The 49,999-nt window shown below is 38.2% G+C and carries 44 protein-coding genes and 1 tRNA gene; 20 read left to right on the top strand and 25 right to left on the bottom strand.

The window, feature by feature from the left end; translation table 11 throughout:
• Both RLO81_RS15955 and msrA read left to right on the top strand, forming a co-directional pair.
• On the top strand, positions 1-1,650 hold a 1,650-nt coding region (locus RLO81_RS15955; protein WP_350113849.1), incomplete at its 5' end, for a sensor histidine kinase.
• Positions 1,651-1,713: 63 nt separating this feature from the next.
• Entirely contained in the window at positions 1,714-2,241 is a 528-nt protein-coding gene (gene msrA, locus RLO81_RS15950; RefSeq protein ID WP_350113846.1) for a peptide-methionine (S)-S-oxide reductase MsrA, read from the top strand.
• 50 nt (positions 2,242-2,291) lie between these two features.
• On the opposite strand, the gene RLO81_RS15945 is transcribed toward msrA, so the two are convergent.
• From RLO81_RS15945 to RLO81_RS15935, 3 genes are read right to left on the bottom strand one after another with little or no spacing between them, the layout of a single operon-like run.
• Positions 2,292-2,834 (bottom strand): hypothetical protein, encoded by a 543-nt coding sequence (locus tag RLO81_RS15945; RefSeq protein ID WP_350113843.1) that lies wholly within the window; start codon positions 2,832-2,834, stop codon positions 2,292-2,294.
• A gap of 39 nt (positions 2,835-2,873) precedes the next feature.
• Positions 2,874-3,608: an MBL fold metallo-hydrolase gene (locus tag RLO81_RS15940; RefSeq protein WP_350113840.1), complete on the bottom strand. Its 735-nt coding sequence runs from the start codon at positions 3,606-3,608 to the stop codon at positions 2,874-2,876.
• Positions 3,596-4,048: a GNAT family N-acetyltransferase gene (locus tag RLO81_RS15935; protein ID WP_350113837.1), complete on the bottom strand. Its 453-nt coding sequence runs from the start codon at positions 4,046-4,048 to the stop codon at positions 3,596-3,598. Before RLO81_RS15935 ends, RLO81_RS15940 begins: the two co-directional genes overlap by 13 nt.
• A gap of 118 nt (positions 4,049-4,166) precedes the next feature.
• Here RLO81_RS15935 and RLO81_RS15930 point away from each other — a divergent pair, with 118 nt between their 5' ends.
• Positions 4,167-5,120, top strand: coding sequence for a YpdA family putative bacillithiol disulfide reductase (locus tag RLO81_RS15930; protein ID WP_350113834.1), 954 nt, complete (start codon positions 4,167-4,169; stop codon positions 5,118-5,120).
• Positions 5,121-5,300: 180 nt separating this feature from the next.
• Positions 5,301-5,699, top strand: a complete 399-nt coding sequence (locus tag RLO81_RS15925) for a hypothetical protein (protein WP_350113831.1) — start codon at positions 5,301-5,303, stop codon at positions 5,697-5,699.
• A gap of 21 nt (positions 5,700-5,720) precedes the next feature.
• On the opposite strand, the gene RLO81_RS15920 is transcribed toward RLO81_RS15925, so the two are convergent.
• Positions 5,721-7,022: a cation:proton antiporter domain-containing protein gene (locus RLO81_RS15920; RefSeq protein WP_350113828.1), complete on the bottom strand. Its 1,302-nt coding sequence runs from the start codon at positions 7,020-7,022 to the stop codon at positions 5,721-5,723.
• 160 nt (positions 7,023-7,182) lie between these two features.
• On the opposite strand from RLO81_RS15920, the gene RLO81_RS15915 reads away from it, so the two are divergent.
• Positions 7,183-8,139 (top strand): calcium/sodium antiporter, encoded by a 957-nt coding sequence (locus RLO81_RS15915; RefSeq protein WP_350113825.1) that lies wholly within the window; start codon positions 7,183-7,185, stop codon positions 8,137-8,139.
• Here the strand turns inward: RLO81_RS15915 and RLO81_RS15910 are convergent, their stop codons facing one another.
• From RLO81_RS15910 to RLO81_RS15900, 3 genes are all read right to left on the bottom strand, one after another.
• Positions 8,140-8,523 (bottom strand): YciI family protein, encoded by a 384-nt coding sequence (locus RLO81_RS15910; RefSeq protein ID WP_350113822.1) that lies wholly within the window; start codon positions 8,521-8,523, stop codon positions 8,140-8,142. It lies immediately after the preceding gene.
• 2 nt (positions 8,524-8,525) lie between these two features.
• Complete coding sequence (locus RLO81_RS15905) at positions 8,526-8,957, bottom strand: SRPBCC family protein (RefSeq protein ID WP_350113819.1); 432 nt, start codon at positions 8,955-8,957, stop codon at positions 8,526-8,528.
• Between the two features lie 84 nt (positions 8,958-9,041).
• The gene (locus tag RLO81_RS15900) at positions 9,042-10,433 is read right to left on the bottom strand and encodes an MATE family efflux transporter (protein WP_350113816.1); all 1,392 of its coding nucleotides are present in this window, start codon (positions 10,431-10,433) and stop codon (positions 9,042-9,044) included.
• A gap of 198 nt (positions 10,434-10,631) precedes the next feature.
• Here RLO81_RS15900 and RLO81_RS15895 point away from each other — a divergent pair, with 198 nt between their 5' ends.
• Positions 10,632-12,599: a tetratricopeptide repeat protein gene (locus tag RLO81_RS15895; RefSeq protein ID WP_350113813.1), complete on the top strand. Its 1,968-nt coding sequence runs from the start codon at positions 10,632-10,634 to the stop codon at positions 12,597-12,599.
• On the opposite strand, the gene RLO81_RS15890 is transcribed toward RLO81_RS15895, so the two are convergent.
• Together RLO81_RS15890 and RLO81_RS15885 are read right to left on the bottom strand one after the other, a co-directional pair.
• Positions 12,596-13,207, bottom strand: coding sequence for a phosphatase PAP2 family protein (locus RLO81_RS15890; protein ID WP_350113810.1), 612 nt, complete (start codon positions 13,205-13,207; stop codon positions 12,596-12,598). The genes RLO81_RS15895 and RLO81_RS15890 overlap by 4 nt on opposite strands.
• A gap of 73 nt (positions 13,208-13,280) precedes the next feature.
• The gene (locus RLO81_RS15885; protein WP_502880466.1) at positions 13,281-14,492 is read right to left on the bottom strand and encodes a 4-hydroxy-3-methylbut-2-enyl diphosphate reductase; all 1,212 of its coding nucleotides are present in this window, start codon (positions 14,490-14,492) and stop codon (positions 13,281-13,283) included.
• A gap of 717 nt (positions 14,493-15,209) precedes the next feature.
• Between RLO81_RS15885 and RLO81_RS15880 the strand changes: the two genes are divergently transcribed.
• The gene (locus RLO81_RS15880) at positions 15,210-16,946 is read left to right on the top strand and encodes an ABC transporter ATP-binding protein (protein WP_350113807.1); all 1,737 of its coding nucleotides are present in this window, start codon (positions 15,210-15,212) and stop codon (positions 16,944-16,946) included.
• Here the strand turns inward: RLO81_RS15880 and RLO81_RS15875 are convergent.
• Positions 16,943-17,533: a YkgJ family cysteine cluster protein gene (locus tag RLO81_RS15875; RefSeq protein WP_350113804.1), complete on the bottom strand. Its 591-nt coding sequence runs from the start codon at positions 17,531-17,533 to the stop codon at positions 16,943-16,945. The two genes, RLO81_RS15880 and RLO81_RS15875, sit on opposite strands and share 4 nt — an antisense overlap.
• A 116-nt stretch (positions 17,534-17,649) precedes the next feature.
• Here RLO81_RS15875 and RLO81_RS15870 point away from each other — a divergent pair, with 116 nt between their 5' ends.
• Positions 17,650-19,485 (top strand): PAS domain S-box protein, encoded by a 1,836-nt coding sequence (locus RLO81_RS15870; RefSeq protein ID WP_350113801.1) that lies wholly within the window; start codon positions 17,650-17,652, stop codon positions 19,483-19,485.
• 35 nt (positions 19,486-19,520) lie between these two features.
• Here RLO81_RS15870 and tpx read toward each other — a convergent pair whose 3' ends face one another.
• The 7 genes from tpx to RLO81_RS15835 all read right to left on the bottom strand — a co-directional run bounded on the left by tpx (position 19,521) and on the right by RLO81_RS15835 (position 28,844).
• Positions 19,521-20,018 (bottom strand): thiol peroxidase, encoded by a 498-nt coding sequence (gene tpx, locus RLO81_RS15865; RefSeq protein ID WP_350113799.1) that lies wholly within the window; start codon positions 20,016-20,018, stop codon positions 19,521-19,523.
• A gap of 6 nt (positions 20,019-20,024) precedes the next feature.
• Positions 20,025-21,902 carry a M1 family metallopeptidase gene (locus RLO81_RS15860; protein WP_350113796.1) on the bottom strand — a complete coding sequence of 626 codons (1,878 nt, stop codon included), beginning with the start codon at positions 21,900-21,902 and terminating at the stop codon, positions 20,025-20,027.
• Between the two features lie 118 nt (positions 21,903-22,020).
• Complete coding sequence (locus RLO81_RS15855; protein ID WP_350113793.1) at positions 22,021-23,187, bottom strand: AIR synthase related protein; 1,167 nt, start codon at positions 23,185-23,187, stop codon at positions 22,021-22,023.
• A 132-nt stretch (positions 23,188-23,319) separates the two neighbouring features.
• Positions 23,320-24,858 (bottom strand): M16 family metallopeptidase, encoded by a 1,539-nt coding sequence (locus RLO81_RS15850; protein WP_350113790.1) that lies wholly within the window; start codon positions 24,856-24,858, stop codon positions 23,320-23,322.
• A 6-nt stretch (positions 24,859-24,864) separates the two neighbouring features.
• On the bottom strand, positions 24,865-26,253 hold the full coding sequence (locus tag RLO81_RS15845) for a M16 family metallopeptidase (RefSeq protein WP_350113787.1): 1,389 nt from the start codon (positions 26,251-26,253) through the stop codon (positions 24,865-24,867).
• Between the two features lie 39 nt (positions 26,254-26,292).
• Complete coding sequence (locus RLO81_RS15840; RefSeq protein WP_350113784.1) at positions 26,293-28,281, bottom strand: CHU_0125 family OmpA-like outer membrane integrity protein; 1,989 nt, start codon at positions 28,279-28,281, stop codon at positions 26,293-26,295.
• Between the two features lie 65 nt (positions 28,282-28,346).
• Entirely contained in the window at positions 28,347-28,844 is a 498-nt protein-coding gene (locus RLO81_RS15835) for a hypothetical protein (protein WP_350113781.1), read from the bottom strand.
• Between the two features lie 177 nt (positions 28,845-29,021).
• On the opposite strand from RLO81_RS15835, the gene RLO81_RS15830 reads away from it, so the two are divergent.
• The 6 genes from RLO81_RS15830 (at position 29,022) to RLO81_RS15805 (ending at position 34,414) form a co-directional block, all read left to right on the top strand.
• Positions 29,022-29,735 carry a response regulator transcription factor gene (locus RLO81_RS15830; protein ID WP_350113779.1) on the top strand — a complete coding sequence of 238 codons (714 nt, stop codon included), beginning with the start codon at positions 29,022-29,024 and terminating at the stop codon, positions 29,733-29,735.
• Complete coding sequence (locus tag RLO81_RS15825; RefSeq protein ID WP_350113776.1) at positions 29,732-31,201, top strand: sensor histidine kinase; 1,470 nt, start codon at positions 29,732-29,734, stop codon at positions 31,199-31,201. The genes RLO81_RS15830 and RLO81_RS15825 overlap by 4 nt, the downstream gene beginning before the upstream one ends.
• A 1-nt stretch (position 31,202) precedes the next feature.
• A complete protein-coding gene (locus tag RLO81_RS15820) occupies positions 31,203-32,141 on the top strand; it encodes an Ig-like domain-containing protein (protein WP_350113773.1) in 939 nt (312 codons plus the stop codon).
• A 4-nt stretch (positions 32,142-32,145) separates the two neighbouring features.
• Entirely contained in the window at positions 32,146-33,006 is an 861-nt protein-coding gene (locus tag RLO81_RS15815) for a hypothetical protein (RefSeq protein WP_350113770.1), read from the top strand.
• Positions 33,007-33,080: 74 nt separating this feature from the next.
• Positions 33,081-33,530, top strand: a complete 450-nt coding sequence (locus RLO81_RS15810; RefSeq protein ID WP_350113767.1) for a DM13 domain-containing protein — start codon at positions 33,081-33,083, stop codon at positions 33,528-33,530.
• Positions 33,530-34,414 carry a hypothetical protein gene (locus RLO81_RS15805; RefSeq protein WP_350113764.1) on the top strand — a complete coding sequence of 295 codons (885 nt, stop codon included), beginning with the start codon at positions 33,530-33,532 and terminating at the stop codon, positions 34,412-34,414. Before RLO81_RS15810 ends, RLO81_RS15805 begins: the two co-directional genes overlap by 1 nt.
• A 63-nt stretch (positions 34,415-34,477) precedes the next feature.
• Here the strand turns inward: RLO81_RS15805 and RLO81_RS15800 are convergent, their stop codons facing one another.
• From RLO81_RS15800 to RLO81_RS15790, 3 genes are all read right to left on the bottom strand, one after another.
• On the bottom strand, positions 34,478-35,338 hold the full coding sequence (locus RLO81_RS15800) for a hypothetical protein (protein WP_350113761.1): 861 nt from the start codon (positions 35,336-35,338) through the stop codon (positions 34,478-34,480).
• A 79-nt stretch (positions 35,339-35,417) separates the two neighbouring features.
• A complete protein-coding gene (locus tag RLO81_RS15795; RefSeq protein WP_350113757.1) occupies positions 35,418-36,215 on the bottom strand; it encodes a (Fe-S)-binding protein in 798 nt (265 codons plus the stop codon).
• Between the two features lie 19 nt (positions 36,216-36,234).
• Complete coding sequence (locus RLO81_RS15790) at positions 36,235-37,572, bottom strand: 4Fe-4S dicluster domain-containing protein (RefSeq protein ID WP_350113754.1); 1,338 nt, start codon at positions 37,570-37,572, stop codon at positions 36,235-36,237.
• Positions 37,573-37,656: 84 nt separating this feature from the next.
• On the opposite strand from RLO81_RS15790, the gene RLO81_RS15785 reads away from it, so the two are divergent.
• Positions 37,657-37,729 (top strand) — tRNA-Phe (locus RLO81_RS15785).
• A 171-nt stretch (positions 37,730-37,900) separates the two neighbouring features.
• Here the strand turns inward: RLO81_RS15785 and RLO81_RS15780 are convergent.
• From RLO81_RS15780 to RLO81_RS15760, 5 genes are all read right to left on the bottom strand, one after another.
• Positions 37,901-38,692 (bottom strand): pseudouridine synthase, encoded by a 792-nt coding sequence (locus RLO81_RS15780; protein ID WP_350113751.1) that lies wholly within the window; start codon positions 38,690-38,692, stop codon positions 37,901-37,903.
• Between the two features lie 23 nt (positions 38,693-38,715).
• Positions 38,716-39,279 (bottom strand): SMC-Scp complex subunit ScpB, encoded by a 564-nt coding sequence (scpB, locus tag RLO81_RS15775; RefSeq protein WP_350113748.1) that lies wholly within the window; start codon positions 39,277-39,279, stop codon positions 38,716-38,718.
• Position 39,280: 1 nt separating this feature from the next.
• On the bottom strand, positions 39,281-39,661 hold the full coding sequence (locus RLO81_RS15770; RefSeq protein WP_205722795.1) for a TraR/DksA family transcriptional regulator: 381 nt from the start codon (positions 39,659-39,661) through the stop codon (positions 39,281-39,283).
• A 126-nt stretch (positions 39,662-39,787) separates the two neighbouring features.
• Positions 39,788-39,970 (bottom strand): hypothetical protein, encoded by a 183-nt coding sequence (locus RLO81_RS15765; protein ID WP_350113743.1) that lies wholly within the window; start codon positions 39,968-39,970, stop codon positions 39,788-39,790.
• Between the two features lie 93 nt (positions 39,971-40,063).
• A complete protein-coding gene (locus RLO81_RS15760) occupies positions 40,064-43,474 on the bottom strand; it encodes a lamin tail domain-containing protein (protein WP_350113740.1) in 3,411 nt (1,136 codons plus the stop codon).
• An 81-nt stretch (positions 43,475-43,555) separates the two neighbouring features.
• Here RLO81_RS15760 and RLO81_RS15755 point away from each other — a divergent pair, with 81 nt between their 5' ends.
• The 5 genes from RLO81_RS15755 to mfd all read left to right on the top strand — a co-directional run.
• Complete coding sequence (locus RLO81_RS15755; protein ID WP_350113736.1) at positions 43,556-44,548, top strand: aspartate-semialdehyde dehydrogenase; 993 nt, start codon at positions 43,556-43,558, stop codon at positions 44,546-44,548.
• Positions 44,545-45,738 carry a class I SAM-dependent methyltransferase gene (locus RLO81_RS15750; RefSeq protein WP_350113733.1) on the top strand — a complete coding sequence of 398 codons (1,194 nt, stop codon included), beginning with the start codon at positions 44,545-44,547 and terminating at the stop codon, positions 45,736-45,738. The genes RLO81_RS15755 and RLO81_RS15750 overlap by 4 nt, the downstream gene beginning before the upstream one ends.
• 192 nt (positions 45,739-45,930) lie before the next feature.
• Positions 45,931-46,536: a Crp/Fnr family transcriptional regulator gene (locus RLO81_RS15745; RefSeq protein WP_350113730.1), complete on the top strand. Its 606-nt coding sequence runs from the start codon at positions 45,931-45,933 to the stop codon at positions 46,534-46,536.
• Positions 46,537-46,603: 67 nt separating this feature from the next.
• Positions 46,604-47,149: a DinB family protein gene (locus RLO81_RS15740; protein WP_350113727.1), complete on the top strand. Its 546-nt coding sequence runs from the start codon at positions 46,604-46,606 to the stop codon at positions 47,147-47,149.
• A 61-nt stretch (positions 47,150-47,210) separates the two neighbouring features.
• A partial coding sequence (gene mfd / locus RLO81_RS15735) for a transcription-repair coupling factor (protein WP_350113724.1) occupies positions 47,211-49,999 on the top strand: 2,789 nt, incomplete at its 3' end.

Raw genomic sequence — 49,999 nt, 5'->3', positions numbered from 1 at the left:
TTACATGGTTGGGTTAGGTGGAAAGAAGGCTACCAGGACGCAGCGTCTGCTATAGCTACCAATGTTTTGGGGCTCATGTTTATGATCATGTTTCTTGAGGTAAAAAAATGGTCTAATACCTTTTACCGATTAAATGTTGGTTTAATGCTTTTAATCGGGATAAGCGGTATAATTCTTCTACATCTCCAAAATAATTTGATTTTTGATTTATTAGGTATTTATGGCATTATAGAAGTGATTTTAATGGTGATCACCTCTATTCAGGCAACACGAAAGAATGTTCCTCAAGCCGGATTCTTTTTAGCCGCTTATACCATATTTGGGTTTTTTATTATCTGGTTTATTCTCAATTTATTTCGAATACTTCCTTATGGATTTGTTTCGCAATATGCCATTCACCTTGGCTATGGACTAAGCGTTGTAATATTGTCTTGCGGAGTGGGTGTTCGTATCAATACATACTATAAAAAGCTCCTTAAAAAGGAACAGGACGAGCAGGAATTAATCAAAAGAAAAAATGAAGAATTGGAGCAGCAGGTAGCAATCAGGACTGAATTTTTAGCAGAAAAAGAAGGCAACCTTCGAGCGATTATTGAGAATCATACCAATGCGATATGGTTAGTAAATGCTAACTATGAATTGATAGACAATAACAGTGTGTTCGAAAAAGGGTGGGAATTAGCGTACAACCAAAAATTGGAATTAGGTAAAAGTATGATTGATCAGATGCCTGTACAAAACTTAAAAGCGCAATGGAAGATACGTTATGATTCTACACTAGAAGGTAATCCGGGCACCTATTACGATCAATATATAATCAGTGGTAAAACCCGACACTTTGAGATAAAAACGTTTCCTATTTTCCAGGATAATGAAGTTCGGGGTGTATCAATATTTTCATCGGATATTACAGAACGTATTGAATCTCAAAACCGCCTCGAAAACCAGAATATCATGCTAAAAAAGGTGAATCAGGAGCTTGACAGCTTTGTATATAGCGCTTCACACGATTTAAAGGCGCCATTGGCATCGGTGTTAGGTCTTATTAACATTTCCAGAATGGAGAAGAGCCTGAAGGAAAAGGAGAAGTATTACTCCATGATGGAAACCTCCATCAAACGGCTCGACCAGTTTATTAAAGACATTATTGACTATTCGCGCAATGCCAGAACAGAAAATATTAGTGAGAAAGTCGACCTCAAAGAAATCATTGAAAGTGTATTTGAGGATTTAAGATACATCTACAAAAAGGAAAAAGTAGAAGTTAAACTAGACCTAGACCTAAAGGCAGATGTGTATTCAGACCCAATGAGATTGAAGGTGATTATTAGAAATATTTTAAGCAATGCGCTTAAATATGGCTGTACTAAACCCAAAAACAATGTGATTGAGATAGAGGCTAGTGCGGGAAAGAAAAAAGTGAATATCAGTATTAAAGATTTTGGTCCTGGCATTAATAAAAAGCATCATGATAAACTGTTTGATATGTTTTACCGGGCAAGCGAAAGTACATCAGGCACAGGACTGGGACTTTATATTGTTAAGGAGACAGTCACCAAACTGGGCGGACAGGTAAGTGTATCTTCTGAACCTAAGCAAGGCACTACCTTTAGCGTGCAACTGCCCAATGAAATTAATAATAAAACATAAATAAGCTTTATTTCAAACTATCTGAGCTTTCGATTGGTTTAAAATAGATAACACGAATTACACATGAATAAAGCAATTTTCGGAGCGGGCTGTTTTTGGTGCATCGAGGCAGTTTTTCAGCAAATAAAGGGGGTTTCTAACATTGAATCAGGGTATATGGGTGGCAAAGTGAAAAATCCTACCTATCGAGAGGTATGTAGCGGGCTCACAGGCCATGCAGAGATAATTCAATTTGATTTTGACCCTACAGTGATTAGTTACAAAGAATTGCTGGAGATTTTTTGGAAAACGCATGACCCTACCACCTTAAACCGACAAGGGGCGGATGTTGGAACCCAATACCGGTCAGTAGTTTTTTATGTAAATGAGGAGCAAAAGGAATTGGCCCTGGCCTATAAGCAAAAACTAAATGAAGCCAATGTATTTGGTAATCCGGTGGTAACGGAAATTAGTGTTGCCAAGGAGTTTTACACGGCCGAAGAATATCATCAAAACTATTATAACGACAATAAAAACCAGCCCTACTGCACTTTTGTAGTAAAGCCTAAGGTTGATAAAGTAAAATCTGTTTTCGCTGAGAAATTGAAATAGCCAGGACTAAACTTGGCTATTTCAATTTCTAAATAATTAGTATGACCTAATTATAAACTATCCAAAAACTCTTCCATAGCTTCCATTTTCTCATCGGTGTATTCACCTGATGTGGCATAAGCTATCTTACCTTCTTTGTCTACAAGAAATAGATAAGGGACGTCTTTTTTATCAAATTCCAGTGCATCTTTGTAAGGCTTTAAACTTCCTTTATAAAATAAAATATTAGGGATTAATAATGGGTCAAGCTCTTCAGCAGTTTTCCTTTTGGCAGTGCCGGTTGCAGCAGCCTTTACGCCTGTAAACATTGGCACAAAATAAACATTTATATCGTACGAGAACGAAGCAAAAACACCTGTGGCCTCTTTAATAAATTTGTTGTAAACAGGACTAAACCAACTTGTCAAATCCTTCTCTGCCTTCTTTGAATAGGCTAAGGCTAACAAGGTGTATTTATCTTGAGTATCAATAGGGAGGTTGATTACTTTATCGTCAACCGTTTCAGTTTCCATATCAGGGAAAGCGGTTCCTTCAAGTTGGGCAAATACATTTAAAGCAAATACAGACAGACAAAGGGTAATTAAAAATTTCATAGGTTGGTTTTATATAAATACGATTTAAAATCTAATTTATTATGGCATATCTCTCATTCGAGTTTCAACTTCTTTTTCATCTTTCATTAATGAAACGATGATCGAAGTATCCGTTTTTCCATAGTGGTATGGGTAAAGAATTTTTGGTTTAAATGCCTTGGCCGCATCAGCCACCATTTCTGGTGTCATGGTATACGGTAAATTCATAGGTAAGAAGGCAATATCAATATTTTCCAGTGCCTTCATTTCCGGTGTGTTTTCAGTATCACCACCTATAAAAATGCGTTTATTGCCAATGGTTAATACATAGCTGTTGCACGTGCCTTTAGGGTGAAAAAATTCACCATTATCCCTTTTATGTACAAGGTTATAAGCTGGAATGGCTTCCAATTTAATGTTTTTGTAAGTTGTAGATTCCCCGTTTGTTAGAACCGTTCCGAATCCCAATTTATCAACACTTAACTGCGTAGTAATAATTTCAGTTTCATCTGTTTTTATTTTTTCAACTGCAGTTGGATCGCAATGGTCGCCATGATGATGCGTAATTAAAATCAAGTCTGCATCATCCATAGTCTCGTAATCAGCTTCTCGCGATGATGGATCGATGTGCATGACAGTGCCATCGTATCTAAACACTAAAGTGCCATGACCAACAAAGGTGATCTCCAATTCTTTTCCATTGCCTGTATCAAATTTATCTACTTCAAACTCCTGGCAATACACCATCGAGGTGCTGAATACAATCGAAAATATGGAAGCAATTATTTTAACCATTCGTATAATTTGTAGTGTTCACCGTCCATGCCAAGCTTTTCATAAACAGATTGGGCAGCTTTATTTTCCAGTTCAACATATAAACGAATGCCTACCAACTCCGGATCTTCATTCACCAATGCCTGAATGTATCGGTACAGCTCTTTAAAAACTCCTTTTCCACGATGTTCTTTTTTAACATAAACCGATTGTATCCAATAAACCGTTCCGTTTCGCCATTCACTCCATTCAGGGGTAATTAAAAGGCAAGCGATCACTTCATCTTCCGATTCAGTAGCAACATAATATTTTCCTTTGCCAGGGTCTTCAAATACGGCCTCAATGCCTAAGATTATTTTTTCTTTATCAAGATGAAGCCCCTCAGTTTCTAGGGCCATGGCGGCTTGAAATTCAGCGATAATTTCTAGCTCCTTAAATTTTGCGGGTCTAATTCTAGTCACCTTCTAAATATAACATATTAAAAATTAATTCCCGATTTATTCAATACCCTTATATTTTATCCTTTTAAGGAACCTTTTTAGGCTATACTTGTAATATAACCTGAAAACATGTAGTACTATGTTTGATGTAATAATTATAGGTGCCGGCCCTATTGGTTTGGCGTGTGGTATTGAAGCCCAAAAGAAGTCGCTTTCTTATTTGATTATTGATAAAGGATGCCTGGTAAATTCCATCTACAACTATCCTTTAAACATGACTTTTTTCTCCACCTCAGATAAGCTGGAAATTGGTGATGTACCCTTTATTTCTCATGGCGCCAAACCAAACAGGTTTGAGGCGCTGGAGTACTATCGCAGGGTAGCATCACATTACGATTTAAATGTGAAGCTTTACGAAAAGGTTGAAAAAATTGAAAAGGATTCCACAAGCATCAAGGTTGTAACTGAAAAGGGGGAGTATCTGGGAAAATCAATTGTACTGTCTACTGGTTTTTATGACTTCCCTTATATGATGAATGTTGAGGGCGAAGATTTACCTAAGGTGAAACATTATTATGATGAACCTCACCCTTACTACAAGCAGAATTTAATTGTTGTAGGAGCGGCTAATTCAGCCGTAGATGTTGCTTTGGAGACATATCGGAAAGGTGCGAATGTCACCATGGTGGTTCGTGAAAGTGGGATATTAGATTCAGTTAAATATTGGGTGAAACCCGATATAGAAAATAGAATTAAAGAAGGTTCTATCAAAGCTTACTTTAATAGCAACATTACAAAAATTGAAGAGGATAAAGTACACATTCAAACCCCTGAAGGGCCAAAAACCCTTGATAACGACTTTGTGTTGGCCATGACCGGCTACGAACCGAATTTCTCGTTGATGGAATCTATAGGTATACAATTTCAGGAGGATGAATTTCATACACCAGTCTATAATCAGGAAACCAATGAGTCGAATGTTCAAGGAGTTTATCTGGCAGGGGTTGTATGTGGCGGATTAAAGACAAACAAATGGTTTATTGAAAACTCTCGTGTCCACGCCAAGAATATTATCAATCATATTTGTTCCTGAAACTACGTAATTGCTGCATTTAAGTTATCTGTCCAAAAAATGAACAATCACTGCTCAAAATCGCTCACCATGGTATCATCAATATTAATATAACTTATTAATAATCAGATAGTTAAATACTTGGCACGAGATTAGTCTTGCTTGTTTTGGTTAATAAATTACAACTCAAAATAAACAAGCATGAAAAAGTTAAAATCAACATTAGTAGCGTTGGCATTGATTGTGTCAGTTTCTGCATTTGCAGGTGGCACAGAGAAGACAGTTGAAAAGGCAAGGGGCATTGTGAGCAATGCTGCACCTGACGATTACAAAGCATTAGCAAAAGCAGCTGAGCTATGTGTAAAAAAAGATGTTAATCTCACGGAAGCAAAGGAATGGTTTGAAAAGTCTATTTCCATTAAAGAGAATAGTAAGGCGTTTGAAGTAGCAGGCGATTACTATGCAAATAACGATTTACACGATAAGGCCATTGAATACTATGTAAAAAGTATGTTGAAGGCGAAAGAAAATGATGTAAACGCAGATACTGAATTGTTAGAATCTAAAATTCAGAAAGTAAAAAAGGCTCAAAAATCTTAATAAATTAATGGGGGAGGTGAATTAAGCACCTTCCTCATTTTCTTCAGGTTCCCTATGTTTTTCTTGCTCGGGAATTTTTTCAATTTCCTTATCCATCTCTCGCCAATAAGCCATTTGCATGGCATCTACAGGAGCCAAATGCTTTCCTTCCGCAATTAATGCAATGGCCATTAATCCACTGGTAATTAAAATGGTATATAGGTAAATAGATGAATTAAAACCTTCAACCTGAAAAGCCGCAGGAATAGAAAAATATAATAGAATGGTGATCAACCCTCTTGGTGCCATTAGCAGTTGTGGCTTTAAGTCTTTACGAATAATAAGTTTCAGAAAAACAGCTCTAATTCCCAGCATTAGAACTACTATTACCAGACTTATACCTAATGCTTCCAAATCTTTAAGCGCCCCAAGGTCAATGGATATTCCAAAAAGTACAAAGAATAAGGTGCGAACAACAAACGCAGTTTCAATGGTTACCAAATGAAAATTACTAAGAATGCTGTGCACTGATTTCACATCCACAAACGAAGCCAATTTGCCTCTAAAGAAGAGCTTGTAGTTATTAAGTACCAAACCGAAAATCAGGATAATCAATAGTGAAGACAGGTGGAAAAGTTTACCGACAGAATATAATAAAAGAAGTACTGCTATCAATAGAAATAGTTTTACCTGCGTTTTTAAACGCTGAAAAATCAGCACCAGTGCGTAGCTGGAAACCACCGAAATAAGAATGGTAATAAAAATGTTTAACGTAATATCCCAAACTACAGCCTGCGCGCTACTACTACCAATATTACCTACCAGAAAGTAGAAATACATAATACCCAGAATATCTGAGAAGGTACTTTCATAAATCATAAACTCTCTTTTCTCAGGGGTCATTTCACCTACAGAAGGGATAATGATGGCGCTACTTATAATTGAAACAGGAATAGCATACACTAAAGCCAAAGTGTAATCATCAATTAAAAAATAGTTAATCACCCCCGCAACAATTAATGAGGAACCCATAAGACTTAGGAACGCCACCAAAAGAGATTTTGAAATAACGGGCCATTTACTCCGGTTCAATTCAAGATCCAAAGCAGCTTCCAATACAATCATAATCAGACCAACAATGCCCAATATTTCTAGAATTTCGAAGACATAACCATTTTTAGGGATGCCAAAATAATTTCCTATAAGGTTCATTAGTATACCTAACCCAATTAGCAGTAGCACACTAGGTATCCCTGACTTTGCTGAAAGCAAATTAAAAAGATAGGAAATGATGATGAGCAGTGAGAAAATTATTACTACTGTATAAGGGTTAATTAAATCCATCAATGGTTACTTTTTATAAAATACTGAATACACCCAAATGCATGTAACCTACTGTAAATTATAGAGAACGGCATGTAGATTTGGGATTATAAAAAAAATTGAAAAAATATTAAAGTGCATTAAAAATACACTATTTTAGTCAGCTATAACTAGTAACGTTTTGATTTATATACTGTTTGTAATAGGTTTTGTTTTTCTAATAAAAGGCGCAGATCTTCTCGTTGATGGCGCCACTTCGATAGGCAAAAAACTTAACATTTCAAGTATCATTATTGGGTTAACAATTGTTTCATTTGGAACATCGTTGCCAGAACTATTGGTGAACCTCATAGCGAGCTATAATAACACCCCTGACATTGGTGTAGGTAATGTGTTGGGAAGTAACGTAGCCAACATCCTACTAATTCTCGGAATTTCAGCATTAATCAACCCATTACCGATCACAAAAAATACTTATTTCATTGAAGTTCCATTTTCGCTAACAGCTACGCTTTTAGTTGGGTTTCTGGCAAATGCAGCTTTGTTTAATAAATCAGAAGATTTAGCCATCAGCCAGGCCGATGGTTTTATTCTACTCTTCTTTTTCTTCTTGTTTATGGGCTATGTATACATTGTATCAAAGCAGAAGAAATCTGAGTTTAACGATGAAGAGTTTAAGGAAATGGCCACTTCTAAATCAGTCATCTTAATATTGGTTGGTATGGTTGGCCTTTACTTTGGTGGCCAATGGGTGGTAGATGGTGCAGTAGCCATGGCACGTGTATTTGGAATGAGCGAAACGTTTATTGGATTAACAATAATTGCTGTGGGAACTTCCCTCCCAGAACTGGTTACTTCAGCCGTTGCAGCATTTAAGAAAGATACTGATATAGCGGTAGGTAATGTGGTAGGCTCAAATATATTTAACCTGCTATGGATTCTAGGTTTAAGCGCGTCTATAAAAAGCATCCCTTACGATTCCATTTCTAATTCAGATATTTTTATGATCATCGCTTCCAGCACTGCCCTAATTCTGGCAGTGGTTATAGGTAAGCGGCCTGTGATTAGCAGATGGGAAGGCTTCTTCTTTTTAATTGCCTATGTCTGGTATATTATATTTCTGATAGAAAGAGGGTAATTATTCTTCCAACACAAATGATCCCTTGGCAGTATACCACGGTCTGATTTCTGTGGTTAACCTTCCCGCACTAATTGCTGGGTCTTGTGCCACAAGTTGTTCAGCTTCTTCCATGCTTTCCACCTTTAAGATGAAAATACCACCTCCTTTTTCAAACGGCCCGGCCAGCACTAACTTTTTATCCGTTATCATTTGAGAAATATTAGCCATATGGGCTCTTTGAATGCTATCCACCTGTGCTTTAGGAAGTTCAGGTTTATTCGGGTTGGTTATCAACTCAACAAAATAGTATTTCACTATTTCCATTGGGGGATTGCCTTCTTTGTCTTGAGCCATCATTAAATGACATGTTACAAGTAGTGTAACGGTTAAAAGTGTTTTCATAATTAGTGGATACTTTCGTTTAATTTGTTAAAGACAAAATCCCAAGCATTTTCAAAATAGGAATATACCTGATCCCATTCTTCCCCCGTGCCCCAACCTAGATGGGTTAAAGTTAGATGAGTCAGTTTGTCTGACTCATCAAAAAGCAGAACCACCCATGTATGAATGCCCCTCACATTTGGGTATTCAGGAGGTGCGTTCCATGAAAATGAAAGCATTTTTTCTGGTAAATAACTAAGTATTTTACAACCCTCAGAACCTTGCATACCCTTAGGATTATCCTGTAAAAAATACATTTCGTATGCTCCACCTACTTTTAATTCAATCTTACACTTTTGACTGAAGAATGACTTTATACCCTCTTCTGTTGTCCATTTTTTCCATACTTCTGCTGCAGGCAGTGCAACAGTAGTCTTTTTAACAATCGATTTCATGATGAGTGGATTTTATATACAATTTACCACTTTCACTTTTAATTTGAAATTAGAATGCTTCGAAGAATCTGAATGAGACAGTTTTTACACTTCAACAGTCTTCCAATTCCCCTTTCTGAAAATATGAATACTCACAATAGCAAATAGGGATGAAGCAATTGCGATCGCCAGAAATATTCCCAATGGCCCCAAATCCAACGTTCTGGATAATGTCCAGGCCAATGGGACTTCAAACATCCAGAAACAGAAGAAATTAATAATAGTTGGCGTGCGTGTATCACCGGCACCATTAAACGACTGCCCTATTACCATACCATATGCAAAGAATATATAACCACAACAAATCACCCGCAAGGCCAATGCTCCGTATTTTACTACTTCTGGCTCAGAGGCAAATAAGCGGACAAACCACTCTGCCCAGATTCCAAAAATCAAGGATATAATTGCTAAAAAAACCATATTAAAAAATGCACACCTCCACACGGATGTTTCTGCTCGATCTGGAAATTTTGCGCCAAGGTTTTGCCCAACCAACGTAGCTGCTGCATTACTCAAACCCCAAGAAGGAAGAATAGTGAACATAATTATTCGAAACGCGATCGCATAACCGGCTAATACTTCACTGCCGAATACGGCACTTATTCTAACCAAAAATAACCAGCTCAGGGTGCCAATCATATACTGGCCTATGCCACCCAACGAGATGTTGATCAGGTTTCTGATAGTTTGCCATTTCAATTTAAAATGTTGCCAGCTTATCTGTATAGCTGATGAGTTTCCGGTAAGCACCCATAATTGTATAAGTACACCCACACCACGGCCAATATTAGTTGCTATGGCCGCACCTTCAACTCCAAAAGCAGGTATTGGGCCTAAACCAAAAATAAATATTGGATCGAGAATAATGTTGAGCCCGTTGGCTATCCATAATACTCGCATGGCAATGGAGGCATCTCCTGCACCACGAAATATCGCATTAATAAGAAACAGCAGCATCACCGTAATATTACCTCCCAACATGATTTTTGTATAGCCAAATCCTTCGGCAATTAAATCAGGTTCTCCTCCCATTAGATAGAGAATTTCTTTGGCAAAGAATATTCCTATTAGTGAAAAAACTGTCGATATAACTACGGTGATAAATATAGCTTGTAAACCTGCCTCAGCTGCTTTGTCAGGATTATTCTCTCCAATTCTTCGCGAAACAACTGCTGTTGCGGCCATGCTTAAGCCTATGGCCAGGGCATAGATAATCATAATAACAGATTCTGTTAGAGCAACTGTGGCAACTGCATTTACGCTTACTTTACCAACAAAGTAAATATCAACTACAGCAAATAGAGACTCCATGACCATTTCTAAAATCATGGGAACGGAAAGCATAAAAATGGCCTTGTTTATATTTCCTGAAACAAAGCTTTTTTGTTCGCCTTTTAAGGCTTGAATAAAATAATTGAAATATTTATGAATACGCATTTTATCGGTATTAACATTGGAATAAGATTAGTTTGCTAGTTAGGCGCTAACCTTCTGAAGGTTCCGACTAAAGTTTTACCGATAAAGTGCTCATGTGCGTGATATTTAAATCCTCGAAGAAGATTTTATTATTTGGTTGCAAATATGAATAAATTATTGCTAGTTTCAAATTGCTTTTTTAAATGGAAAACCGCCCATATGAAATATTGCTTTACTTTTTTGATCTTTATTCTGATTCCAGTTTTAGGTGTTGGACAGGATAGGGCTCATCAACTTGATAGTATTAAAGCTGTTTTAGAAGCTGCTAATAATGATTCTGTGAAGGCAGAGGCGTGTTATGAATTGGCTAAACTTTCTGAAACAGAAAACATCTACGAAGCAATTGAATACACAAAATCATCTGCTGAATTTGGCCTGGCCTCGGGGTTGGATAGAACAGCTGCAAGAGCATACAATTATCTTGGTATACTATATTTTGGAGTAGGCGATTACGAAAAGACCTTGAATTATTTTTATGATGTCCTCAATATCTATGAGCAAATACAAGATAGTGTGGAACTTGCCAAAGTTTACAACAATGTTGGCCTGATACTTATCGACCTGGGGCGAGCAGAGGAAGCTGTTGAATACTATAATAAGTCATTAAGAATAAAGAGATCTAAAGGTGATAAACTTGGCGAAGCGAATACCCTGAGTAATCTTGGATTGGTACATGCTGAGCAAGGCGATTATAGCCTGGCCCATAAATACTTCAAAAAATCACTTAAGGTAGATGAGGAGTTGAACCAAACGATTGGTGTGTTTAAAGACTTGAGCAATCTTGCGGATAATTACATAAATAGAGATATGTATGATTCTGCTGAGTATTATTACACAAGGGCCATGTCACTTATGGATCAGATAGATCAACAATACAATAAATCTGAACTGGTGCGAAGAATTGGCCGCCTTAATTATTTGAATGCTGAGTATGATCGTGCCCTTGAAAAATATACCATGGCACTACAAATGGCAGAGCAGATTAAAGCTAAATTACTAATTGGGAAAAACTACCTAGGCCTATCTGAAGTGTACAAAAAATTAGGCGATTATAAAATGGCGCTCGACAATTATGAGAAGTATGTGGCTATAAATCAAGAGCAGTTTAGCGAAGAACAGGCACAGAAATTAGCGCAGGTTGAGAATAATTTTCAAATAAAGCAGCGTGAAAATAAGATTGAGCTTTTAAACAAAGAGGCAGAGATTAAAGATTTGAGGCTCTCCAATACTCAAATGGTTATTTATTGGCTCGCAGGTATCGTATTACTTATTAGTGTTATTATCATGCTTCAGATTCGAAAGAATAATTACAAAACAAAAGCGAATAACTTACTTCGTGTGCAGAATGAGGAGATAATTGAAAAGAACAGGAATATTATGGACAGTATTCTCTGCGCTAAAAACATTCAACAAGCTATTCTGCCAGAAGATGATAAATTAAACAGCGTTTTTCAAGAGGCATTTGTGATGGCTAAAGCCAGGGATGTAGTTAGTGGTGATTTTTATTGGTTTGCCGAAAAGGGCGACAAAGTGCTCATAGCGGCAGTGGATTGTACCGGCCATGGTGTGCCTGCTGCTTTTTTAAACGTAATGGGCAATTCACTGCTAAATCAAATAGTTTACGAGGCCAATGTGCTTAATCCAGGAGATGTTTTAACAGAATTGAATAAACGTGTTCTTAGAAGTCTTAAATCAAATAAACTCTACACTCAGGTTGATGATGGTATGGACATAGGCATCTGCATGATGGATCGAAATACCAAGAAACTCACTTTTGCAGGAGCCAAAAGGCCAATGTACTTTTTCCATAATAGTGAGTTAAATGTAGTGAAAGGAGAACACTACCCTGTAGGGGGAGTGTTATATGCAGCCGAAAGGCAGTACAAAGAACATGAGCTTAACCTGATGCCCAATGATTCAGTGTATCTGTTTACTGATGGATTGGTAGATCAGTTTGGTGGTGATGAGAATAAAAAATTTATGTACGCACGGTTTAAAAAACTATTGAAAGATGTATGCGAGAAACCAATGAGTGAGCAAAAGAAAATAATTGAGAGCGAACTTATGAAATGGCAAGGTGAAAATGAACAAACTGATGATATGCTGCTGATTGGTGTAAGAGTCTAGTGCGACCTCAGTATTCTAAAATGGTAAAATCGTAAAATAGAAATACACACCAATAGCCAAATTAAACCTGCTGTGAAACCCGCCAGCACATCAGAAGGGAAATGGGCACCTAGATATACCCTGCTAAATCCTATTAATAGAATTAAAAAAGTTAGCGTAGAAATAAAAACCACTTGCTTGATTTTTGTTCGTGTGTATTGCCAAACAAGGTAGATGAGGAATCCATAAAAAGCCATAGCTGTCATGCTATGCCCGCTTGGAAAGCTTAGCGAACCTTCTCTTAGGGCAATCAACTGTAGGCTTTCATCTGGCCGTAACCTGCCATAGTAAAATTTTAATGCCAGATTGATCAGAAAGCCAGAAACCAAAATAATGAAGGCTTCAATGGAATGCGCCCATGTCCTATCATTTCTATAGAGTATCCAACCAACAATAGGTATTATAATAAAGTAGGCGGTGGCACTTCCCAGGGAAGTTATTACCATCATAGCGCGTGTTAAGAAAGTACTTCTTCCTTCAATAATTCTTTTGCTAAGCTGCTCATCAAAAGCCTGAAGTTCGCTCGAATGTAATTGTGATGAGAACTGGGTAAATAGTATCAGACCCAAGACACAGAAAAGTCCTGCTATAAAAATTGAGAATGCAAAAGTAAGCGATGAGGGCCTTTTGATAATAAAACAGCTATTGATTTTCAAATTCAGCCATTACTGATTCTACAGATTTGGCACCCTCAAAATAAGTTAAAATTTTCAATAAAACCTGGTCTACCAATGTGTCCGGGCAACTGGCACCACTGGTTAATACAATTTTGGTTGGTGATTTTTTCGGCAGCCAGCTATCCGTAGTTATGTGTTTATGGTTTGGATAGTCGTAATGATTAATAAGTTTTTCGCCTATAATCTCATTAGGGCTATTAATAAAATAGGTGGGGTATTTACGCTCGCAAAGCTCCACGATGTGTGATGTATTTGAGCTGTTATACCCTCCAACTACGATGGCTATATCGGCATTCTCTTCAAGTAAAGCGTATGTAGCATCCTGATTATCATTTGTAGCATAGCATAACGTATCCCGGGTATCAGCAAAGTGATTTTTTAACTCTGCCTCACCATAAACTGCTTGCATTGTTTGTTTAACAAAGTCTGCAATGGCCTGTGTTTCCGTTGCCAGCATGGTAGTTTGATTTACGACCCCCACTCGCTTTAAATCTTTGGAAGGATCAAACCCGTCTGAATATTTACCTTTAAAGTATTGAAAGAAATCTTCATGGGTTTTCTTTCCTTTAATCACATCACAAAGGAACTCAGTTTCAGCCATATTCTTAACAATTACGGAAGGGGCATTTTTTGAGCTGTGTGAAAAAGTGGCCCGGGTTTCTTCATGGTTATGCTTTCCATGAATGATTATGGTATGGCTATCTTCACCAAGTTTGGCAGAGCGTTTCCAAACCTTTTCTACAAACGGGCACGTGGTGTTGTATCGCTGCACTTCAATTCCTATCGTTTTCAGCTTCTCTTCAATTTCTAGTGTTGTTCCAAAAGCCGGCACAATTACGATATCTTCTGGCTTTAGTTGCTCCCATGGGATGAACTGAGTGCCATCCGTATCCATTATAAATTTAATACCGCGAGAAACTAAATCGTTGTTCACCTCCTGATTATGAATCATTTGGCTGAGTAGGTATACGTTTTTATCGGGGTTTTCTTCTAAAGCTTTATAACTTATTTCAATGGCGTTTTCTACACCATAGCAGAAGCCAAAGTGTCTGGCAATATGAAATTGTACAGGACCAAAATCCATAGTAGCGGGTGTAAAATCCTGCTTTCTCGGATCTGTCTGTTTTCTTAACTCCTTAACTCTGCCTGTAATGGATGAGCGATAATAGGAAGGGATATCAAAATTTTTAATGGCTATTAATTTTAAGTTGACCGATTAACTTTTCTATGAACAAAGATACATGAACATAAGTTTTGATCTCCTTAAAAACAAAAATGGGGACTTTTCTTAAGCGAAAAACCCCCATTTCATCTCACAGCAAAGCTGATCAATGGCTCAAACGTTGCTATCCGCGCTTCTGCTTACCTATAAATAGGCGCGCTTCTGATTTTCTTAAAGTCTCTTCGAGAAATACCACTCCCTTAGGTGATACTATGCCTTTTGACTTGTCGTGATTTCTCATTTCAATCTAATGAACAAGCCATTAAATCTTTAAGACCAAAAGGATAATTCAATCATTAGTTGACGAATCAATTAACAATAAACTTCTCTATGAATAGCGACAGTGTAGGAAACCCATTTCAGAATAAATGCTTTCACACTTAAACCTTTCATCGCATATTCGCAAAATCTTTAATACTTACCTGATACACTTTTGTATCTGCTAACGAAATAACCTCGTTTGATGAATCTAATGTCGTTATTAATTTCGCTTTGACAAACTTTCAACATGGTTTGTTTCCCACATGTTTTCCACCAAAAATCTTAACTAAAAGCAGGTAGTTATCCACCAAATTCTAGTGATAAAAACAGGCTTATTAACATTCTTGGCCTTAACGCACTTTTAACCATGTTTTAAGTGTTAGTTTACAATATCAAATCAATTTAATTTTAATGAGCAAGAATAAAGTATCGATTAGCCATGTGTTTAAAACCATCGTCTGGCCAAGGAGAAAACAACTCATTATTGGGTTAATTCTAATTATTATCAGCCGTTTGGCCGGATTGGTGTTACCTGGTGCCAGCAAATACCTGATGGATGATGTGATTCCCAATAATAATTTGGAAATGCTTAAGTTACTTTTACTCGCAGTTGGAATAGCCATTACTGTTCAGGCGATAACTTCTTTTGCACTTACTCAAATTCTTAGCGTTGAGGCACAACAACTTATTTCGCAATTACGGTCTAAAGTACAAGCTCATATTATTAAACTGCCCGTACGGTTTTTTGATAATGCTAAAACAGGCGAACTCGTTTCACGAATAATGACGGATGTAGAAGGGGTTAGAAATATTGTAGGTACTGGACTGGCGCAACTTTTTGGCGGTGTTTTAACCTCCATCATATGTTTGTTTTTGCTAATAAGCATTAGCCCCATGATGACCCTTTATGTACTTGTGCCTGTCGCCATCTTTGGTTTCATTTCTCTTAAAGCTTTCGGAAAAATACGACCTATTTTTAGGGAGAGAGGAGTAATTAATGCAGAAGTAACAGGCAGGCTCACGGAAACGCTTGGTGGAGTGAGGGTAATAAAAGGCTTTAATGCAGAAGCTCAGGAAATTAAAACTTTCGAAGATGGCGTAACACGGCTGTTCTTAAACATAAAGAAGAGCCTCACCTCTACCAGTCTGGTTACGAGTTCAGCCACCTTTTTATTAGGCTTGGCATCCACCGGCATTATGGGTATTGGTGGCTATATGATAATGAATGGCGATATGACCTTCGGGGATTTCCTGGCCTTTACACTTTATCTTGGGTTTATGATTGCACCTATTGTGCAAATGAGCAACATTGGCAGTCAACTTACTGAGGCATTTGCCGGCTTAGACCGAACAGAAGAAATTTTAAATACGCCACTTGAAGATGATCCTATGATCAGAACAAAGCAAATCAGCGAAATTAAAGGAGATATTACTTTTCAAGATGTTTCTTTTTCTTACGATGAAGGTAAGAAAGTAATAAAAAATATAAGCTTCGAAGCAGGCAGAGGCACGGTAACTGCTCTCGTAGGAACTTCAGGTTCGGGGAAAAGCACCATAGCCGGAATGGCAGCGTCATTCTTGGTGCCGGATTCAGGTAAGGTGCTGGTTGACGGGGAAGATTTAACAACCATAACTCTGGAAAGCTATCGAAGTCAGTTAGGGGTTGTTCTCCAAAATGATTTTCTATTTGAGGGCACCATTAGAGACAATATTTTATTTCCCCGACCGAATGCCTCTGAAGATGAGCTCATTCATGCTGTTCGAGCAGCGCATGTCGATGAATTTACAGATAGATTTGAAAAGGGATTGGATACCATGATCGGTGAACGTGGAGTAAAACTATCAGGTGGCCAGCAGCAAAGATTAGCAGTAGCCCGGGCCATTTTGGCCAACCCAAAGATTCTCATATTAGATGAGGCCACTTCAAATCTGGATATGGAAAGTGAGGCCTATATTCAGAAAAGTTTAAAATCTTTAATGAAAGGCAGAACCACTTTTGTGATTGCACATAGGCTAAGCACAATAAGGCAGGCTGATCAGATTCTTGTAATAGAAAATGGCGAGATAGTAGAGAAAGGCAAACATGATGAGCTACTTGCTAAAAGAGGCCGTTATCACAACTTACATGAATACCAAGCGAGGATTTAAGCTCTTCTTGGTTTTCGGTAAGAATAATAGGCTAACACTGTTTTTACAGCCATGTTAATAGCCTCGTTGATGGGTAGATGCTCTCTTCCCAAATCAGAATCGATAGCTCGCAATTGGTAATAGTAGTTAGACATTAATGGCGCATTACCATTGTTATTAATATGCTCAACGGCACGGTTGTATTCATCATTAAATTCTGATTTAATGGGCTTGCAGGTAACTAATGTTGGATTACCATGCTTATTCTTCATTGCAGAGAAACCAAATGCCCGGCAGATTAACCCTCTATATTGATAGTGGCCGCAAAAGCCTCTATCACTTTCAGTTAAAAGTGGTCTGAAAATTTTACATAAACCACCACTATTTTCAGTAAGGTCTTCCAACCACTGATAGGCCATGTCTCGTTTAAACAAATCGTAAGCAAAGGGAAGAAATTCAAGCGCTGTGGCTGTAATGTTTGGATTATGGCAACAAAGCCCACAACCGCTCACGCAATTTAAACCTGTATTTTGCTGGAAGGATTTAATATCCTTTTCAAGGCCGTTAAATACCCGTTCAACGGCTTTGACTTTGTAGTAGATTGACATGAAGCCAAATATTTTGCAAATGTATACATTGGCATGATCACATTTATCTGCCCCGTCAATTTATAAATTGAAAAAATTACGCCTACTATTTTAATTGAAATATAGTATATTACTGTGTGCGTATTTCTAAACCCCACCTGGCAAAAGTTGAACAACTGATAGCAATTGGTAATAAACTACAGGCTATCAGATACCTACAAAATAACGTGAACATGCCGTTGGACGAGGCTATAGATTCTGTGGAGTCATTAGACAACGAACATGGAGTGAATGAGAAGCTCAAAGAGCTGAACGATCAGCTGATGAAGCAGAACAAGGAATTGGCTCAAAAGGAAAAGGAACTTCAGAAATCAAACGATGAGCTGGTCGCTTCGCAAAAGGAAATTACACAAACTAAAGAACTGATTACCTCCATTAATACTAACTTATCAGAAGGTATTTACAGAAGCCATGCTATCGGAGGGTTAGTTTATGTAAATCAATCATTTGTTAGAATGTTTGGCTACGATAGCGTGGAGGAAATGCTAAGTGTTCCATCATCGGAATTATACGCTGACCCAAAATCAAGAAAGGGACTAACTTCATCCATACAAAAAGATAAATACCGTTCTAACCAGGAAGTGCTCTATAAGCGAAAAGATGGCTCTACTTTCTGGGGGTTAAACAGCTATTACCTGACGAAAGATGACAATGGCGATGCCGTTTTTGATGGGGCAATACGTGATATTACCGAAGAGAAGAAAATACAAAGAAAGATTCTTGAAAGTCAGCGCTTACTTGAATCTATTAACACCAACCTCTCTGAAGGCATTTACCGAAGTTACAAAAAGGGCGGTTTGATTTATGTAAATAAAGCATTTTCCAAAATGTTTGGCTATGAAAGCCCTGAGGAAATTCTGGCTGTTAAATCTATTAACCTGTATGCTGACCCCACTTCGAGGGAAGAGCCGATTCAAACGCTAATTGAAGATCATTCCAGATCTAATGAAGAAACTCTTTTTAAAAGAAAAGATGGGTCTACCTTTTGGGGATTAAACACCTACAGACTCACCACCGATGAAGATGGCAATGAAATATATGATGGTGCCGTTCGAGATATCACAGAACAAAAGATTTATCAGGAGAAGCTGAATAAACTAAATGCAGAGCTTTTACAACGAAATGAGGAATTGGCCGCACAGGAAAAAGAGTTGGAAGAGTCTAATGAAGCACTGCGATCTAATAGTTTAAGCCTTGTAAAAACATTAGAGGAATTATCTGATAGAAATTTTGAGCTCGATCAGTTGGTGTATAGAACCTCCCATGATTTAAGATCTCCACTCCGCTCTATTTTAGGGCTTGTAAATCTTTACAAGTTAGAGCATGAGCAGGCTTCTGATGATTACATTTTAAAAATTGAGGATCGCATCCTTAAAATGGACGAGTTCATTAAATCCATGCTCAATTACTCCAGAGCCAGCAGAATGGGCTTGCAGTATGAGCGTGTTAATATTAAAGAACTTATAGATGATAGTATCGAAGGCCTTGAATTTCTCGAAGGCTTTCAGAACATGCGAATCAACACGAAAGTGACTGGTGAACTTGAAAAAGTAGTAACGGATAAACTCCGCTTAAAAATTGTGCTGGGCAATATTCTTTCTAATGCAATTAAATACAGAAATCCAGAGCTTAAGGAAAATAAGCTGGATATCACCATTAAGGTATTAAAGAAAAGTGTGAAGATTATTTTTGAGGATAATGGCATAGGAATATCTAATGAGTACCTTAATAAGGTGTTTGATATGTTTTATAGAGCCACTGAGCAATCTGATGGTTCTGGTCTAGGGATGTATATTGTTAAACAATCGATAGAAAGGCTAGATGGCAAAATTGATATTGAAAGTGAGTTTGGGGCTGGAACCAAAATAACAATTACCCTGCCGATCGCAGAAGAAAAAAAGCCCACCGATTAAGGCAGGCTTCATTCTCAATTTATTCTATTAAGATATTAAAGAGCCGCTAAAGCTGCATCATAATTAGGCTCTTGCCCTATTTCAGGTACTAGTTCCGAGTGTTTCACTAAACCATCTTCTCCAACAACCACAACAGCTCTCGCATTCAGTCCTTTAAAGCCGGCATCTACTAATTCCACACCGTAATCTTTTGAATACGTATCATTTCTAAAGCCTGATAGTGTAATAGCATTTTCGATGCCTTCTGCACCGCAAAAACGAGATTGTGCAAAAGGCAAGTCTTTAGAAATGCATAATACAACTGTGTTGTCTAGTGAAGCCGCCTTCTCATTAAACTTTCTTACGGAAGTAGCACAAACTCCAGTATCAACACTTGGAAAAATGTTAAGGATCACTTTCTTCCCTTTATAGTCGCTTAAAGAAGCTTCAGATAAATCATTTTTAACAAGTGTAAAATCAGGAGCTTTGGTTCCTTTTTTAGGTAATTCTCCGTTTGTATTGGTGGGTTTGCCACCTAAAGTAATTTTCGCCATAATTTTCTATTTGTCTTTTAACAACGCATCAATGGAATTAGTTGAAACGAAATGATAATTAGGTCTTGCCTTAGCATAAATATCTTTTGCCATGGCCGTACCCTTATCTGTTTTAATCATCTCTTCGTAAAGAGGCATTAAAAACTTTCTTCTTCCTGTGTTTACTAAAAATTCTTCCAGTCTGTTATATGCTGGTGTGTAATCTTTGCTAATACTTTTTACCAACCACGCTGTAAGTACTTCGGAATTACCGGTATTTGTGAATTTAAATGCTGTATCTAGCATTTTCATTTGCTCTGCTGTGTATTCTTCTGGAATACTCCTTACAAAATGCAACCACTCGTGAGAAGACCATTCTGAAGTATTAAGATCTAATGGAGTGCTTCCAGCTTTCAGCTTTTCCCATTCTGCATCTACCAAAGCAAACTTGTCTGATTGTGGAGCAGGTGCATTTTCAGGTAAACCTGATTGGTAAATCCACTGTTCAGCTTTTTCTTTGTTGAATGTAAGGTTGTTCTTCTTATACAAGTCGTTTTCTAATCTCTCGAGGAAACCTTCGGTAGTCATTCCTTCAAAGGCATTATCATTAAAATACATTTTTAGGAAAGCATCAAATCGCTCTCTGCCCACTTCTTCTTCAATGCTTCTAAGGAATAAATAACCTTTATCATAAGCTATCGAGGTAACACCATCATCGGGATTACGGCCTTCCAATTCAAGCTTCAGTCTGGTATCATTTTCCGAACCGTTAGCAATCATATCCTGAATCTCCGTTTTCAAATCCTGAGCTGATAGTGACGCCAACATTTCGGAATAAGCTCTGCCGTAAAGCTTTTCCATAATTCTCTGCTCAAAATACACAGTGAAGCCTTCATTTAGCCAGAAATCGTTCCAGGTGGCATTGGTTACTAAATTACCAGACCATGAGTGAGCAAGCTCATGTGCAACCAGAGAAGTTAAAGATCTGTCGCCAGCAAGAATTGTTGGTGTAGCAAACGTTAAACGGGGGTTCTCCATTCCACCAAAAGGGAAACTTGGAGGTAATACAATAATGTCATATTCTTCCCATTGGTACGGACCATAAAGTTCTTCAGCCGCGCTAATCATCTCCTCCAACTCACCAAACTCGTATGCAGCTTTCTCTACTACAGATGGTTCTGCATATACTCCTGAACGTGCACCAATTCGTTTGAATTCTAGCTCGCCAACCGCAAGAGCAAGCAAATAGGCAGGAATAGCTTGATCCATCTTAAATGTATAAACTCCGGTCTCATTTGTTTCTGTAGGGTTTTCGGCACTCATTAAAGCCATCAAGCCTTTTGGCACGGTTACTTCAGCTTCATAGGTAAATCGTATACCTGGTGAATCCTGAACGGGAACCCAGCTTCTGGCAAGTATTGCCTGAGATTGAGTAAACAGGAAAGGAGAGTTTTTATCTGCAGTCTGCACAGGGTCTAACCACTGTAAAGCCTCAGCTCCTGGTGAGGTGCTATAATGTATAGCAACAGTAGTTGTTTCAGGTGCAATTTTTATTTCTAATGGTGAGCCCAGGTGATCTACTTTTTCGCCCAGGTTAAATTCCAGATCATTGCCGTTAGCATCTGTTACTTTGGTAACATTTAATTCCTTTGTATCCAACACTAATTTATTAGCATCAGCGTCATTTTTTAAATTGAAAGTAGCTACACCACTGATAGTTTTCTTTTCAAAATCTACTTCAGCATTCCAGCTCAGGTGTTTTATAACAGACTCGCTAGGAAGAGCAAATGAATGAGGATCTTTTACCGGGATTACCTCATCAGCCTTGTTTGTTTCTTCTGACATTTCGCTTTTTGAATTACAAGCCGCAATGGCTAATAGAAAAACAAATATTTTATAATTCATACTTTGATATTTTATTTGGATGCAAACTAAAAAATCTAGTTGTTAACAAATAGATATAGGTGAAATTATATTGATTTATACTCTGTAAAAGGACACTTAATAAGGATAAGAGGTAGGGCTAATTATAAATAAACTCACCCATTTCACTTTTTACGGTAACCTGCTTTTTATCACTTGGTTTAACATGACCTATTACTTTGGCTCGTACATTAAATCCTTGTGATATGTCCATCAGTTCGTCAGCAATATCTTCAGGTACATACAACTCTAACCGGTGCCCCATATTGAAAACTTTATACATCTCTTTCCAATCTGTCCCGCTTTCTTCTTGAATGGTTCTGAAAAGTGGTGGGATTTCGAAAAGATTATCTTTTATAATATGTAAGTCGTCTACAAAATGAAGTATTTTGGTTTGAGCACCACCACTGCAGTGCACAGCCCCGTGGATCTCTGATCTAAATTCCTTTAGTATAGCTGACATAATAGGGGCGTAGGTTCTTGTAGGCGCCAACACCATTTTACCTGCATCTATAGGCACACCTTTAATTTTGTCAGTCAATTTTTTACTTCCTGAGTAAATTAATTCTTGCGGTACTGATGGATCAAATGATTCAGGGTATTTTTCTCTGTATATCTTATTGAAAACATCGTGCCTTGCAGAAGTAAGGCCGTTGCTTCCCATTCCACCATTGTATTCTGATTCATATGATGCCTGCCCGTAAGATTCAAATCCAACAATTACATCTCCGGGCTGAATGTTGGCATTATCTATCACATCAGAACGTCTCATTCGAGCTGTAACTGTGCTATCCACTACAATGGTTCGTACTAAATCACCTAAATCAGCGGTTTCACCACCTGTGCTAATGATGTTTACACCATTGTTTCTCAGCATTTCCAGTACTTCTTCTGTTCCGTTAATAATAGCCGCTATCACTTCACCGGGTATTACGTTTTTATTTCTTCCAATAGTGGAGGAAAGTAAAATGTTGTTGGTAGCCCCAACGCAGATCAAATCATCAATATTCATGATAATGGCATCTTGTGCTATGCCTTTCCAAACGGATATGTCGCCTGTTTCTTTCCAGTATAAATATGCTAGTGAAGATTTTGTACCTGCACCATCGGCATGCATCACCGTGCAATAGTCAGGGTCACCAGTAAGGTAGTCCTCAACTATTTTACAAAATGCTTTTGGGAAAAGGCCTTTGTCAATGTTTTTAATAGCATTGTGAACATCTTCTTTAGAAGCAGAAACTCCGCGTTGATCATACCGATTGCTCATGAAATGATGGGTTTATGATTGTGGGGCAAAAATAAGAAAACTGGCAATGGAATCGGGTAGTTTTTTTAAAACCTATGATCCAATAAAAAGGCTGCCATCTGCAGCCTTTATCTTAATTCGATATTTTCAGAGTTAATCTACAAACAATTCTTTTGGCTCAGTAATTTGAACATCCTTCACGTTCAATTTCAGACCTTCAACATCTTTATCGAGTTCAAACACTTCCTCAGGCAAACTTTCCTTGATAATATTTGAATAGGCCATTGGCGAAACCTGATTACTCATAAGACTTTTCTTCAAAGGCTCAGCTTCTTGCGTATCTGTAATCATTGTTACATACATGTTATCCGTTTGAAGATATTTAGCCGCTGCCGCATTCACCCCTTCTAATGTGAGTGAAGCTAACTTCTTATCCATCTGTTCTATGTAGTTATCCATACCATAAAACTCAGAGTCTAATAGGAAACCCAATTGGCGCTCGGGAGTTTGGATGTACAACTTCATGTAACTTCTTAAAAACTGGCGGGTTAAATCAAATTCTTCTTGTGTTAAGCCTTCGGTTTTAACCCGATTGATTTCATTCACGGCCATTCTTAAGGCAAAATGCGCGTGCCCAATTTTTATGTCACTCAATTCAGGATATTGCCCTTTCAAACTGATCGCAGTTTGTACTGGTCTTAACCAAATGGCAAAGTAATTCTGACTTCTCGGGAAACCGGTTAACGGCAGCTGGTAACTGCCACCATTCTCATACCATTCAATATAGGTATAATCGCCATAATTCATAGATCGCTGCTCTCTGATTAACTGATATAGCTTGCTATATGACTTTCTGTGCTCACCTAAATAAGAATTAACAACCAACATAGCAGGCCAATCTTTCGAAGCTCTGTTAATTTCAAGAGGATAGCCAGTATACACAGCAGTCCCTAAATTGTTTGGCTTAGGTACTAATTGAACGCGAATTCCATCAGGCATTTTCACTTCCTCTAAAGATGATAATTCTGGCTTGGTATCGGAGAGCTTATTAAGGTCAGCCTTTATTTTTTGAACGAAAGATGCAGGGTAGCTTCCGGCAACACCTACAGTTACATTATTGCGAGTAAAGAACGTCTTAAAGTGATTAACAACATCTTCTCTGGTAATATTTGCCAACCCATTCACCGTACCGGCTTTCATATGCTGATAGCCTGTGCCTGCGAAAAGTTGCTCTTCCAGTGCCATCTTACTAAAGTCTTCATCAGAATTCGCTTTAATTACCTCTTTCACATACACTTCTGTATTAGACTTCACCCTGTCAAAATCTTTTTGATCGAATGTTGGGTTGAGCAATAAGCTTATGAAAATGTCATAAAACTTATCGAGAAAATCTTTGTGTACCTGAAAGGTAAAAGTGGTCATTTCTTTATCGGTAAATGAACCGTATTGTGCGGCCATTGGATAGATTAAATCATCTATTTGAGACTTGGAGTATTTATCACTTCCTGATTGGGTTAGAACAGAAGCTGTCAAGTTTGTCAAGCCTTCTTTTCCTTCAGGGTCAGTAATAGAGCCATTTTTGAAAGCAAATTTTACCACCACCTTGGTTGAAGTCATTGGCAATTCAATCACTTCTTGCGACCAAGTTTTTGTAGTAATAAGTATTAGAAAGATGTATATAAATTTTTTCATGAGTGCTTAGAGATTAATGTTTAACATTTCAGCTACTTGTAATTGCTCATCACCTGTAATCGTGCCGATTGTTAAGTGCTTATCAACAAAATATTTTTTTGCAACACGCATAATATCTTCTGCTGTTACATCTTCATATTGCTGGTACGCTTTATTCACAGCTGCTGGGTCTCCTGTTAACCATATGTAACCAGAAAGTGAGTTGGCAATACTCGATGGATTGTCTAAACTCATAGCATAGCTGTATTTAATATTACTTTTTGTTTCCATCAACAATACAGAATCAACGGGCTCGGTTTTTAGTTTTTCGAGCAGCGCATCAATTTCTGACTTCACATAACTCATATCACCTTTATCAACCAATACCGCATTTACCGACCAAAGGCCTGGGTCAACCATATTCAAACCTCCTGCTGAGAGACTTCTCACTTTCTGATCTTCAATCACTAATTTTTTGTAGATGTCAGACTTTTCAGCAAAGGCCATGTTTCCAATCACATCTAAAACGGCCATATCATTATTCTCAACAGAGAAAGCAGGGCCTTTATAGTTTATTCCCAGTACAGGAGGAAAGTTAGCTTCCTTAATATGCGCATGTCGAGTTTCTTGCTGCTCAGGCTCCTGTGGAATTTCCTGCTTGAACGACCCTCTTTTCCAAACGCCAAAATATTTTTTAGCCAACGCCATTACTTCCTCTTTATTCACATCACCCACTACCATTAGTGTCGTATATTCAGGTCGGTAAAAACGATCGAAGAACTCTAAAGAATAGTCATACTGGTTAGGCATGTCCACCACATCTTCCCAAAAACCAATAGTGGTATGCGAGTAGGTGTGTTCAGTAAAAGCAGTGTTGTACGTTTTTTCATACAGCTTGCTATAAGGGCTTGAGTAATTCTTCGTGTATTCACCTTTTACAGCTCCAGCTTCCACCTTAAAATCTTCTTTCGAGTACTTAAGATTCATAAAACGGTCAGCTTCAAGCTCAAACATTTTATCCAGCATATCGGCATTACCTGTCATGTGATACAATGTTCTATCCCACCAGGTATTTGCGTTTGCCGCAGCACCTATAGCTTTTAAGGCCTCACTGTATTCTTCTTTAGAATACTTGTCAGTACCACGAAACATCATGTGTTCAAAGAAATGGGCAAATCCTGTTTTTCCTTCTTCTACTTCATCTCTACTTCCGGCTCTCACCACAAGATAAAACGAAGCTAATCCTGGGCTTTCATAAGGTACAGTTACTACATTCAAGCCATTTTCAAGGGTATCCTGATGTATTGGATAGGGGAAAATGCCTTCGGGCTCGTTATTTTCTGCAATCTCTTTATTCGAATTACAGCTAACTATAAATAACATGGCTGAACAAACAGCCAAAAGTGTGTTTTTCATAATAAGTGTTGGGTTTGGTTTCAATAAAATTAGTTTGGATTAATTACCAGTATCATCGAAGTAATCGTCTTCATCAAAATCTTCGCCATCGCTTCTTCTGCCCACCTCTAAAATCTTGAATTCAGTTCTTCTGTTTACCTGATGTTGTTCTTCGGTAGTAGCATTTTGTATTATCAACTTTGATTCACCATAGCCGCGTGCCACCAGCCTCGATTTCTCGATTCCTTGTGAAGCTATGTAGTCAACAGCAGATTGAGCCCGCCTTTCAGAGAGCCTTAAGTTATATTGCTCGGTTTGCCTGTCATCTGTATGTGAGCTCAGCTCAATTTTAATTTCAGGATTATCCTTTAAAATAGTAACGAGCTTGTCCAATTCAGCGGCAGCATCATCCCTTATTTCATATCTATCCAAATCATAATAGATGTTTTCAAGAACAAATACTTTGTTCTTCTCTAGTCTCTCCAAAACAAGCAGTGTGTCAAATTTCACATCAGTTACAAGTGACGTGAGCGTATCACGATCCGCTGATTTACCAACCGTTGTAAATGGTTGTCTTGTAATTAAATATTGCTGCTTACCACCTGTCTTTTTAGCAACCAGGTTGTAATGTTCATGCTCATATACTCTGAATAAGAATTTGCCATCATCCCCGGTAGTTGCCTCATCCAATTCGTTACCATCGTAATCTAGCAAGCGAACATCAACGCCAGTTAATATCTGCAATGAATCATTGTTATCATGCGTCATGGTAACGCCTTCCAGATAGTAGTTCACAATTTTCAGATCGGGGTCTTCATTCAGGAAGGTATAGATATCATCGTCACCTTCCCCACCATCACGGTTAGAGGTAAAAAAACCTCTGTCTGCTTTGTAAAGGAACATACCGAAATCATCGGCATTGGAGTTGATTGGAACGCCTAGATTTTCAACGGTAGTTACACCATTTCTTCTTTTGGCAACAAATAAATCCAGACCGCCAAAACCGGGATGCCCATCACTGGAAAAATACAAATAGCCATCGTCTGAAACATAAGGGAACATATCGTTTCCTGTAGTATTTAATTCAGGGCCTAAATTGGTGACCTTATAAAACCGGCCTCTTGCATTTCTTCTAGCGCTGTAAAGATCTACTCCACCATAACCACCTGGGCGATTTGAGGCAAAATAGAGTGTTCTTCCATCTCTGCTAAACGCAGGTGAAGAATCCCAATAGCCAGGGTTATTAATATTAAGCATGCGAGGCTCTGTCCACTGGCCATTTCTTAGAATTGACATAAAAAGGTTCACATCGGCTGTGCCTTTCCTTTTTCCTGAATTTCCTCTGGCGAAAACCATTGTTTTACCATCAGGGCTAAAGGTTAATGAGCCTTCATTAATGTTGTTAGTGTTAATTAAATCACTGATAGACTTTATACTTGTGCTATCTACACGGGCACCGTTTGTTTCTGCCATATAAATGTTAGTAAAAGGCGTGCCTGTGGCTAAGTAAATTTTGTTATTTCCCCTGCTAGAGGTAAAATATAATTTACCATCATTATAGATAGGCGAGTATTCTGCGGCCGATGAGTTTATGGCTGAAAGGTTTTTAACCCTAAAAAAGTTTTCCTTTTTCCTGAGCTCATCCAGATAGTTCAGATTGTCAAATTCTTCACTTGCACGCGCCTGAAATTCCTCATTATCAACGGTTTTTAAGTATTTATCAAGCTCCTCCCTGGCTTTTTCGTATTCACCTCTCGATTTTAAAGCAAAGGCATAGTGAAGTCTAATGGAGTCATTTTCCATTCCATTGAGCATAGCTTTTTCGTAATAGGGAGCCGATTCAAAGAACCTGTTTGATTTACGATAGGCTTCGGCCACAAAGAAGTTAGCCTCAGGGTCATCCGGATTTTTGGCTAATACCTTATTATATGTATCAATGGTGTTTTGATACCTACCTAATGAAAATTCTTTATTCGCCTTTTTGTAAACACTGCAAGAAGCAGTAATGAGTAGCAACAGTGCCACCAAAAATTGTGTTATGCGGTTCATGCGTTATTATTCTACTTCAATAATAATGAATTACAAGTCCTGAATGATAACGAAAAACAATTTTGTTAGATTGCTGTGGAAGGCAGAAACCTGCCGGCCCAACTTTCTGACAGCGGTAAAATCCACTTATCTTTCAATTCACCCTTTATCGAAATAGCATTGTTAAACACTTTCACTTCATTAGAGAGCTCTCCGGATTTTACTTTGTTTTTAAAATTACTGAGTGATTCTATTTTTACATCTTCGTTTTCAATAAATGCGATTTGGGTTCTGTCAAATAAATCAACATTTAAGCTTTGGCCTATTGATCTGATAAAATTTACTGATGAATCAATAGAACAACCAGTTGCATTATGCAGGTTTTCATCTACTGCCAATACTACAAAACGATTATAATATATTTTATAGGATGCCTGTAAGTTGTTGCCATGGGCTGTCCATTGATTAATGAACTGCACTAGCATGGGTTCAATTTTAGCTATTTCTTCAACCGTAAGTTCTCGTGATGATTGATACACCCACAACCTTGCACTGTCCGAAATAGAGTCAAATGATACATACATAGTTTCAAATTTAACAAATAAACTTATTCCAATAGCCAAAAGTTTCACAAGTCAGGCAAATGACTTTTTAGCCACTTTTCCTGCCATAATTTAGCCGTAGTATTCCACAAATCGTTACCGTGATAGTTTCGTGATACTTGATAAATACATTTGAGTATCGTTTTGGATGTAATTAAAATGAAAAGAGTCCTCCTCATAGAAGATGATTTACACATCAAAGAGCTTTTAGAAATTCACTTAAAAGATCTCGGATGTGAGCTTACCATGGCCATGGATGGCAAGGTGGGCTACACACAGGCACTTAGGGAGTCTTATGATCTTATCATTCTGGATATCATGCTTCCAAATAAGGATGGCCTTGAAATATGCCGAGACCTGCGAGCTCAAAAGATACATACCCCTATTTTAATGTTGACAGCACGAAGTGAGGAAATAGATAAAATTATGGGGCTTGAAACAGGGGCTGACGATTATTTGACCAAACCATTTAGCGTGAGAGAATTCATTGCCAGGGTAAAAGCAATTTTTAGACGTGTGGAGATGTCGAAAGAAGATCCCGAAGAAGAGGCGGTTTTAAAAGTGGGGTCACTGATTATTGATCATGCAAAAAGAAAAGTTTTAGACGGTACAGATCGTATTGAATTAACCCCTAAAGAATTCGATTTACTGTACTTACTGGCGTCAAACCCTGGTAAGAGCTATAGTCGAGACCGGTTATTGACGTTGATTTGGGGGTATGAATTTGAAGGGTATGAACATACTGTTAACTCACATATTAATCGCTTGAGAGCAAAAGTGGAAAAAGATTTGGCTAACCCGCTTTATATCCTGACTACCTGGGGTGTAGGTTATCGCTTTAATGATGAATTAGAATTTAATACGGTATCATGAAAAATCTTACGTTTTTCTGGAAAATAAGCTTGACAGTAGCTGGTCTGCTCCTGGTAGTTGGGTTTGTGTTTGTGGCAGTGACAGCCGAATATGCAGAGCAGTATTATCAGGAAAGAAATCAAAGACTAAATGCCTCTATTGCAGAACATATCATTTCAGAAGTTAAACCATTCATTAATGGTGAAGTCACAGAAGAGGCTACACACGATATTATGCATCACATGATGGCCATTAATCCTAGTGTTGAAGTTTATCTAACTGACCCAAATGGGAAAATATTGAGCTATGTGGCGCCATATAAAAAAGTAAAGATGGATTCCATTAACCTGGATCCTGTCAAAGAGTTTATCGCGACAAGGGGCAATCAATATGTAGTAGGTGATGATCCCAGAAATCCCAATAAACAGAAAGTTTTTTCGGCAGCTCCAATAATTGGAGTTGATGAAAAGTTGGAAGGCTATGTGTATGTGGTGTTGGCGAGTGAAGAATATGAGTCCGTATCAGATTATGTTTTAGACAGCTATATCGCCACTTTAGGAGGCCGAACCTTGCTGATTTCGTTATTCGGTGCTCTTGTGTTAGGGATTTTTGTGATATGGCTGATTACAAAAAGCCTAAATAAACTGATTGATACTGTCAATAGATTTCGAAATGGCGAAATGAGTGCCAGAATGGAGGTCATTAAGGATGGTGGACTAAATGATTTGTCCATAGCCTTCAATGAAATGGCTGACACAATTGTCGGTAACATTGAAGACTTAAAATCTATGGAGAACCTTAGACGGGAACTAGTTGGAAACGTTTCTCACGATTTGCGCACCCCCCTTGCCGTAATTCATGGCTACATCGAAACATTGATCATCAAAAAGGATCATCTGACGACAGAAGAACGCGAAAAGTATCTGACCATCATTTTGGAAAGCACTGAGAAGCTTAAAAAGCTTGTAAATGAATTATTTGAGCTTTCTAAGCTGGAAGCGAAGCAAGTGGTGCCAAATAAAGAGCCATTTTACATCCAAGACCTAATAAATGACTTAGTGCATAAATATCAGGTATTAGCTCAGGAGAAAGACATTATTATTCAAGCAAGTACAGAGGCAAGCCATTCGAACATGATGGTAGTTGCTGATGTGAGCTTAATTGAGCGCGTACTGCAAAACCTAATTGACAACGCCTTAAAATTTACTCCTCGACACGGCCTGGTAACATTACAAATTGATCATACTGATCAGAATGTAGAAATAAAGGTATCTGACAACGGGCCGGGAATTCCTAAAGAGCAAATTCCGTTTATTTTTGATAGATATCATATCGGTGATAAACGAATTAGTCTGGATAAAAATAATACGGGTTTAGGCCTGGCTATCGTGAAGAAAATTTTAGAAATACACGATGCTACCATTGAATTGACCAGCAGAATCAATCAAGGCACTACATTTAAATTTCAATTACCTCAATATGTTTGATATGAGAAAAACAGTTTTTTTACTTGTCGTTGGGTTATTAAGTTCTTGCATCGGCACTGATGTAGTGAATGACCCCGAGGTTGGGGCTACACTTACTATCCAGGATGATGATCGCTTGGTGACATTGTTGGTTGGAGAGACCGAGCAGCTAACAGCTATATATACAAATGAAATTGGAATGGCTGAGAGTATTGAACCAACTTGGGTTGTTGATAACACCTCTGTTGCTAGTGCGAATAGCTCTGGACTTATAACGGCCAATAGCAAAGGTCAAACTAATGTGAGAGCAACATTTAATGGCGTGGAGAGCCCAAGTGTTCTAATTAGCGTTGCTGAAAGTGTTGATGACATCGTGAAGGTGCTCATTACAGAACCCGCAAAAACAAAAATTGGTATTGGAGAGACAATCCAACTAGAGGCAAGTGGATGGAATCTGAATGATGTTGAAGTTTCTGGCGGTACGGCTACTTGGGGTGTAAATAATGAGAACATCGCGACAGTTGATGATACCGGTTTATTGGAAGGATTATCAAATGGGGTTGTAGAAGTTGTTGCTACAATAGATGGTGTTAGCAGTGTGCCTTTGGAAATTGAAGTTGGATCAAACGCACTAACAGCTCAATTTGAAGGAAGAAGCGGCTATATAGCAGAAGGAACTGCCGTTTTAGATACTAATGATGACGGAGATTTAATTCTTACACTAAGTGATGACTTTAGAACATCGTTTGCTCTGGGTACATTTATTTATTTATCAAACAGTACGTCAGGATCTGAAACAAAAGGCGGGGGGTTACAACTTGCCGAAATAACCACCAATGGAGGAAAAACATTTAATGTATCAGAGATAGATTCAAGTGTGGCATCAGATTCCTATCGCTATGTAATTGTTTTATGTTTCCCAGCATCAATAACTTTTGGTTTAGCAGATTTTCAAAAATAAGCTCATGAAAAAATTAACACTATTACTAATTTTCGTATCAACTAGCTATTTCACGTTCGCAGGTGGCGGATGGCCGCAAGAAAAGGGGAAGGGCTATTTCAAGTTAGGTCAAAATGCTATCATAGCTGATAAGTTTTATGATCTCGAGGGTGAGATTATTGATATTACCACTATTAGTTTGTATACCACCAGCTTTTATGGTGAATTCGGAATAACAGACCGGCTGACTGCCATAGCCTATATTCCATTCTTTGTACGTAGTACATTGAATGAGCAAGAATTTCAGCCATCGGGAAATGTCATTCCGGGAGACGAATTAAATTCTTTTGGTGATACTGATCTTGGTATAAAATATGGTTGGACACCTGGTAAGAAAATAGCTTTTGCTACTACGCTGACTTTTGGATTGCCCTTGGGTAAAACGGCTGAAGGCACCACAGATACAGGTGCACCTAGAATTTTACAAACAGGTGATGGTGAATTCAATCAAATGCTATTTGCAGATGCCAGTTATTCGTTTTATCCCATTCCACTCTACACATCACTTGGTGTTGGCTACAATAACCGAACGGATGGTTTTTCAGATGAATTCAGATACAGTTTTGAGGTCGGTTATACGGTGTTCAAAAACTTTAATGCCGCATTTAAACTTTACGCGGTTAAATCTACCAATAATGGAGATTCCGGTGGTGGGGCTGGCAATGGAGTATTTGGGAATAATGTAGAATACATTTCTTACGGTCCAGAGTTTAGTTATACCATCAAAGAGCATTTTGGCATTACTTTATCTGCTGCTTACGCCACGGGTGGACAAAACTTGCTAGCATCACCTAATTATGGTGGAGGAATTTTCTACAAACTTTAACTTTCCGTTATAACCTCGTGATCTTTTCGTGATAACTCATGGCGTAGTTTGTATCAAACAAAAACAAATACGACATGAAAAAATTAGCAGTATTCTTTTTAGCCCTTAGTGTAGCTTTCGTTGGTTGCAGTGATGATGACAGTGAGACAATAACTATTGACAGCAGCCAACCTACAGGAAACCTTACTGTTCAGCAAACCGGTAGTTTTGTTGCTGAAGGTGGCACAAACAGTTCTGGTACGGTTGATATCGGAACAGATACACAAGGTGTACAATTTTTAAGACTTGGTTCTGACTTTGAAACCGCAGTTGCCACAGGGACAGTAGCGGTTTATTTATCTACTTCGGTTGTATACACCCCAGATCCCATGAACGGAAATCCAGATTTGAGACTAGTAGGCTCAGTAAATGAAAATGGCGAGGCCTTCTTTAAGCTAGAACCAACAGCAGAATCTAAATTCACTCACGTGATATTATGGTGTACCTCTGTTGGTGTACAGTTTGGTAATGCCGAATTGAACTAATGGTAACTGGTTTAAAAAAGGCTCTAATAAATAAGTACGTTGCCCCAATTCTTGGGGCCCTACTTATTTCAGTCGGCTCAGTAAATGCTCAGAGTGGCTGGACAATGAAGAAAGGGGAATATTTCTTTAAAGTGAATTACACCACAGGTTCTTCGGACAAATATTTCGATATAAACGGAATAGAGCGCACGACTGCCGAGTTTAGTCAAAGTAATTTCGGCATCTATGGAGAGTATGGGCTTACGGACAAAATAACCTTGCTTACTCATGGCCCATCATTCAGATCTCAATCATTTGAAACAACAGAAACTATATCGGGAATAGCAGATTTGCCAGTCGGTTTGAAATATAAAGTGCTTGGTGGTACAATTCCTCTTTCAATAGGTTTGGTTGTTGATATTCCATTAGCCAAGGCTGATAATTTTGCCAGCAATACTGAGATAGCGAATACAAGAGTGAACTTACCTACTGGTGATGGGGAATGGAATTATCGACTGACATTAGCGGCTTCGCATTCATTTTATCCTGTGCCCGTTTATATTTCGGCTTACAGTACCTACAACTATCGAACGGAATATGAAAGCACTTCCTTCAACGACCAGTTAATTGCCGGTGTTGAAGGTGGAGTAAATATTGCAGATAAAGTTTGGTTGAGTCTTTCCATACAGTTTCAAGACACTTTTGGTGATCCTGAAGTGGTTGATTTTGTGCGAGGCGAAGGCACCGAGTTTACTGCAATCAATCTAAGTGCTACTTATATGATCACTGAACAACTCGGAGCCAATGCTACGTTTTTCAGTTATAATGACTTAATCTTTGATCGGGTTAACCTATACAACGCCAATGTGCTCGGATTAGGTATTACCTATGAATTGAAAAAATAGAGGGTCAACAGCCTCTATAACTGCCCTGTATTTGCTCATGGAATTTATTCCGCAGGGCAGTTTTCACAAACCATTTAAGGCTTCAAGTAAATCTTTATCTGTTGGGTCTATCTGTAATCCCTTGGCAAACTCCACACGAGCTAACTCCTTCTCACCCAACCTCAAATAATACCTGCCAAGAGAGTAGTAGGAACTACATTGATTAGGGTATAATAAACAATTGAGTTGAAATACTACTTCGGCTTCAGCCATGCTAAATGAGGTAAAAAGTTTAAACCCATAAGTGTTCAAAACATACTTATTTTCAACTTTGTCCTTCCAGGCAAGAGCTAATTCATCTATTTGAGATGCTACGTATTCGTAGCCGTGAATTTTAAATAGTTCATTTAACTCATGTACAATTTGACAATTAGGCTCGTAGTTACCCGTCAATAATTCCATCATATCCTTCTCCAATATTGTTTTTGGAGATTCAACAATCCGGTTTATTTCAATGGAATCCTGATAAAAAATAAATGTGGGGACTCTGTGAATATTCAAGCCAACCTCTTCTCCAAACGGACTTTGTTTATAATTCTGGAACGTGTTGTCCAGACCAATTAATTGATATCGATCAAAATCAGCGGATTCTAATAATTTCAAAAAACGAGGCACTTCGCGTTTACTATCCCCGCACCAGGTACCTAGAAATATTTGAATGGAATCAACATTTTTCAGCTGAACCTTGAGCTTGCTAATGGGAGTGGAAATTTCAAATGTGTCGTAATTGGGGTTGAACCATTGACAAAAAGGTTCTTCATTCAATAACTCTCTATCAAATGAGCCTAATAGTTTAAGCTGACCTGTATTGTTGATTTTGATGAATTGCTGCGAATAGGTAGTAGCAGCCACAAAAAATAAAAGCAAAGTAAAATGGTGTTTCATGATTTTCGGTTTTATTCAAACCTAAATTCACCACCCTACTATGCTTGTTAACGAATTCTTAAATTTTGTTATCGGGTTGTTAAAGCCCTTCCGACTCTGCAATAAGTTCTGCCAAATCTTTCACCTGCACCTGACCTTCTTTTTCCTTGTTTTTCACGCCATCACTCATCATGGTTAAACAGAAAGGACAGCCTACCGCAATAGTATCTGCACCAGTTTCTAACGCCTCCTCAGTTCGGTCTATGTTCACTTCTTTATTTCCTTTTTCAGCATCTTTAAACATTTGAGCTCCACCTGCACCACAGCAGAAACCTTTCGTTTTGCAACGCTTCATCTCCACAAGCTCAGCATCAAGGGCTTCAAGTACTTCTCGAGGCGCTTCATAGATATTATTCGCTCTACCTAGATAGCACGAATCATGATACGTGATTTTTCTTCCTTTGAACTCTCCTCCGCCTTTTAAACCAACTTTTCCGTCATTGATTAATTGTTGCAGAAAGGTAGAGTGGTGTATCACCTCATAATTTCCGCCCAAGGCAGGGTATTCATTTTTTATGGTATTAAAGCAGTGCGGACAAGCGGTTACCACCTTTTTTACATTATAGCCATTCATTACCTGAATGTTGGAAACAGCCTGCATTTGAAATAAAAATTCATTCCCTGCTCTTCTTGCAGGGTCTCCCGTACAGGTTTCTTCAGGACCAAGTACTGCAAATGAAATGCCTACTTTATTTAAAATTTTAACAAAGGCCTTGGTTACACTTTTGTACCGATCATCAAAAGATCCCGCACAACCTACCCAGAAAAGTATTTCGGGGTTTTCTCCTGATGCCGCCATTTCGGCCATTGTTGGTACTTTATATGTCGTATCGCTCATAGTCTTTTCTAATTGAATTTTATGAATCAGCCTTTTCAGATTTTAAATCATTTGCCCAGTTAAATCGATCAGTTGGAGCAAATTTCCAAGGGGCAAAACTCGTTTCTATATTCTGGAACATGCTATTCCATGACGCTGGCGAACCAGACTCTTCCATGGCTACATATCTTCTCATTTCTAAAATTATCTCTAATGGATTGATATTTACAGGGCAAGCTTCTACGCAAGCATTGCAACTGGTGCAGGCATTAATTTCTTCTTTGGTAATGTAATCGCCTAAAAGTGATTTGCCATCTTCGAGTCCTTTACCTCCATTTTCAATGCTCGTTTGTACTTCATCCGCTCGGTCACGAACGTCCATCATGACCTTACGTGGAGAAAGCTTTTTACCTGTTTGATTGGCAGGGCATTCAGCTGTGCATCGGCCACACTCAGTACATGAATAGGCGTTCATGATGTTTTTCCAGGTCAGGTCATTTACATCTTTAGCCCCAAACCTCCCTACCTCCGCTGGTGGAGCAGCTGCCTGTTCTGTGTTAATTCCCAACATCATATTCACTTCATTAGTAACTGCATCCATATTATTCATTTCACCTTTAGGCTTCAAGCTTGAATAATAGGTATTAGGGAATGCTAGTGCTATATGCAAGTGCTTGGAATAGGTAATGTAGACAGAGAATGCTAATATTCCGATGATATGAAACCACCAGGCACCTCTTTCTACTGCTACTAACATAGTATCACCAAAGCCTTCAAGGCTAGGAATCAAAAAGCCACTAAAAAATAATGAACCTGTTGATGCGTATTGTTCGGGCAACCTAGTTTGCAAAATCTGATCTGAAGCATTCATCGTAAGGATGGCTAGCATCAGAATTATTTCGATAACCAAAATCAAATTACCATCCAATGTTGGCCATTTAGTCATTTCGGCAGCATGAAAACGTTTCACTTTCAAAACATTTCTCCTAATCAGGAACACCACACAAGAGAATAGAACTGCGATGGCCAGAAACTCAAATACATTCATTAATATGTTGTAGAATGGTCCTAAATACGGTGCGAAGAGCCTGTGCGTGCCAAGAATTCCATCTAATACAAACTCTAATACTTCTAAATTTATTACCAGGAACCCTACATAGATGAGTAAGTGCAAAAATGCAGGAATGATTCTTTTGAACATCTTTTGCTGGCCAAATGCCACTAAAAGCATGTTATTCAAGCGTGCTGATTTATTATCGGATAGGTCAACATCCTTACCCAATTGAATAGCACTTTTTATGTGTTTTATTCTTTTAGATAAGATGAACGCAGCCACACCGACTACAATCAAAAAAAGAACTTGCTGTAAGTATTCCATATAGAGTTATTTTTCTATCTATAATTTTACTAAAAATATTTGCGCCAAATGCAAAATTCAATAAGTTTGCATCCACTTTTAAAAGGTGCTGTAGCTCAGTTGGTAGAGCATCGGACTGAAAATCCGTGAGTCGGTGGTTCGAGCCCACTCAGCACCACCTCTAAACCCTTCAGATTTCTGAAGGGTTTTTTGTTTACAAACGCAACCAACTAATTTTTTCAGCACTTTTAACAACATACTCAAAAATAGCGGATCGGCATAAATATAGTATGCATGCACACTATATTTCTAGTAATTTAAAATAATTCTTGATTGCGGGTACGTAGGATTACTTCTTCTTATGTGGATTGGCACCCATGCCTTTGAGTTTGGCAATTTCGCGTTCGTTGAGATAGCGCCATTTGCCTCTGGGAAGATTGGTCTTATCTAAAGTCGCATACACCACTCGATCTAATTTTTCTACCTGATACCCAAAATGCTCAAAAATCCTTCTTACAATACGGTTTTTACCCACGTGAATTTCCAGTCCTAATGTTTGTCTATTCTCTAATAGGGCGACTTCGTCTATTTTAACAGAGCCATCCTCAAGCTCTATCTCCTCATTCAGTTGTTCAAAATGTTCTTTTGAAATTGGTTTATCTATCTCAACCCTATAAATCTTTTTTATATTATTTGAAGGGTGAGAAAGCTTTACGGCCATTTCTCCATCATTGGTAAATAACAGTAATCCGGTGGTAGCCCTATCTAGTCGGCCTACAGGATATATTCGCTCTTCGCATGCGTTCTTAACCAGATCCATAACCGTTCTTCGGTCATGTGTATCCTCTGTGGTAGTAATGAAGTCTTTTGGTTTGTTGAGCAGAACATAAACCAATTTTTCAGATTGAAGTGCTTTACCTTTGTACTGCACCTTATCCCCCGGCTGCACTTTAAATCCAAGCTCAGTAATTACTTTGCCGTTTACTTTGATATCGCCTGATTCTATAAGCTTATCAGCTTCTCTACGCGAGCATACGCCTGCATTTGCTATGAATTTGTTCAAGCGAATTGGCCCTGATTCAGCTTTTTCAGTTTTAAATGGTTTAGATTTTCCTTTGTTTGGAGACGGTCTTTTGGACATGTGCAGTAAAAATTTACTGCAAGTTAAGAATCATTTTCTTCTCCAATGGTATTTTCTGCTTGCGCAAAATCTTTTGGAGTTGGTAGTTCATTGAGATTGTTGATGCCGAAGTATTCCATAAACATATCGCTGGTGCCATAAAGAACTGGTCTGCCAATTGTTTCAGCTTTACCTTTTATCTCTACGAGGCCTTTTTCTAAGAGTTTATGAACGGCATAATCGCAATTTACTCCTCTAATGGCTTCCACATCACCTTTTGTAACGGGTTGTTTATAGGCTATAATGGAAAGAGTTTCAAGTGCCGAAGTAGACAACCTCCTTTTTGATTGTTGTTTTAATAATATGCCAATGCTGGCTTGGTAGGCTGCTTTGGTCATAAATTGGTAGCCACCAGCAGAATGGGTCAGTTCAAAAGCATATTCCTCAGTCTCATATTTCTCACTTAATCTGGAAATGGCATCTTCAATGTCTTTTTGAGGGACATCTGCTTCAAACATTTCTGTTAGGCAATTTTTGATGTCGCCCACCTTTATTGCTGTGGGCGAACAGAAAATGAGCGCTTCAATATGATTTTGCAGGAAGTCCAACTTAGCTCTGCTGGCTTAACTTGGCTTCAATTGACTGCGTAGTATGAGGTACAGCTCTTAACCTTTCTTTTGAGATAAGCTTGCCAGAAACCGAGCAGATACCGTACGTACCATTCTTTATTCTGATAAGGGCACTCTCAAGATTATTAATGAATTTTTGTTGTCTGGCAGCTAGCTGGCTCAGGTTTTCTTTCTCTGCTGTGTCAGCCCCATCCTCTAAAACCTTTGTGTTACCAGAAGTGGAATCTGTTCCTTCGTCATCACTTTTATTAAGTGTGCCTTTTAATATTTTTAACTCGTTTTTTGCCTTATCTAGTTTTTCAAGAATTAATTCTTCAAACTCCTTTAATTCGGCATCTGAGTATCTCGTCTTTTCTTCCATTCCCTTGTTGTTAAGTTAGTAGTGGTTTGCCATTTGGCGCCTAAAAATAATTTAAGCAATGCAAAACAAAAAAGATTATCGAGAAATTAATGCAATTAGGGAAAAAATGTGAGTTGTCTGGTTGAATTATGTGTTGGCCTGAAGAGAGCGATCAATTTGCATATTGGCCTTTATTCTATTAAGGCGTTGTTTAATAGATTTTACATCCATATTAATTCGATACTTCATACGAATGTATCTGCGTATGGCCTTTGGGTTTTGGCCTTGCTTGGCGAGTAGCGTAATTACAGAATCAATAAGACAATCCATACCTTATATACTGAAATTAGGCACTATAAGTTCGGTTATTGCGCATAGAAAATTGAATTTCTGATTAGTGTATCAATTAATCTTAACTTACTACTAAAACTTAGCTCCAATAACTACTTTTTCTTTGAATTCCTGCACTTGTCCGGTGCTACTGAAAGCTTCTGCATAAATGATGTAGTAACCCACACGTACTCGTTCACCAGCATTGTTTGAACCATCCCAGGTATAAAACCCTTCGGTGTTCACAAAGTCATTTTGAGCAATGGATTTAATTTCTCTACCATTAACATCTAATATGGTAATGGTAAGCGCATAGCCCGCCAGATCGAAGGAATAAGAAATAGTCGTAAAATCAGCAAGGCCATCGCCATCAGGCACAACTACTTTAGGCGAGATGGTTAATTGGCCTTGCGAAGTTGGTATTTCAGACCTACTGCTTGAGTTAATATATCCGGGAGTTGCAAAATCTTCTGAGGAAGATGCCGAAAACCAGTTTTCTGGATCATTCGCAGAGGCAGATATTGAGACACGTTCTAATGACACGCCATCAACATCATTGAATAATGGATTATGAAAATCTTCACTATAATTGAAGAATTCGGCAATGACAGAGTCGGTATTCATGAGCGCAACCAAGCCCTCTTCATTAGGGTAGCTAGGTAGCGAGCTTATTTCAATGTAGTTGGCGGGGTCTGATTTAGGATATTGATTGGCCAGTAAAAGTCCATCTGTTGTAATAGCCATATAACGTTGAGGGCCGATGTAATTGGTTTGGCTTCCAATTTCTCGAATGGTACCTACTTCAATTTCATTCCCAACTATTTCGCCATTGGTTAATTTCCAACCTTCAAGGCTAATGAACTTGTTGCTTGAATTGTACAATTCAACAAAATCAACTCCGCCTGATCTGGGATTAAAGAGAATTTCATTCAAGTGTAAATCTGTAAGTTCGCCTTTTTCTATGAGCGAAAATTCAGCAGAATTAGACGCATCGGTTATTAGATTTCCAGGGCAGTCGGTAAGGTTGTTAAATGTGATAGAATAACTAATGCCACTTTGAAGAGGAGTAGACTCATCTAATATGACATATACGTGAAGTAAATTCTCACTTACCCTTCTATTAACTTCGAGATTGTTAGATAGAGTAATGGTTGAGGTTTGAATGGAATTCGCATCCAAAATTTCGTTAAATGTGACTAAAATAGAATCCGGGGATATGCCAATGGCGGAGATTAATTCAGGCCCCTGATTATCAGAGATCTCACTGAATACGGAATTTTGTTTTCCGGGAGTGCCGCCAGAGGAATCTTCAGTGGCAATCCAATTCAGGTTATCGCTGCATGGATCATTCAAGTCAATTATTTCCAATGAAAAACCGCCATCATCTTTAATGGAACTTCTATACCATGATGAAGTGTAGTTAACTGAATCTAACAGAATGCCAGATTCATTTTTTAGCGTTAACACATCACCTGAATTGTTTAAGGAGGGTAAAGAACTTAATGAGATAATATCGATGTCCGAATCAAATAAAGGAGCATTTTGGCTGCTTGTAAGAATCGCATAATTAGTTGGTTCTAGCAAAGTGTAGGGTAAAAATACTGTGGTTGAGGCATCTGAAAACGACCAATCACTAAGGATAAGTGTACTATTTGTACGGTTATATATCTCGAGATATTCAGCGTTTGGTAGGGTTGTTTCAGCATTTGGATTAGCCATAATTTCCGTAATAATAACATCCTTAAAACTCAGGTCAGGGTTCTCGATATACTGGAAGTCGATTGAATTGGGGCTTAAGTCATTGCTCGTACAGTCTGTAACTCCTGTAATGGCTAATGTATAAGTTGTTTCAGTTTCTAGTGCAGGTGTTATTTGTATTGATAATTGATCGCTATTTATTCTTTCGAATTGAACTATGGAAAAACCTTCCAAATTAAAACTGGATAGATTCAAAGAAGCAGAATCCAATGGTTCAGAAAATAGAATGTTTATTTCCGTTGAAGATACTGGTAATGCTTGTTCAATAGAAGGGGCATCATTTCCGTTCGTAAGATCATTAATGGAGTTTTCACTTCCGGGTGTACCACCTTCTGAACTATTAGATGCAGCCCAGTTTTCAATTCCCCCGCAGACATTATTCGGGTTAATTAATTCTAAAGTAAATCCACCCTCCGATTTATCTTCATCCTGATACCAACTGCTGGAATAATCAACATAATCAATAAGCACATCACTATCATTTTTTAAGGTGAGTTGATCCCCTGTATTATTTAATGAAGGTAAACTCGAAACACCAATTACATCACCAAAGTCTGTGAATAGACTTAAGTTGGCGTTACTTGTAATAGTAAGATACCCGTTTGGAGGCAACATATAAGCTGGCAATACAGCAGTGCTGGTGGCATCTGAGAATGTCCAATTAGCCAAATCAAAGGTTTTATCAGACCGGTTATATACTTCTATAAATTCTGCTTCAGGTAAGCCAACTACAGGAGTAGGATCAGCCAATATTTCGTTGATTATAACATCTCTTAGTTCGGCAATATCAGGGATAGAATATGTAAAAGCTACTACTTCAGAACTGATGGCGTTCCCATTTAAATCTTCAACACTATTAATTGTCAAATTATAACTCGCTTCAATCAAGTCAGTACCGAATGTTAGTGTTACTTGATTGCTAGAAGTTTTTGATGTGTTAGCGGGATTACCATAACCGTTATCTAGTGAATAATTGCTTGTTAATTCTGAGCTTATAGTTTCAACACTCTCATTAAAAGTTAATATTAGTTGATTTGGCTCAACAACTTCAATATTTGTGATTGAAGGAGGTGTGGTATCGGTGTTTGTGGCTGTAACTGATACGTTGTCAAAAAAGAAGTCTTCATTTCTTGTTGATGTATGCTGGACTCTAAATCCAAAAAAGTCGCCTGTTACAAATTCAGTATCGTTAATTGAACCAATTGTAGCATAAGAAGTTCCACCTGATGGATCAGCCTCTAGCAACCAGTTGCCAAGATCATCTCTAGTGACTCTTACACTAACGTTGATAGAGGCTGCAACAGAAGGGCTAGGGTCTGTGATAAGGGCAGTACCAGAGCTCGTTTTGAAAAAGTCGATACCATCATCACTGCCAGTTTTGCCTAATCGAATGAAGTAACCTTGTGGTGAGGAGTTTAAATCCGAATCATTACTTACTAAATAGATTTCAATATTGTTATCACTGCTTGGTCCAAATCCGTATCTGGCTTTGAACTCCCATACAACCTCATTTCCGGATAATAAAGGAATATTTTGTGTGGCTATGCTCAATGTAGCATTGGCTGCTGGTCCTGCTGATTGAAGCTCACCTGCGTTTACCTGAAAGTCTGCTCCATTGCCAGACGCATTAGAAGAAACCCATACCGGATTAGCCGTAAAATCACCATCGCTAAAATCATCTGCAAACTGCGAAAAGGTATATGTTGTTGAAAATAATAGAAAGAAAGAGAGTAAATGTCTTTTCACGGATGTTAACAATTGGCAATTCTAAAGGTCAAATGTACTACTTTTGCTAAGCTATATACAAGAAGTTATTATTAGTAGATTATGAAATTAGCAGTTGTAGGAGCAACAGGGCTCGTTGGACAAGAGGTTTTAAAAGTTGTACAGGAAAGAGGATTTGAATACGATGAACTTTATCTAGTAGCATCGGAAAGGTCTATTGGTAAAAAGATTGAATACAACGGAAAACAGCATGAAGTAATTGGATTGGAGCAGGCTGTTTCTTTGAAACCGGATATTGCCATATTTTCAGCAGGGGGAAGTACTTCGCTTGAATGGGCACCCAAATTTGAGGCTGTTGGCACAATTGTTATCGATAATTCAAGTGCCTGGAGAATGAGCCCGAAACATAAACTTATTGTGCCTGAAGTGAATGGCGAAGTTTTGAGAATTGATGATAGAATTATTGCTAACCCGAACTGTTCTACCATCCAAATGGTGTTAGCACTAGCTCCTCTGCACAAAAAATACAAGATTAAAAGAATTGTAGTTTCTACTTATCAGTCGGTTACAGGCACCGGGAAGGCAGCTGTAGATCAATTGATGAGTGAACGTAATGGAGATAATTCATCCAGAGTTTACCCACATAAAATAGATATGAATGCATTGCCTCACATAGATGTATTTATGGAAAATGGCTACACCAAAGAAGAAATGAAAATGGTGAATGAGACCAAGAAAATCCTTCAGGATAATACCATTCAGGTAACTGCCACTGCGGTGAGACTGCCTGTTATGGGAGGGCACTCTGAATCTATTAACGTGGAATTTGAATCAGATTTTGACGTGGCTGAAGTAAGAGAAATTCTATCAAAATCTGAGGGGATTGTGGTCAAGGATGATGTGTCCAATAATGTGTACCCTATGCCGCTGGATGCTCACGGTAAGGATGAAGTTTTTGTTGGCAGGTTAAGAAGAGATGAGTCTCAGCCAAACACTTTGAATATGTGGGTGGTGGCCGATAACCTTAGAAAAGGTGCAGCTACCAATGCTGTTCAGATAGCAGAGTTTATGACAGTTAATAATCTGGTTTATTGATTGAAGAACTGCTTAAACCTAACGTTCAGAAATTCATTAAAGCAAATGAAAATGCCGACCCGTTTGATTTATCACTAAATCATAAGGAGGTTGAAGGCGTTCCCATTCAGGAAATAGCTCAGCAAATTGCTGCCAGAAAAAAGGCCAAATTAAAACTTCCGAGTTGGTATACTACTAACGATATTATCTATCCACCTAAGCTATCAATTGAACAAAGTTCATCGGAATTAACGGCTAATTATAAAGCCAGCCTTGTACAAGGAAAATCATTTGTAGACTTAACAGCCGGTATGGGAGTAGATGCCTGGGCATTTTCAAAACAGATTGACAATGGGGTTTGTGTTGAACAAAGCAGTGAGCTGGCAAATATTACTTCTCATAACATCAAGACATTAGGGGTTCAAAATGTTTCTATAGTAAATACACTAGCGGCAGAATTTCTGGCAACCAACAAGCAACAATTTGATCTTGTCTATCTTGATCCTGCCCGCAGAGATAAGCATGCAAGAAAGGTTTTTACGTTGGAGGATTGCACACCTAACATTATTGAATTATTGCCAAACCTAAAAAAGCATGGCAAACAGACATTGGTAAAAACAGCTCCTTTAATGGATATAGACTTATCAATAAAGTCATTACCCGGAGTAAGACATGTGTATGTTGTTTCTGTCAATAATGAATGCAAAGAAGTACTCTATTTGATTGATTCAGTGGCTCAGGCTGAACCTATTATTACAGCAACAAATCTTGAACCGACTAACACCAGTGAATTTGTATTTACTTATCAGGAAGAAGCAACTGCTGAAATTCATTTTGGACAACTAAAAGCCTATCTCTATGAGCTGAATGCATCGATAATGAAAGCAGGCGCATTTAAGACAGTGGCTGCGAAGTTTAACTTAGAGAAGTTACATGCCAACACTCACCTATATACTTCAGTAAAACTTATTAATGATTTTCCTGGACGGATGTTTAGTGTTAAGCACTTGATTAATTACAATAAAAAAGAGTTTAAACAATTGGGGATTAAGGAAAAAATAAATGTGTCAACCAGAAACTTTCCCGATACCCCTGAACAGATTAAAAAGAAACTCGGATTACAAGATGGTGGTGATTACTACCTATTCGGATTTACGGATATCGATAATAAAAAGAAGCTGGCTATTTGTACTAAAGTGAGTAAATCTTAGTCAGTACTTCATAGATTACAAAAAAGAGCAAAGCTGCAAAGCCATAAACCTTGATCACCTTCTTTCGATTTTGCCTGTCCTCCCACCACAGCATATACCACGGTCTAAATAAACCAATGAGCAAAAACAGGAGGCTGACAAAACAAGCCGCAAGACTTATGTCTGCAAATAATTGCATCTTATTTATCTTAGATGTTAGAATTCATTATCGATATCATGGAAGTTACTATTTACGATGCATTAAAAAAACGAATTGAATCCTTTACTCAAATATCGGATGTCGAATGGGCTGATTTCTCTTCGAAATGGAAACTTAAGGAGTTCGATAAAGACGAATATGTATTAAAAGCAGGGCAAGTAGAAAAATATTTCTATTTCATTTATGAAGGTTGCCACAGACTTTTTGGAGATAAAGAAGGGGAGGAAATTAACGTTGGCTTTTCTTATAATAATGAATTTTCAGGTGTTTACGATTCATTTTTGGCTCAGCAACCTTCCGAAACCTATCTTCAATCTATTTCAAAGAGTGTAACGCTTCGAATTACCTATGATGATTTGATGGCTCAATTTGATAAGTACAAAAGTGTGGAGCGCTGGGGGCGTGAGTTTAATGCAGCTATGCTTATTCTAATGGCCAGAAGGCAGGTGGAATCTAGATCTTACAGCGCAGAAGAAAAATACACCAGATTAATGAACCAGAGCCCACATATATTTCAGATAGTACCATTAAAGTACCTTGCCTCTTATCTGGGTATGACACCTGAAACACTAAGTAGGTTAAGGAAGAAAGTTAAATAGACGAACTTGATTTAGATCAATTCAGCTCACAGAGCATCTTACTAGTTTTGTCAAAAACAAACGAATAATGGCAACATTCAACAAACAGGAATTTATTGATTCCATGTTAAATAAAATAGACGAACAAAAGACCTTTATTAATAAAATAAACAAACAGCCTCAGGAAAATTTAACTAAAAAGGCAGATGAGAAAAGCTGGAATGCCCTGGAATGTGTAGACCATATGAATAAGGCCATGAGTTTATACACCGATCAAATGAAACCACTCAAGTTAATAGAAGGCGTTGAAGAGGAGGTGAAAATTGGATGGAAAGGAAAGTTCTTCGCTGAGGGTATGCGCCCAAAAGGTGAAAAGATATCCTATAAAATGCCTACAACAAAAATCTTTATTCCTGCTTCTAAAACAGCCGATGAAACACTAAATTCTTTTCTTCAAACTTTGGAGTGGTCAAAAGAATTTTTGGAATCTAACCGCTCAAAAGAATGGAAAGGGAAAAAGGTTACTTCGGCATTGGGGCCATTGGTAAAGTTTAATCTGGCAGAGGCCTTTAATTTTTTACTTGCTCATAATGAAAGACATATCCTCCAAGCGCAAAAAGCTATGAATAGCTAGAAGAATCTCTACGATCTTTAGGGTATTTGGCTACATTTGCAGCCCAATTTAAAAGGAACTGTTGGAAGCCAAAGAATTATTAAAGCTTTACAAAGCTGATGGCATCGTCCAAACATTCGCTGAAAAAACCAAAGCGAACCAGGAGCAGTACATCCAATTAAAAAAAATTACAGGAAGTTTAGATGCCATTTTGGTGGCTTGTGCATACCAAACAAATCACCAAAATCACCTAATTATTTTGCACGACAAAGAGGAGGCTGCCTATTTTCATTATGATTTGCAGAACCTTCTCGGGGGTAAAGAAGTTCTTTTTTTTCCTACTTCTTATAAAAGGCCATATGAGTTTGAAGAAACAGAGAATGCTAATGTCCTTATGCGGGCTGAGATTCTTAACCGGGTAAACCACAAAGCATCATCAGGCGAAATAATAGTTACTTATCCCGAAGCCCTTACTGAAAAGGTGATCAATAAAAAGTCGCTTTCTAAGAACACATTCAGTGCTAAAGTGGGTGAGCAAATTGACATCGAATTCTTTAGTGAGCTTCTTACCACTTACGATTTTGACAAGACTGATTTTGTGTATGAAGCAGGCCAGTTTGCGGTAAGAGGAGGAATTTTAGATGTGTTCTCATACGCACATGATTTGCCGTATAGAATAGAGCTTTTTGGTAATGAAATTGAGAGCATAAGAACGTTTGACCCTAATAGTCAACTATCTGTTGATAATGTAAAGGAAATTAATCTAATCCCGAATGTACAGACCAAACTTGTGCATGAAGAGCGGCAAGGATTTATAGATTTCCTTCCCAATAACACCAAAGTTTGGTACAAAGACTATCAGCATACGCTGGATATTATTGATGCGTATTTTGATAAAGCTTCACAAAACTTTGGAGACATACTGGAAGAAAGTGGCAAAACTCAGGTAGTGCTTAACCCCGAAGATTTATTTGAGAACTCTAAAACCTATAAGAGTCAGCTAAAGGAAATTACTCAAATTGAGTTTGGCAATCGGTTTTACTTTAAAAATGCCGATGTCATCGAGTTTGATTCTGAACCTCAACCTTCCTTCAATAAAAACTTTGAGCTTTTAGTAAAAAATGTGAGTGAAAACCAAACGCAAGGGTTCACCACACTAATTGCATCTGATTCTCAGCGCCAGCTAGAAAGATTGGAAGATATCTTTGAGGAGATCGATTATCAAACCAAATTTCAAGGGTTCAATATCAGTTTACGGGCTGGCTTTATTGATAAAGTTTTAAAAATTGCCTGCTACACTGATCATCAAATATTTGAGAGATTTCATCGGTATAAAACCAAAGACAAGCATTCTAAATCAAAGGCGCTAACGTTAAAAGAGCTAAAAACATTACAGCCTGGAGATTTTGTAACCCATATCGACTATGGTATAGGAAAGTTTGCCGGTATGGAACGGCAGGAACATGATGGCAAAGTTCAGGAGTCTGTACGTTTAATATATCGTGATGATGACTTGCTGTATGTGAGTATTCATTCACTCCACAAAATATCAAAGTATTCAGGCAAAGAAGGAACACCTCCATCAATTAGTAAGCTCGGCTCACCTGAATGGGAGAATAAAAAGAAAAAGGCGAAGAAGCAGGTGAAGGATATCGCTAAAGACTTGATTAACCTGTACGCTAAAAGAAAGCAAGCACCCGGTTTTGCTTATTCCAAAGACAGCTTCCTACAGGCAGAGTTGGAGTCATCTTTCATTTATGAAGATACTCCCGATCAGGCAAAAGCCACCGCTGATGTGAAAGAAGATATGGAGCAGGCGCACCCGATGGATAGGCTTGTTTGTGGAGATGTAGGCTTTGGAAAAACAGAAGTGGCAATACGAGCAGCTTTTAAAGCAGCAACTGACAATAAACAAGTGGCAGTGTTGGTGCCAACTACCATTTTGGCGATGCAACATTACCGAACGTTTACTGAACGACTTGGTGATTTGCCGGTGAGGGTTGAATACATTAATAGATTCAGGTCGCCACAAGCCATAAAGGAAACACTTAAAAGAGTGGCCAGTGGAGAAACGAGCATTTTAATAGGCACTCATAGAATTGTTGGCAAAGATGTGAAATTCAAAGACTTGGGCTTAATGATTATTGATGAGGAACAAAAGTTCGGTGTGAAGGTGAAAGAAAAGCTGAAAGAAATGCGTGTGAATGTGGATGCTTTAACATTAACAGCTACTCCGATACCAAGAACTCTGCATTTCTCATTAATGGGGGCTCGGGATTTAAGTGTTATTTCAACACCTCCGCCTAACCGTCAACCTGTTACTACTGAGATACATACATTCAACGAGGTAGTGGTGAGAGATGCCATCAGCTTTGAATTGCGTAGAGGCGGCCAGGTATTCTTTGTTCACAACAGAGTAAGTGATATTGAAAGTGTAGGTAATATAATTCTTCAATTGGTGCCCGATGCCAGAATTGGTATTGCACATGGGCAAATGGATGGCCAGCGTTTGGAGAAGACCATGATGAAGTTTATAGAAGGGGAGTATGATGTTCTTATCTCTACCAACATTATAGAATCAGGGTTGGATATACCAAATGCCAATACCATAATTATTAATCAGGCACATATGTTTGGCTTATCTGACCTTCATCAAATGCGAGGGCGTGTTGGTAGAAGCAATAAAAAGGCCTTTTGTTATTTGCTTACTCCACCAACAATAGGGTTGTCGTCAGAGTCGCGTAAAAGGTTGGGTACATTGGAAGAATTCTCTGATCTAGGAGATGGATTTAAAGTGGCCATGAGAGATTTGGATATTCGTGGTGCCGGAAATCTACTTGGTTCGGAGCAGAGTGGGTTCATTTCTGACTT

Origin of the sequence: Fulvivirga sp. (assembly GCF_040220315.1) — a bacterium.
GTDB lineage: Bacteria > Bacteroidota > Bacteroidia > Cytophagales > Cyclobacteriaceae > Fulvivirga.
The sequence above is the reverse complement of the archived record's forward strand: the minus strand, read 5'-3'. Positions and strand labels throughout refer to the sequence as shown.

What these genes read in the sequence shown, in the direction of transcription:
- msrA (WP_350113846.1), top strand. Translation starts at nt 1,714, where the DNA reads ATGAATAAAGCAATTTTCGGAGCGGGCTGTTTTTGGTGCATCGAGGCA.
- RLO81_RS15945 (WP_350113843.1), bottom strand. Translation starts at nt 2,834, where the DNA reads ATGAAATTTTTAATTACCCTTTGTCTGTCTGTATTTGCTTTAAATGTA.
- RLO81_RS15940 (WP_350113840.1), bottom strand. Translation starts at nt 3,608, where the DNA reads ATGGTTAAAATAATTGCTTCCATATTTTCGATTGTATTCAGCACCTCG.
- RLO81_RS15930 (WP_350113834.1), top strand. Translation starts at nt 4,167, where the DNA reads ATGTTTGATGTAATAATTATAGGTGCCGGCCCTATTGGTTTGGCGTGT.
- RLO81_RS15925 (WP_350113831.1), top strand. Translation starts at nt 5,301, where the DNA reads ATGAAAAAGTTAAAATCAACATTAGTAGCGTTGGCATTGATTGTGTCA.
- RLO81_RS15920 (WP_350113828.1), bottom strand. Translation starts at nt 7,022, where the DNA reads ATGGATTTAATTAACCCTTATACAGTAGTAATAATTTTCTCACTGCTC.
- RLO81_RS15910 (WP_350113822.1), bottom strand. Translation starts at nt 8,523, where the DNA reads ATGAAAACACTTTTAACCGTTACACTACTTGTAACATGTCATTTAATG.
- RLO81_RS15905 (WP_350113819.1), bottom strand. Translation starts at nt 8,957, where the DNA reads ATGAAATCGATTGTTAAAAAGACTACTGTTGCACTGCCTGCAGCAGAA.
- RLO81_RS15900 (WP_350113816.1), bottom strand. Translation starts at nt 10,433, where the DNA reads ATGCGTATTCATAAATATTTCAATTATTTTATTCAAGCCTTAAAAGGC.
- RLO81_RS15895 (WP_350113813.1), top strand. Translation starts at nt 10,632, where the DNA reads ATGAAATATTGCTTTACTTTTTTGATCTTTATTCTGATTCCAGTTTTA.
- RLO81_RS15880 (WP_350113807.1), top strand. Translation starts at nt 15,210, where the DNA reads ATGAGCAAGAATAAAGTATCGATTAGCCATGTGTTTAAAACCATCGTC.
- RLO81_RS15875 (WP_350113804.1), bottom strand. Translation starts at nt 17,533, where the DNA reads ATGTCAATCTACTACAAAGTCAAAGCCGTTGAACGGGTATTTAACGGC.
- tpx (WP_350113799.1), bottom strand. Translation starts at nt 20,018, where the DNA reads ATGGCGAAAATTACTTTAGGTGGCAAACCCACCAATACAAACGGAGAA.
- RLO81_RS15860 (WP_350113796.1), bottom strand. Translation starts at nt 21,902, where the DNA reads ATGAATTATAAAATATTTGTTTTTCTATTAGCCATTGCGGCTTGTAAT.
- RLO81_RS15855 (WP_350113793.1), bottom strand. Translation starts at nt 23,187, where the DNA reads ATGAGCAATCGGTATGATCAACGCGGAGTTTCTGCTTCTAAAGAAGAT.
- RLO81_RS15850 (WP_350113790.1), bottom strand. Translation starts at nt 24,858, where the DNA reads ATGAAAAAATTTATATACATCTTTCTAATACTTATTACTACAAAAACT.
- RLO81_RS15845 (WP_350113787.1), bottom strand. Translation starts at nt 26,253, where the DNA reads ATGAAAAACACACTTTTGGCTGTTTGTTCAGCCATGTTATTTATAGTT.
- RLO81_RS15840 (WP_350113784.1), bottom strand. Translation starts at nt 28,281, where the DNA reads ATGAACCGCATAACACAATTTTTGGTGGCACTGTTGCTACTCATTACT.
- RLO81_RS15835 (WP_350113781.1), bottom strand. Translation starts at nt 28,844, where the DNA reads ATGTATGTATCATTTGACTCTATTTCGGACAGTGCAAGGTTGTGGGTG.
- RLO81_RS15830 (WP_350113779.1), top strand. Translation starts at nt 29,022, where the DNA reads ATGAAAAGAGTCCTCCTCATAGAAGATGATTTACACATCAAAGAGCTT.
- RLO81_RS15825 (WP_350113776.1), top strand. Translation starts at nt 29,732, where the DNA reads ATGAAAAATCTTACGTTTTTCTGGAAAATAAGCTTGACAGTAGCTGGT.
- RLO81_RS15820 (WP_350113773.1), top strand. Translation starts at nt 31,203, where the DNA reads ATGAGAAAAACAGTTTTTTTACTTGTCGTTGGGTTATTAAGTTCTTGC.
- RLO81_RS15815 (WP_350113770.1), top strand. Translation starts at nt 32,146, where the DNA reads ATGAAAAAATTAACACTATTACTAATTTTCGTATCAACTAGCTATTTC.
- RLO81_RS15810 (WP_350113767.1), top strand. Translation starts at nt 33,081, where the DNA reads ATGAAAAAATTAGCAGTATTCTTTTTAGCCCTTAGTGTAGCTTTCGTT.
- RLO81_RS15805 (WP_350113764.1), top strand. Translation starts at nt 33,530, where the DNA reads ATGGTAACTGGTTTAAAAAAGGCTCTAATAAATAAGTACGTTGCCCCA.
- RLO81_RS15800 (WP_350113761.1), bottom strand. Translation starts at nt 35,338, where the DNA reads ATGAAACACCATTTTACTTTGCTTTTATTTTTTGTGGCTGCTACTACC.
- RLO81_RS15795 (WP_350113757.1), bottom strand. Translation starts at nt 36,215, where the DNA reads ATGAGCGATACGACATATAAAGTACCAACAATGGCCGAAATGGCGGCA.
- RLO81_RS15790 (WP_350113754.1), bottom strand. Translation starts at nt 37,572, where the DNA reads ATGGAATACTTACAGCAAGTTCTTTTTTTGATTGTAGTCGGTGTGGCT.
- RLO81_RS15780 (WP_350113751.1), bottom strand. Translation starts at nt 38,692, where the DNA reads ATGTCCAAAAGACCGTCTCCAAACAAAGGAAAATCTAAACCATTTAAA.
- RLO81_RS15770 (WP_205722795.1), bottom strand. Translation starts at nt 39,661, where the DNA reads ATGGAAGAAAAGACGAGATACTCAGATGCCGAATTAAAGGAGTTTGAA.
- RLO81_RS15765 (WP_350113743.1), bottom strand. Translation starts at nt 39,970, where the DNA reads ATGGATTGTCTTATTGATTCTGTAATTACGCTACTCGCCAAGCAAGGC.
- RLO81_RS15755 (WP_350113736.1), top strand. Translation starts at nt 43,556, where the DNA reads ATGAAATTAGCAGTTGTAGGAGCAACAGGGCTCGTTGGACAAGAGGTT.
- RLO81_RS15745 (WP_350113730.1), top strand. Translation starts at nt 45,931, where the DNA reads ATGTTAGAATTCATTATCGATATCATGGAAGTTACTATTTACGATGCA.
- RLO81_RS15740 (WP_350113727.1), top strand. Translation starts at nt 46,604, where the DNA reads ATGGCAACATTCAACAAACAGGAATTTATTGATTCCATGTTAAATAAA.